Here is a 57,671-nt window from a genome sequence, read left to right as displayed (position 1 = left end):
ATGGCGAAGGGCGCCGGGATGCTCGCGCCCGGGCTCGCCACCATGCTCGTGGTCCTCACCACCGACGCCGTGGCCGGCGGACCGCTGCTCGACTCCGCGCTGCGCGCGGCCGTGCGCACCACGTTCGACCGGGTCGACTCCGACGGCTGCATGTCCACCAACGACACCGTTCTGCTGCTCGCCTCGGGCTCCTCCGGCGTGACCCCGCCGGACGGGGAGTTCACCGAGGCGGTGCACGCCGTCTGTCTCGACCTGGCGCGCCAGCTGATCGCGGACGCCGAGGGCGCGTCGAAGGAGATCGAGGTGGCCGTCGTCGGCGCCGCGTCCGAGGACGACGCCGTGACCGTGGGCCGCTCGGTGGCCAGGAACAACCTCCTCAAGTGCGCCCTGCACGGTGAGGACCCGAACTGGGGCCGGGTCCTCTCGGCCATCGGCACCACCGACGCCGCCTTCGACCCCGACCGCCTGGACGTGGCCGTCAACGGCGTCTGGGTCTGCCGGGACGGCGCGGCCGGGGAGGCCCGCGAGAAGGTCGACCTGACGGGCCGCCGGATCACGGTGACGATCGACCTGCGCGCCGGAGAGGCGTCGGCGGAGATCTGGACCAACGACCTGACGGCCGCGTACGTGCACGAGAACAGCGCCTACAGCTCATGAGCGGAGGAGGAACGGTGATGAGAACGCTCGACGGGCAGCGCGCCGCCGATGCCGTGGAGACGGCGGCGGGCGAAGCGGTGGAGGGCGCGGTGCGGCCGTCCGGGGACGTGCCGTGGTCCGAGGAGTTGCAGGGCCGGACCGTCGTCGTCAAGTGCGGCGGAAGCACCCTGGTGGACGCCGCGCTCCGGCAGTCGTTCGCTCAGGACGTCGTCGAGCTGTGGCACGCGGGCCTGCACCCGGTCGTGGTGCACGGCGGCGGTCCCCAGATCAGCGCGATGCTCGACCGTCTCGCCCTGGAGGTCCGGTTCGAGGCGGGGATGCGGGTGACCACGCCGGAGGCCATGGACGTGGTCCGTATGGTGCTGACCGGGCAGGTGCAGCGCGACCTCGTCGGCGCCATCAACGCCCACGGGCCCTTCGCCGTCGGCATGTCGGGCGAGGACGCGCACACTCTGACCGCGCAGCGGCGCCCGGCCTGGGTGGACGGCCGGCCCGTGGACATCGGTCTCGTCGGCGACATCGTGACCGTGGCCCCGGAGACGGTACGGAACCTCGTCACCGGAGGCCGCATCCCGGTCGTCTCCCCCGTCGCGCGCGGCACCGACGGGCAGGTCTACAACGTGAACGCCGATCTCGCGGCCTCGGCCCTCGCCGTCGCCCTCGGCGCCGACCGGCTCGTCATGCTCACGGACGTCCCCGGGCTCTACGCGGACTGGCCGCGGAGCACCGAGGTGATCCCCCGTCTGCACGCCGCCGAACTGGCCGCTCTGCTGCCCGGGCTCGCGGGCGGGATGCTGCCCAAGATGGAGGGCTGTCTGCGGGCCGTCCGGTCGGGGGTCGGCCGGGTCCACGTCCTCGACGGGCGTACGCCACACGCGGTCCTCCGGGGCGTCCTCACCGAGGAGAACCCCGGCACCACGGTGCTGCCCGACGACGCGCCGGACGACGGGGAGGTCCGCGCGTGAACGCCCTCCCCACACCCGCTTCCCCCCTGACGGAGCGCTGGCGGGCGGTGATGATGGACACGTACGGCGCTCCCCCGCTGGCCCTGGTCCGCGGCGAGGGCCGCACGGTCTGGGACGAGACGGGCCGGGCGTACACGGACTTCACCGGTGGGATCGCCGTCAACACCCTGGGCCACGCCCATCCGGCCGTGGTCGCGGCCGTCACCGACCAGATCGCGCGGCTCGGTCATGTCTCGAACCTCTTCGTCTCCGGCCCGCCGGTCGCCCTCGCCGAGCGGCTCCTCCGGCTCCTCGGCAGGCCGGGGCGGGTGTTCTTCTGCAACTCCGGTACGGAGGCGGTCGAAGCGGCCTTCAAGGCGGCCCGCCGGACCGGGCGGCCCCGGATGGTCGCGATGGAGGGCGGCTTCCACGGCCGCACCATGGGCGCCCTGGCGCTCACGGGGCAACCCGCGAAGCGCGAGCCGTTCCTGCCGCTGCCGGGAGAGGTGACGCACGTGCCGTTCGGGGACGTGGAGGCCCTGCGCGCGGCCGTGTCGGAAGACACCGCGGCGGTGTTCGTGGAACCCGTACAGGGCGAGGCGGGGGTGGTCCCCGCGCCCGAGGGCTATCTGCGGGCCGCCCGCGCGATCACCCGCGCGGCGGGAAGCCTGCTCGTCGTCGACGAGGTGCAGACCGGGATCGGACGCACCGGGCACTGGTTCGCGCACCAGGCCGAGGAGGGCGTGGACCCGGACCTGGTGACCCTGGCCAAGGGACTGGGCGGCGGCCTGCCGATCGGCGCCACGGTGGCGTTCGGCGCCGCGGCCGAGCTGCTCGGCCCCGGGCAGCACGGCTCCACCTTCGGCGGCAACCCGGTTGCCTGCGCGGCGGGTTCGGCCGTCCTCGACACCCTCGCGTCGGAGGACCTCCTCGGGCACGTCGCACGCATGGGCGCGCTGCTGCGAGCCGGGGTGGAGGAGCTGGAGCACCCCCTGGTGGCGGAGGTGCGGGGGGCGGGGCTGCTGCTCGGCATCGCCCTGACGGAGCCGGTCGCGGCCCGGGTGCAGGCGGCGGCGCAGGAGGCCGGCCAGCTCGTGACCGTCGCCGGTCCCGCGACCGTACGGCTGGCACCGGCGCTCACGGTGTCCGCGCGCGAGGTCGCCCGCCTCCTGGACGCGCTGCCGGCGGCCCTCGACGCGGGGCTCGACTGAAGGAGCGGCGAAAGGGCGCCCCGACCCGGCCTCGGGCCGGGCGGTCGCCCTTCCGCCTCGGGTCGGGGCGGTCGCCCTTCAGCCGCACGCCCTTCCCGGGTAGTCGGTGCTCTCCGGTGCGCCGGCCTCGCGCATGCGGCGGAGGACCTCGGCCAGGGACGCGTCGTCGATGGGCACCGGGAGGTTGAGCCGCCGGTCGAAGACCATCGTGTCGGCGTCCGGGTGCCAGATGACCCAGCGGGGCGGTGAGGCGGGTGCGCCCCACAGGGGCGCGAACCGTTCGAGGTCGTTCTCCGCGGTGCGTTCTCCCGTGCTCACGGGGTTCCCTTCTCCGTGCGGCCGTCCACGTACGTCGCCACGACGTCGATGGCGCCGATGCGTGAGGTCTCGACGCGCCGGGGGTCGTCCCCGAGGACGACGAGGTCGGCCCGCTTGCCCGGGGCCAGGGTGCCGGCGGTGTCGTCCCAGTGGCAGGCGTACGCGCCCGCGGTGGTGTAGGCGTGCAGGGCCTCGTCGACGGTGATGCCCTCGTCCGGGCCGATCGTGCGGCCGGAGGTGGAGGCGCGTTCGACCATGAACTGGATCGCCCGGAGTGGCGAGCCGTCCGTGACCGGCCGGTCGGAACTGCCGACCAGCGTGACGCCGTGGTCGAGGAAGCCCCGTCCCCGGTACATCCAGGGCGCCCGCCGCTCGCCCATGACGTCCGCGTAGTCGTCGCCGAAGTGGCGGAGGAAGTTGGGCTGGACGACGGCGCTGACGCCGAGCCGGGCGAAGCGCGACAGCTGGTCCGGGCGGATCAGGCCGGCGTGCTCGACACGGTGCCGGGCGGCCGGGCGGGGCCGCCGCTCCTGGGCCCGCTCCAGGGCGTCGAGGGCGAGGTCGGCGGCGCGGTCGCCGATGGCGTGCACGGCGAGCTGCCAGCCGGCGAGGTGGCCGTCGACGATGAGGTCCGCGATGCGCTCGGGGTCGTCCTGGAACTGCCCGGTGTGCGCCATGCCCTCGTACGGCTCGGTGAGCGCCGCCGTACGGGCCATCATGCCGCCGTCGGTGTAGATCTTGAGGGCGCCCAGGGAGAGCCAGTCGTCGCCGAAGCCGGTGCGCAGGCCGAGGTCGAGGGCGCGCGGGATGCCGTCGTCACGGTGGGCCGCGCGGGGGCGCAGGGTGTCGCCCGCGGCCATGAGCTGGACCCGGAGGGGCAGCCGGCCCTGGTCCCTGAGGAGTTGGTAGGCGCCGAGTTCGACGGGGCTGTGCCCGAGGAGGCCGCCGCCGATGCCCGCTTCGGCGCAGGCGGTGATCCCTTCGGCGAGGCAGGTGCGCCCGGCGCGCTCGATCGCGTCGGCGAGTTCCTCCTGGGAGTACGGCAGTCGGAGCTGCCGTACGGCGGTCATGGCGCTCTCCGCGAGGAACCCGTCCTGGTGCGGCACCTCGGCCGGGAGCAGGTCGAGCACGGCGCTGTTGACGACGCAGGCGTGGCCGGAGTCGTGCATGAGGAAGATCTTGCGGTTCTGGCCGACCCGGTCGAGTTCCGCGGCGGTGAGGTGCCGTCCGAGCGCCCGCTGGTCGTAGCCGGCGATGTCGACCCAGGCGCCGGGAGCCGCGCGGGCGGCGGCGCGGGCGACCACGGCGAGGACGTCATCGACGCGCTGGCAGGGCGCGATGCTCGGGGTGTTCGCCTTGAGTCCCGCCCAGGCCAGGTGGACATGGCTGTCGACGAAGCCGGGGAGCACGGTGGCGCCCTGGAGGTCGACGACCTCGCGGGCGGGCAGCGAGGTCACCTCCTCGTCGAGGCCCACGATCCGTCCCCGCCAGATGCCGAGGTCGTGGGCGACCGGGCGGTCCGGGTCCATGGTGAGAAAGCGCGCGTTCGTCAGCCTCGTACAGAGCATGTCCGTCCGTTCCCGGTCGCTGTCGCTGTGGTCAGGAGGTCTTGGCCATCACCGTGCCGGGGAGGTCGCCCGCGACGGCCTCCTCGGCCGTGTCGCCGTCGGTCGGCTCGTATCGTCTGGGGGCCGCCGGCACCATGAGCGGGGTTCCCGTCTCCGGGTCGTCGATGATCCGGCAGGGCAGGCCGAAGACGTCCTCGACCAGTTCGGCGGTCATGACGGTCGAGGGGTCGCCCTCGGCCGCGATCACTCCGCCGGGGCGCATGACGATCAGGTGCGTGGCGTAGCGGCAGGCCTGGTTGAGGTCGTGCAGGACGGCCACGATCGTGTGGCCCCGGCGGGCGTGGAGGTCGGCGCACAGGTCGAGGACCTCGACCTGGTGCGCGATGTCCAGGAAGGTGGTCGGCTCGTCGAGGAGCAGGATCGAGGTCTGCTGGGCCAGGACCATGGAGAGCCAGACGCGCTGGCGCTGGCCGCCGGACAGGTCGTCGACGGGCCGGTCGGCGAGTTCGAGCACGCCGGTCTGCCGCATGGCCTCGACGACGGCCGCCTCGTCGTCGGCGGACCACTGCTTCAGCAGGCCCTGGTGCGGATACCGGCCGCGGGCCACCAGGTCGCCCACGGTGATGCCACCGGGGGCGGTCGAGGACTGCGGGAGCAGGCCGAGGCGGCGGGCGACCTCGCGGGAGCGGTACGAGGCGATGGCCGCGCCGTCCAGGTAGACCTGTCCGGTCCGCGGCTTGAGCATCCGGGCGAGGGCGGTGAGCAGGGTGGACTTGCCGCAGGCGTTCGGTCCGATGATGACCGTGAAGGAGCGGTCGGGGATCTCGACGGCCAGGTCGGTCGCCACGGTCCGCTGGTCGTAGGAGAGGGTCAGGTTCTCGGCGCGCAGGCGGGAGGCGGGATGGTTCGTTGCTGTCATGCGCGGCTCTTTCGCGACTCGGAGACCAGTAGCCAGATGAGGTAGAGCCCGCCGACGCAGCCGGTGGCGGTGCCGACCGGGAGCAGCGCGGGGGCGAAGAGGCGCTGTACGGCGAGGTCGCTGACGGCGAGCATGACCGCGCCCATGAGGGCGGACGGCAGCAGCGCGGGCCCGGAGGACCGGGTGAGTCCGCGGGCGACCTGGGGCGCGGCCAGGGCGACGAACCAGATGGGTCCGGTGACGGCGGTGGCGAAGGCGGCGAGGGCGACGCTGATGACGAGCAGCAGGGTGCGGGTGCGCGTCACGTCGACGCCGAGGGCCATGGCGGTGGTGTCGCCCATCTCGACCATGGCGAGGCGGCGGGAGAGGAAGAAGGCGAGGGGCAGCAGGACGGCGACGGCGAGGCCGATGGCGTGGGCGTGGGTCCAGAGCCGATTGCCCAGGCTGCCGATCAGCCAGGCCTGCGCCTCCAGGGCCTCCTGGAAGGTGGCGCGGGTGATCAGGTACGAGTTGACGGCGAGGAGCAGGGCGCTGACGCCGATGCCGATGACGACGAGCCGGAAGCCCTGGACGCCCCGGCCGAGCATGAGGAGGTGGACGGCGAGGGCGGTGGCGAGGCCGCCGGTCAGCGCGCCGAGCGCGATCTGCGCCATGTTGCCGTGCACGACGACGATGACGAACAGGGCGCCGACGGCGGAGCCGTTGGTGAAGCCGATGATGTCGGGGCTGCCCAGGGGGTTGCCCGTGATGCTCTGCAGGATGGCGCCGCTCACGGCGAGGGCCGCGCCGACGCACAGCGCGGTGACGAGGCGCGGCATGCGCAGGGTGTTGACGACGAAGTCGGCGGCCCCGCCGCCGTCGCCGGTGAGTGCCGCGAGGACCTCTCCGACGGACAGGTCGAAGTCGCCGGTGGTCAGGGTGACGCCCATGACGGCGACGAGCGCGACGAGGAGGGCCGCGGTGACGGCGACGGTACGGCCCTGGACGAGGACGGAGAGGCCCCCGGCCCTGGTGCGTACGACCCGGCCGCTGACGACGCGGGGCCGGTCGGGGGCCTTGATCACAGCATGACCAGCTTTCGGCGACGGCACAGGGCGATGAACAGCGGGGCGCCGATGAACGCGGTGACGATGCCGACCTGCACCTCGCCGGGCGCGCCGAGGACCCGGCCGACGATGTCGGAGCCGATGAGGAGGACGGGCGCGATGAGCATCGAGTACGCGAAGACCCAGCGCTGGTCGGGGCCGACGACGAAGCGGGCGATGTGCGGAACGGCGAGGCCCACGAAGCCGATCGGTCCGGCGGCGGCGGTGGCGGCCCCGCACAGCAGCATCACGGCGACGACGCCCAGGGCGCGGGTCCTGCCGACGTTCACGCCGAGGGCGCGGCCCATCTGGTCGCCCATGGCGAGGGCGTTGAGCGAGGGGGCGAGGACGAGGGCGATGACGAGGCCGACGCCGATGAACGGCAGGGCCATCAGGACGATGTCGTGGTAGCGGCCCGCCAGGGATCCCACGGTCCAGAAGCGGAACTGGTCGAAGGCCCTCGGATCGAGCAGCAGGATCGCCCAGTTGAAGGCGTAGAGGACGGCGGTGACGGCGGCGCCCGCGACGACGAGCCGTTCGGGGGAGGCGATCTTCCGGCCGGAGGAGCCGAGGAGGAAGACACCGACGGACGCGGCGGCGGCGCCCGCGAGGGCGAACCAGACGTAGCCGAGCGGGGCCGCGACGCCGAAGAAGGCGATGGCCACCACCACGCCGGCGGAGGCGCCCAGGTTGACGCCGAGCATGCCGGGGTCGGCGAGCGGGTTGCGCGTCAGGCCCTGCATCAGGGCACCGGCGAGGCCGAGGGCCATGCCGACGAGCAGGCCCAGGAGGGTCCGGGGGATGCGGTAGTCGTGGATGATCACCGAGGTCTCCGAACCGTCCGGGTTCCACAGGACGTTCCAGGTGGCGGTGAAGGGGATGCCCCGGGTGCCCACCCAGACGCTCAGCAGTCCCGTGAGGACGAGCGCGGCGAGGCCCAGGGCCAGTCCTAACCCCCGGTACGCCGCTCCGGCGCGGCCCGTCCGCGGCGGCGCGGCCGGGTCGGGGGCCTTCTCCGCGGGGTGTTCGGTCGGCTGTCCCGACACCACCCGGGATTCGACGGACAACGACAACTCCCCCTGGCGGCGGCTCAGATGTTCGGCGAGAGTCCCTTGGCCCACGGGCCGACGGATCGCGACTTAGGTGAGGCTAACCGAACCGTATCCCGTGGTCAACGTGCCGGACAGGACCCCTGCCGGGCGTCCCCGCGCGCACACCTTCCGGCCCGTCGGTCAGAGTAGGCTTACCTAACCATTCGCTCACCTCCGTGAAGGAGTCACATGCCAACGGGCGGACCGACGGGGGGACTTGTCCTCCGCCAAGCGATCAGAGGACAACGCCGCCGTGTGATCGCGGCATCCCTGCTCGGCATGACCCACCAGGGCTGCGAGGCCCTGGTGCCGGTGGTCATCGGCGCCACCATCGACACGGCGGTGGCGACCGGGTCGTCCGACGCGCTGCTGCGCCTGCTGCTCGTCCTCGCGGTGCTCTTCCTGGTCCTGTCGACCTGCTACCGCACCAGCGCCCGGATCACCGAGGGCGGCGGCGAACTCGCCGCTCACCGGCTCCGGCTCGACCTGGCCGCCCGCGTGCTCCACCCCCGGGGCGGCGCCGACGCCAACCGGCTCCCCGGCGCGCTGACCAGCATCGCCACCAACGACGCCCGCCGTGTCGGCTCGGTGGCCACCGTCATCTCGTACGGCGTTTCGGCCGTCGCCGCGCTCGTGATCAGCGCCGTCGCCCTCCTCCGGATCTCCGTCCCGCTCGGCCTGCTCGTCCTGCTCGGCATCCCGCCGCTCCTCTGGCTCGGACACCGCATCAGCCGGCCGCTCGAACGGCGCAGCGAGACCGAGCAGGAACGCGCCGCCCACGCCTCGGGCGTCGCCGCCGACCTCGTCGCGGGACTGCGGGTCCTCAAGGGCATGGGCGCGGAGTCGGCCGCCGTCACCCGCTATCGCGCCACGAGCCAGGACTCGCTCTCCGCCGCGCTGCGGGCGGCCCGCAGCCGAGCCGGCCACGAGGGCGCGGTCCTCGCGCTGACCGGCGTCTTCATCGCCGTGATCGGTGTCGTCGGCGCGTACCTCGCCATGGACGGCACCATCAGCGTCGGCGACCTGGTGGCCGCCGTGGGCCTCGCGCAGTTCCTGCTCGGCCCGTTCCAGCTGCTCACCTACGTCAACGCCGAACTCGCCCAGGGCCGGGCGTCGGCCCGGCGGATCGCCGAGGTGCTCGCCTCGCCCGTCACCGTCGAGAAGGGCCACGACGTACCCGACGGCCGAACCGCCGGACATCTGGCCCTGCGCGGGGTGACGCTCGGCGCGCTCCGGGGCGTGGACCTCGAACTCCCGGCCGGCAGCCTGACCGGAGTCGTCGCCCGGGACCCGGCCGCCGCCCACGACCTCCTCGTCTGTCTGGCCCGTGAGGCGGACCCCGCCGAAGGAGCGGTGGAGCTCGACGGCGCGCCCCTGACCTCGCTCGATCCCGACGCGCTGCGCCGGGTGGTCCTGGTCGCCCACCACGACGCCGACCTGTTCGAGAGCACGCTGCTCGACAACGTCAGGGCCGGGGCCGACGGCGGCACGGCGGCGGTCGAGCGTGCCCTCAGGGCCTCGGCCGCCGACGATGTCGCCCGGCTCCTCCCGGACGGCGGCGACACCCTGCTCGCCGAGCGCGGACGGTCCCTCTCCGGCGGGCAGCGTCAGCGCGTGGCGCTCGCCCGCGCGCTCGCCGCCGACCGGCCCGTGCTCGTCCTGCACGACCCGACGACCGCCGTCGACACCGTGACCGAGTCGCGGATCGCCGCCCGGCTGCGCGAGGTCCGGCGGGACCGCACCACGGTCCTGGTCACCACGAGCCCCGCGCTCCTCGCGGTCACCGACCGGGTGGTGGTCCTGGAGGACGGCGCCGTACGGGCCTCCGGCCACCACACCGAACTCCTCGCCGCCGACGCCACGTACCGAGCGGCGGTGCTGGCATGACACCCGCCGACGTGACGAAGTCCGAGGGCCGGGGGCAGGATCCCGAAGGACGTAGGAGAGGGACGGAAGAGACCATGAGCGGAACCCGCGAGGACCGCGTGCTCCTGCCGACCGCGACCGGCGCCGAGTCCCTCGCGGCGCTCCGCGGCATGCTGCGCGGCCACCGGCTCCTCGCGGCGGCAGCGATCACCGTCCTGGTCGCCGGAACGGCCATCGGGCTGCTGACCGCTCCCCTGCTCGGGCACATCGTCGACCTCGTGGTGGACCGGAAGGGCGCCTCCGCCCTGACGCTGCCGCTGGTGCTGCTCGTCGTCGTCGCGATCGCGCGGGGCGCCGCCGCCGCCGTCGGCGGCACCCTCGTGGCCCGGCTCGGCGAGACCGTACTCGCGGCCCTGCGGGAGCAGTTCATCGAGCGGGCGCTCCGGCTGCCGCTCGACCGCGTGGAGGCGGCCGGCTCGGGCGACCTGGTGTCCCGGGTCACCAGCGACGTGTCGATGATCGGGAAGTCGGTGCGGCAGGCGCTGCCCGAGTTCAGCCGCTCCGCCCTGACCATCCTGCTGACCTTCGTCGGACTCGCCGTCCTCGACTGGCGCTTCCTCCTCGCGGCGCTGCTCGCGGCGCCGGTCCAGGCGCTGTCGGTGCGCTGGTACCTGCGCCGTGCCGCTCCCGTGTACGGCGAGCACCGGATCGCGACCGGCGCGCTGCAGCACCAGCTGCTCGACAGCGTCGGCGGGGTCCGTACCGTACGGGCGTTCCGGCTCAACCACACGCACGCGGAGCTGCTGGAACGACGCTCCGAAGCGGCGCGCGACCTGGGGCTGCGGGGCATCCACATCGTCACCGGGTTCTTCTCCCGGCTCAACCTCGCCGAGTTCATCGGCCTCGCCGCGATGCTCGGCACCGGGTTCGTCCTGGTCGACGCGGGCTCCGTCAGCATCGGTACGGCGACGGCCGCGGCGCTGTACTTCCACAGCCTCTTCAACCCGATCAACGCGACCCTGTTCCTCCTGGACGACGCCCAGTCGGCGGGGGCGAGCTTCGCCCGGCTCGTCGGGGTGTCCGGCCTCCCGGCGGAGCGGGCGCCCAGCGGGCACCACACCCTGGCGGACGGTTCCGTCGAGGTGTCCGCGCTCAGCCACGCGTACGGCTCCGGGGCGCCCGTGCTCCACGAGGTCGACCTCCGGGTGCGCAGCGGGGAGCGGGTGGCCCTGGTGGGCGCGAGCGGGGCCGGCAAGACGACCCTGGCCAAGCTCGTCGCGGGCGTCCACGCCCCGACCGGGGGCTCGGTCCGGCTCGGCGGGGTGGACGCCGGGGAGCTGGGCCCGGCCGGGGTCCGCCGCGCGGTGGCGCTCATCAGCCAGGAGGTGCACGTCTTCGCCGGCACCCTCGCGGACGACCTGCGGCTCGCCCGGCCCGACGCCGACGACGAGGCACTGCACGCGGCGCTCGACCGGGTCGGAGCGCTCGAGTGGGCACGGGCGCTGCCCGAGGGTCTGGACACGGTCGTGGGCGAGGGCGGCCACCGGCTGACGGTGACCCAGGCGCAGCATCTCGCGCTGGCCCGGCTCGTGCTCGCGGACCCGCCCATCGCGATCCTGGACGAGGCCACCGCCGACGCCGGAAGCGCCGGCGCCCGGATCCTGGAGGAGGCGGCCGCACGCGCCCTCGAAGGCCGTACGGGACTGCTCGTCGCGCACCGGCTGCCGCAGGCCGCGGCGGCCGACCGGGTGGTCGTCCTCGACCAGGGCCGGGTCGTGGAGACCGGCACCCATGAGGAGCTGGTCGCGGCGGGCGGCAGGTACGCCGACCTGTGGGCCGCCTGGTCCGACAGTCGTCGGGAGCCCGGGGAGAAGGTGCCCCGTCCGGCGGCCGACGCGGACGTCCCGGTCTCGCCGGCCCGCTGACGGAGCCCGCACGCGGCGGGGGGCGGCACGACGTCACGTCGTGCCGCCCCCTTTCGCCGCCCCGCGGGCGGCGGGTGGTGCGGGCCGGTCAGTCCTGCAGGGCGATGAGGCTCGCCGGGCGCAGGTCGGTCCAGTGGGACTCCACGTAGGCGAGGCAGCCCTCCCGGGTGTCCTCGCCGAACACGGTCCGCCACCCGGCGGGGACCTCGGCGAAGGAGGGCCACAGCGAGTGCTGGTTCTCGTCGTTGACCAGAACCAGGAAGCGGCCCTGCGGGTCCTCGAACGGGTTGGTGCTCATGCGTTCTCACTCCTCTTGCGTGTCACGCCGAACAGCTCGGACAGGGGCTGTTCGGAGTCGGCTGTCACGGTGCGCAGCAGGGTCTGGAGTTCCTCGGCGAGCCGGCGGGCCTTCGCCTCGCCGAGCCGGTCCTTCGCGTGGATCAGCCCGCAGTGCACGGGGCCTTCGCCGAGGGGTTCGTGGAAGCTGAGGGTCAGTTCCGCACGCGTCGCGCCGGTCGGGACGGTTCGGAGCGCGCCCATACCGCCTTCGAGCAGTTCCAGGTCCGCCTGCTCGTGGTGGACCACCATCACCTGCGGGCCCTCCGGTCGCAGCCCGGCCGCCCTTACCACCTCGTCGAAGGGCACGTCCTGCCGGTCGAGGGCGCTCAGGGCGGTCTCCCGGACGCGGGTCAGGAGCTCCGTGAAGGTCGGGTCGCCGGCGGTGTCGGTGCGCAGCAGGACCGTGTTGAGGAAGCAGCCGACGAGGTCGCCGAGCTGGTCGTCGTCGCGGCCCGCGACCATCGTGCCGATGGGCAGGTCGGTGCCGGCGCCGTGGGCGGTGAGCAGCGCGGCGAGGGCCGCGTGCAGCACCATGAACATGCTGGTGCCGGTGGCCCGCGCCAGTCGGTCCACGTCGGCGTGCAGCCGTTCGTCGAGGACGAACTCGACGATTCCGGCGGCCCGGTGGCCGCCCCGGTCGGCGGCGGCTCCCGGCTCCGCCGGCAGGGCGAGCTCGCGCGGCGCGTCCTTGAGCGTCCGCCGCCAGTAGGCGAGTTGGCGGCCGCCCCGGCTGTCGGGGTCGGCGAGGTCGCCGAGGACCTCGCGCGCCCAGCGGGCGTAGTCGGTGTACGTGACCGGGAGCGGTCGCCAGTCGGGCGCCCGGCCGGCCGTGCGCGCGGCGTACGCCGTGGTGAGGTCGCGGAACAGCGGGACCACCGACCACTCGTCGGCCGCCAGGTAGTGCAGGGCGAGCAGGACCGCCTGGGCGCCGTCGGGGCCGGTGAGCAGCCGGGCCCGCAGCGGGGCCTCGGCCTCCAGGTCCGGTACGGCGGCGGCCAGTTCGGCGAGACGGGCGTCCAGGTCCGCGCAGTCCTCCACGGCCAGGGCCGGGGCCTCGACGGCCCGGCGGAGCAGGTGTCCTTCGGGTGCGGCGAAGGCGGTGCGGAGCGGTTCGTGGCGGGTGGTCACGTCGTCGAGCGCGGCGGCGAGCGCGGCGGCGTCCAGGCCGCCGGGCGAGCGCAGGACGAGGGCGTGGTCGAAGCCGGGGCCACGCAGGTAGGCCTGCCACTGCCCGTACTGGACGGGTGCGGCGGGCAGGTCGGCGCCGGGCGCAGGGCCGTCCGTGGCGCGCAGCGCAGGCCGTGCGGCGGAGGCGCCGTCCAGCTTGCCCGCGATGCCGGCGACGGTCAGCGCGTCGAAGACGTCGCGGATGCTCAGCTCGACGCCGAACTCGGCGCGGATGCGGCCCAGGAGCCGCATGGAGGCCATGGAGTGGCCGCCGAGGGCGAAGAAGCTGTCGTGCACGCCGACGCCGTCGAGCTTGAGGATCTCGCAGAACAGCTCGGCGATCCGTGCCTGCGTCTCCGTCGCGGGACGGGCGTCGCCGGTCATGGCGGACCAGTCGGGCGCGGGCAGGGCCTTGTGGTCGAGCTTGCCGTTCGGGGTGAGCGGCAGGGGGCCGTCGAGCGGGACGACGAGGGCCGGGACCATGTACTCGGGGAGCAGCGCGGCCACGTGGGCGCGCAGTTCCTGCGGGTCGAGTCCCGGGCGCGGGGCGGCGCCCGCAGTACCCGGGTCCGTACCCGCGCCCGGTTCCGGGACCGCGTAGCCGACGAGGCGGACGATGTCGCCGTCGCGGTCGGGCAGGACGGCGGCCTGGGCGACCGACGGGTGCCCCGCCAGGGCGGCCTCGATCTCGCCCAGCTCGATGCGGAAGCCGCGGATCTTCACCTGGGTGTCGACCCGGCCGAGGAAGTCGAGGTTCCCGTCGGCGCGCCAGCGTGCGCGGTCGCCGGTGCGGTACATGCGGCTGCCGGGTGCGCCGTACGGGTCGGCGACGAACCGTTCCGCGCTGAGGCCGGCCTGCCCGAGGTAGCCGCGGGCGAGGCCGCGCCCGGCCACGTACAGCTCGCCGACCACGCCGGGCGGGACGGGGCGCAGGTGCTCGTCGAGGACGTAGCAGCGGGTGTTGGGGTCGGGGCGGCCGATCGGCACCCTGCCGGTGGCGCGGCCGCCGTGTTCGCGGGCCGGCCACAGGGTGGAGTTGACGGTCGCCTCGGTGAGCCCGTACGCGCAGATCAGGTTCGCGGTGGCGCCGAAGCGTTCGAAGAGGTCCGGCGGGACGGTCTCGGTGCCGACCAGGACGGTCGACCCCTCGGGCAGCCGGCAGTCGGCGGGCAGCGCCGACACCAGGGACGGCGGCAGGATCATGTGGGTGATCCGCTGGTCGGCCAGGAAGTCGGTGAGGGCCGGCCCGGCGACCCTGGCCTCGTCGGTGATGAGGACGAGCCGTCCGCCGTGGCAGAGCGCCATGGCGAGTTCGAAGACGAAGACGTCGAAGCCGATGGACGCGAACTGCAGGACGCGGCTGTCGTGTTCCAGGCCCATCCGGTCGACGGCGGTCGCGACGAGGCTGGCGATGCCCTCGTGCGGGACGACGACACCCTTGGGGCGGCCGGTCGAGCCGGAGGTGTAGATCACGTACGCGGCCTGGTGGAGCCCGGCGGGGCCGCCGGGCGGAGGCGTCGCGGGCAGGGCGTCGAGGGCGGCGGCGGTGTCGGGGGCGTCGAGCAGGAGCACGGGGACGCCGGGCACGTCCGGGATCTTGCCGGCGACGGGTTCGGTCCCGACGACGACGGCCGCGCCCGAGTTCTCGATCATGTAGCTGAGGCGGTCGCCCGGGTGGACGAGGTCGAGCGGCAGGAACGCGGCGCCGAGCTTCAGGGCGGCGACGACCGTGGCGACCATGTCCACCGAGCGCGCTACGGCCACGCCCACGACGCTCTCGGCGCCGACACCACGGGCGGCGAGCAGCCCGGCGATGCGGTCGGCGCGGGCGTCGAGCTGGGCGTACGTCACCGAGCGGGAGCGGTCGACGACGGCGACCGCGTCGGGGCGCTCGGCGGCCCAGCGGGTGAAGAGCGCCGGCAGGGTCTCCTCGTCGACGTCACGGGGCAGACCGTTGAAGCCTTCGAGGACGAGTCGGTGCTCCTCGTCGGTGAGGATCCCGGCCCGGGACAGCGGCTCGTCGGGGGCGGCGACGAGGGCTCCGACGAGCCTGCGGAGGCGGTCGCCGACGCGCTCGGCGGTCTCCTGGTCGAAGAGTTCGGTGGAGTACTCGATTCGGCAGCCGAGCGAGTCGCCGGAGCCGTCGGCCGTGGTGTGCTCGGTGAAGCTGAACACGAGGTCGAACTTGGCGGTGCCGATCCGGTGCGGCAGGAAGCCGGCCCGCAGTCCGGGCAGGCGCAGAGTGTCGTCGGTGCGGGCGTGGTGGCCGACCATCACCTGGAACAGCGGGTTCCGGGAGAGGGAGCGGGTCGGGTTGAGCTTCTCCACGACGGCCTCGAACGGCACGTCCGCGTGGGAGAAGGCGGCGAGGTCGGTCGCGCGGACCCGGGCGAGGAGCTCGGTGAAGCTGGGGTCGCCGCCGAGGTCGGTGCGGAGCACCAGGGTGTTGACGAAGAAGCCCACGAGGTCGTCGAGGGCCTCGTCGCCGCGTCCGGCGATGGGGGCGCCGAGGGGGATGTCGGTGCCCGCGCCGAGGCGGTGGAGGAGGGCGGCCACGGCCGCGTGGACCACCATGAACATGCTGGCGCCGGTGTCCCGCGCGAGCCTCCGAAGGCCCTCGTGGACGGTGGCGTCGAAGGGGACGTCGATCTCGGCGCCGGTGAACGCCGGGCGGGCGGGCCGGGGCCGGTCGGTGGGCAGGTCGAGTTCCTCGGGGGCGCCGGCCAGGGCGGTCCGCCAGTGCTCCAGCTGCCGGGCGGCGAGGCTGTCCGGGTCGGCGGGGTCGCCGAGGAGCCGCCGCTGCCAGAGTGCGTAGTCGGCGTACTGGACGGGCAGCGGCTCCCAGTCGGGGGCGGTGCCGCCGAGGCGGGCCGTGTAGGCGGTGGTGAGGTCCCGCAGGAAGGGCCGGTCGGACCACTCGTCGGTGGTGATGTGGTGGAGCAGCAGCACGACGACGTGGTCGTCGGGAGCCAGCTCCATCACGGTGGCCCGGAGGGGCGGTTCGGCGGCGAGGTCGAACGGCCGCCGGACGGCGGCGTCCACGAGGGCGGACACCTCGTCCTCGGTGGCGCGCAGGTGTTCCACGGCGGGGGCGGCCGAGCCGGCGGGCAGGATCCGCTGGTACGCCTGCCCGCCGCGCTCGGTGAACAGCGTCCGCAGTGCCTCGTGGCGGTCGGTCACGTCGGCGAGGGCGGCCCGCCACGCCTCCCGGTCGAAGGTGCCGCGCAGCCGCATGACCAGGGGGAAGTTGTACGCGGCGGAGGTGCACTCGATCTGCTGGATGACCCAGAGCCGCTGCTGGGCGTGCGAGAGCGGCAGTTCGGCGGGGCGCTCGGTCGCGACGAGCGCCGGGCGGGCGGCGCCGTCGGAGGCGGTCGCGCGTTCCACGAGTTCGGCGACGGTGGGCGCCTCGAAGAGGTCGCGGATCGCCAGCTCGGCCTGGAGCGCGGTACGGGCGCGGCTGACGAGCCGGGTGGCGAGGAGCGAGTGCCCGCCGAGGTCGAAGAAGTCGCTGTCGATGCCGACGCTGCCCTCGGGGAGGCCGAGGACCTCAGCGAAGAGGCCGCACAGGGTCTCCTCGCGCGGGGTGCGGGGGGCGCGGCCCGTGCCCGTGCCGGTGAGGTCGGGGGCGGGCAGGGCCCTGACGTCGAGCTTGCCGTTGACGGTCAGCGGCAGGGTCGGGACGGTGACCAGGGCGGAGGGGACCATGTAGTCGGGGAGCAGGGACTTGAGGTGGTCGCGGAGCCGCTGGGCCGGGTCGTCGTCGGGCCGGGCGCCCGGCGCCTCCGGGGGCGTGGTCTCCTCCCGTACGACGTAACCGACCAGGCGCTTGGTACCGGCGGTCTCGTGGACGACCACGGCGGCGTGGGCGACCTCGGGGTGCGCGGACAGGGCCGTGGAGATCTCGCCGAGTTCGACGCGGTAGCCGCGGATCTTGACCTGGTCGTCGGTGCGTCCGAGGAAGTCGAGGAGGCCGTCGGGTCGCTGGCGTACGAGGTCGCCGGTGCGGTACATGCGCTCGCCGGGCTCGCCGTACGGGTCGGCCACGAAGCGTTCCGCGGTCAGCGCGGCCCGGTCGTGGTAGCCGCGGGCGAGACCGGTGCCGGCGATGTACAGCTCGCCGGGGCAGCCCGGCGGGACGGGCCGCAGCATCGCGTCGAGGACGTGGGCGCGGGTGTTGCGGATGGGCCTGCCGACGGTGGGTGCGGCGCTCTCGGTGGTGGAGCCGCCGAGTGTGTTGATCGTGTACTCGGTCGGGCCGTAGAGGTTGTAGCCGTACGTGCCCTCGGTGTCGCGCAGCTGGTTCCAGACCGGGTCGGACACGGCCTCGCCGCCGAGCAGGACCAGGGCGGGCCGGTGCTTCCCCGCGGACTCGTCCTGGTCGAGGAGGCCCTGTTCGATGAGGAGCTGGGCATAGGTCGGCGTGACGTTGACGACGTCGACGCGGTGCTCGTCGCAGTAGGCGACCAGGGCCTCGGCGTCGCGGCGGAGCTCCTCGTCGCAGACGTGGACCTCGTGGCCCTCGACGAGCCAGAGCAGTTCCTCCCACGACATGTCGAAGGCGAAGGACACGGTGTGCGCGATGCGCAGACGTCGTCCGCCGGCGGAGGCGATGGCCGGGTCGAAGATCTCCTTCTGGTGGTTGAGCTGCATGTTCGTCAGTCCCCGGTAGGGGGTGACGACGCCCTTGGGGCGGCCGGTGGAGCCGGAGGTGTAGATGACGTACGCCGGGAACTCCAGGCGGTCCGGCACTCCGTGGGCGAACGCCGGCCGTTCGGCGTCGGTGATCCCGTCGCCGGACAGCGCGGCCAGTTCCCCGGTCACGGCCGGGTCGTCGAGGAGGACCTCCGGGGCGACGGGGCCGTCCTCGCGCCGCAGGGTGGGGGCGACGGCCGTCGTGGAGACGAGGCAGAGCGGCCCCGTGTCCTCGGCCATGAGCCGCAGCCGGTCGGCGGGGTGGTCGAGGTCGAGCGGCAGGTAGGCGGCGCCGGTGCGCAGGACGGCGAAGAGCGCGGCGACCATGTCGATGGAGCGGGGCAGCGCGAGCGCCACGACCTTCTCGGGCCCCGCGCCCCGGGCGAGCAGCAGCCGGGCGAGCCGGTTCACGTGCGCGTCGAGCTCGGCGTAGGTGAGGGCCCGGTCGCCGAAGACCAGCGCGACGGCGTCGGGGGTGCGGGCGACCTGGGCGGTGAGCATGTCGGCGACGGTCTCGTCCGGCACCGGCTCGCGGGTGGCCTCCCGGCCGGTGGCCAGGGCGGCGCGCTCCGCGGGGAGCAGCAGGTCGACGCCGACGGTCCGCGCGGTGTCGGCGGCCGGGCCGGAGAGCGCCTCGCCGAGGCGGTCGAGGACCGTGGTGAAGCGGCTGAGGATCGTGGTGGCGGTCTCGGCGTCGAAGAGGTCGGGCCTGGCCGCCAGGGTGACCCGGAGGCGGGTGCCGGGCGTGACGATGAGCGTGAGCGGGAAGTGGGTGCCGTCCACGTTGGAGACGCCGGTGATGCCGTGCCGCTCGCGGAGCGCCGCGGCCCGGTCCTCGCCGTCGGCCGAGCGGAGCACGAACAGGGTGTCGAAGAGCCTGCGGTGTCCGGTCTCCTGCTGGAGGGTGCCGAGGCCGACGTACTCGTACGGCATGACGGCGGCGCGCTCGGACTGCATCCGGCGCAACAGGTCGAGCAGGGGCTCGTCGGGGGCGAAGGAGACCCGGGCGGGGATCGTGTTCAGGAACATGCCGATGATGCCGGCGACGTTCGGGACGTCGGCCGGGCGGCCGGCGACCGCCGTGCCGAAGGCGACGTCGCCGCGGCCGGTCATCGCCGAGAGCACCAGCGCCCAGGCCGCGTTGAGGACGGTGTTCACCGTGAGCCCGTGCCGGCGTGCGGCGGCCCGCAGTCGGTCTCCGGCTTCCTGGGTGAGGAGCGCGTCGAAGTCCACCGGGATGACCGGGCCGGTGTCGCGCCCGGTCGGTGCGAGGAGCGTCGGCTCGTCGAAGCCGGCGAGTGCCCGGCGCCAGGCGCCGAGGGCGACGGTGGTGTCCTGCGCGTCCAGCCAGGCGAGGTGGTCGCGGTACGAGCCGGGCAGCGGAAGGCCCGTCGGGTCACCGGCCCGCTCGTACAGGGTGAAGAGTTCCTCCAGGAACAGCCAGGCGGACCAGCCGTCCCAGAGGATGAGGTGGTGGGTGACGACGAGCCGGTCCCGGCCGTCACCGAGCCGGATGAGGAGCAGCCGGCAGAGCGGCGCGGCGGACAGGTCGAAGCGCTGCCTGCGGTCGGCGGCGAGCAGTTCCTCGGTCCGGGTCCGCTGTGCGTCGGCGGGGAGCGCGGAGAGGTCGGCCTCCACGAGCGGGATCTCGGCGCCGTCCACGATGAACTGCACGGGGCGGGGCAGTCCGTCGCTGGTGAAGCCGGCACGCAGCCCGGTGTTGCGGTCGAGGAGGGTCCGGCAGGCGGCCCGCAGCCGGTCGGCGTCGATCCGGCGGTCGAGGTCCAGGGTCTCCTGGGACTGGTAGACGTCGAGGGCGTCACCGGCGTCGTAGGTGGCGTGGAAGTACATGCCCTCCTGGAGCGGGGAGAGCGGCCAGATGTCCGCGACGGGGAGACCGGCGGCGGCGTGGACGCGCGCGGTCTCCTCCGGGGTGAGGTCGGGTCCGCCGGGCGGGGCGGGCTCGGGCGCCGGGGGCGCCGCTGCGGTCAGCTGGTCGAGCAGGGCCTTCAGGGCGGGGTCGACGGCGGCTCCGGACTGCTGCTGGAGCGCGAGGACGGCCTGGAGGGCGGCGGCGGCCTGACCGGCGTCGGAGGCGGAGACGGTCACGCCGTCTGGGTGCACGGGTACCTCGGGGGTGTCGGACGTTGAGGACGTCGGGGGCGTGGAGGGCGTCGTGTCCGTGTCGGACGCGGTGCTCGCGGCGGCGAGGGCTGCGGGGGTGCGGCACTCGAACACGTCACGGGGGCTGAGCGTCAGTCCCCGCTCACGCGCGCGCGTGGCGACGGTGATCGAGCTGAGGCTGTCGCCGCCGAGCACGAAGAAGTCGTCGTCGGCGCCCGTCCCCGGCACGCCGAGGACGTCGTCGAAGATCTCGCACAGGGCGCGCTCGCGCGCGTCCCGGGGTGCGCGGCCGCCCGTACGGGGTGCGGCCTCGGGGGCGGGCAGGGCGTTCTGGTCGAGCTTGCCGCTGGGGGTCAGCGGCAGTTCGGCGAGGACGACGACGGCGCTCGGCACCATCGCGGCGGGCAGCGCCTCCGTGAGCGCGCTGTGCAGCGCCTCGGTCGTGGGCGCGGCCCCCTGGGCGGGGACGGCGTAGCCGACGAGTGCGCCTTCACGGACGACGACGGCGGCCCTCGCCACGCCGGGCAGTGCGGCGAGGGCGGTCTCGATCTCGCCGAGTTCGACGCGGTTGCCGCGGATCTTGACCTGTCGGTCGGTGCGGCCGAGGTACTCGACGGCCCCGTCGGCGCGGCGGCGCACGAGGTCGCCGGTGCGGTACATCCTCTCCCCCGGCGCGCCGGACGGATCGGCCACGAACCGCTCGGCGGTCAGTCCCGGCCGGTCGTGGTAGGCGCGGGCCAGCTGGACGCCGGCGAGGTACAGCTCGCCGGGCACGCCGTCCGGCACGGGGCGGAGGAACGGGTCGAGCACGTGCAGCCGGGTGTTCCACACGGGCCGGCCGATCGGGACGGCCGGCTCGGCGCCGCCCTCGTAGGGGAAGAACGTGACGTCGACGGCGGCCTCGGTGGGGCCGTACAGGTTGTGCAGCGGTACGGGGGTGCTGCGGGTGCGGGACGTCAGCTCCCACCAGCGCCGGGCGTCGGCGCCGGTGAGCGCCTCGCCGCTGCAGAAGACCCGGCTCAGGTGTTCCGCCCAGTCCGGGGCGTCGGGTCCCGTGGCGGGCACGGCCTCCATGACCTGGACGAACGCGGCCAGCATCGACGGGACGAAGTGGGCGGTGGTGATGCGCCGGTCGGCCATCAGGCGGGCCAGGTAGGCGGGGTCGCGGTGGCCGTCGGGGCGGGCGAGGACGACGGTGGCGCCCTCGGTCAGCGCCCAGAAGAACTCCCACACGGACACGTCGAAGCTGGACGGGGTCTTCTGGAGGACGCGGTCGTCGGCGGTGAGACCGTACGCGCCCTGCATCCAGGCGAGCCGGTTCACGACGGCCCGGTGGGTGACGGCGACGCCCTTGGGGCGCCCGGTGGAGCCCGAGGTGTAGATCAGGTACGCGGGGTGGTCGGGGCCCGCGGCCTGGACCGGGGTGGCGGGCGTGGGGGTCGCGTCCTCCTGCGCGTCCTCCTGCGCGTCCTCCTCCGTGTACTCCTCCGGACGCGCCTCCGCGCCGACGAGCAGGCGTTCCGGGCCGGGTGCGTCGGGCAGTCTCCCGGCGGCTTCGGCCGTCGTCACGACGAGCCGCGCGCCGGAGTCGGCGAGCATGAACGCGACCCGGTCGGCGGGGTAGTCGAGGTCGACGGGCAGGTAGGCCGCGCCCGTCTTCAGGACGCCGAGCAGCGCGACCATCAGTTCGGCCGAGCGCGGGACCGCGACGGCGACGTACCGCTCCGGGCCGGCGCCGCGTGCCCGGAGGCGTCGGGCCAGGGCCTCGGCCCGGCGGTCGAGTGCGGCGTAGCTGAGGGTGGTGTCCTCGAAGACGACGGCGGGGGCGTGCGGGGTGCGGGCCGCGCACGCGGCGAAGAGCGAGGCGAGGGTCGCCTCGGGCACGGGGTGCGCGGTGGCGTTGAGCTCGGCGAGGTGCTCGCGCTCCCGGGCGGAGAGCAGGTCGGTGCGGGCGACGGTGCGGCCGGGCTCGGCCACCAGGGTCCGCAGCAGGGCCGGGAACCGGTTGGCGAGGACGGCCACCGCCACCTGGTCCAGGCGGGCCGCGTCGTGCTTGAACCGCAGCAGCAGCCCGGTGTCGGCGGGCTCGACGACGAGCGCGAGCGGGTAGTGCACGGCGTCGAGGACCTCGGTGCCGGTGACGCGCAGATCGCCGGGTTCCTGGTCGGCCGACGGCTCGCCGGCCGGGTAGTTCTCGAAGACCACGAGCGTGTCGAAGAGCTCGCCGCCGCCGGCGATCCGCTGGATGTCGGCGAGTCCGAGGTGCTGGTGGTCGAGGAGGGCGGAGTGTTCGTCCTGGACGCGGCGGAGGAGTGCGGTGAGCGTCTCCTCGGGCCGGAGGGTCACGCGGGCGGGGACGGTGTTGATGAACAGGCCGACGGCGGAGTCCAGTCCGGGGACCTCGGTCGTCCGTCCGGACACGGTGGTGCCGAAGACGACGTCCCGGCCGCCGGTGAGACCGCCGAGCAGCACGCCCCACAAGCCGTGGAAGACGGTGCTCAGGGTCAGACCGTGGGTCCTGGCGTAGCCGGTCAGGGCGTCGGTGAGGTCGTGCGGGAGCCGTGTGTCGACGTGCTCGGGGCGGGCGTGCGCCGGGGGCGTGCCGTCCGGGGTCGAGAGCGCGGGGAGCCGGGTGGGGCCCGCGAGACCGTCGAGCGCCCGGCGCCAGGCCTCGCGGGCGGTGTCCCGGTCGCGGCCCGCGAGCCAGGAGAGGTACGGCTCCGGGGCCGTCGGCTCGGGCAGCGCGTCGCCCCGGTGGGCGGCGGCCAGCTCCCTCAGCAGGAGGGACACCGACCAGCCGTCGGCGATGATGTGGTGCAGGGTCAGCAGGAGCCGGTGGCGCTGCCCGTCCCGGATGAGGGTGGCGCGCAGCAGGGGCGGCCGGTCGAGGTCGAACGTCTCGGCACGGTCGGCGCGGAGGATGTCCTCCAAGGCGGTCGCGGCGGTGTCGGCCTCCCGCCACGGGAGGTCGACGCGGGCGGCGAGCCGCTGGACGACCTCGCCGCCGGGCAGCTGGCGGAACGAGGCGCGCAGCAGGGGGTGCCGGTCGAGGAGCAGCTGGAGGGCGTCGCGGACGCGGTCCGGTTCGACGGTTCCGGTCAGGTCGAGCAGTTCCTGGACGAGGTAGAGGTCCGTGGCCCCGCCGTCGTACTCCGCGTGGAAGAAGAAACCTTCCTGGAGCGGTGAGACGGGCAGCGCGTCCGGGTCGAGGTCCACCGGTCGCGCCGGTGCGGCGACGGACTCGCGGGCGGTCCTGGCGAGGGCCGCCACCGTACGGTTCCGGAACACGTCGCGCGGGGTGATCGCCAGTCCGGCCTCGCGGGCCCGGTTGACGAGCTGGATGGCGACGATGCTGTCGCCGCCCAGTTCGAAGAAGCTGTCGTGGACGCCCACCGTCGGCAGGCCGAGGAGGTCGGCGAACAGCGCGGCGAGCGCGGTCTCGGCGGGGGTGCTCGGGGTGTCGGTGCCGGTCATCGACGTCCATCGGGGCTCGGGCAGCGCCTTGGCGTCGAGCTTGCCGTTGGGGGTCAGCGGCAGCGGGCCGTCGAGGACGACGACGGCCGAGGGCACCATGTGGTCGGGCAGCGTGTCCGTCACGCGCGCGCGTGCGGCGGCCACCGCCGATCCGGTGGTCACGCCGGTGGCCGGGTCCGCGCCGGTGGCCGGGTCCGCGCCTGTGGCCCGGTCCGCGCCCGTGCCCGCTCCCGTCGGCGCGTCGGCACCCGTGGCGGAGAGGGGCCCGGTCTCCGGGACGAGGTACGCGACGAGCCGCTTGACGCCCCGGTGGTCCTCCCGGGCGAGGACGGCCGCCTGGGCGATGCCCGGGCAGGACATGAAGGCGCTCTCGATCTCGCCCGGCTCGACGCGGTGGCCCCGGATCTTGATCTGGCCGTCGGCGCGCCCGAGGAACTCCAGGTTGCCGTCGGCGGCCCAGCGGACACGGTCGCCGGTGCGGTACATCCGGGAGCCGGGAGCTCCGAACGGGTCGGCGACGAACCGTTCCGACGTCAGCGCCTCGCGGCCCAGGTAGCCGCGCGCGAGGCCGCGCCCGGCGACGTACAGCTCGCCCTCCGTTCCGACGGGGACGGGCCGCAGCGCGGTGTCGAGCACGTAGGCGCGGGTGTTGGGGTCGGGACGTCCGATGGGGGCGGGGCCGGGACGGTCGGGGTCGGCGATCCACAGCGTGGAGTTGACGGTGGCCTCGGTGAGGCCGTACGCGACGACGACCCGGAGCCGCCCGTCCCAGCGGGCGATCAGCTCGCTCGGGACCGCCTCGGTGCCGACGACGAGCACCGCGCCCTGCGGGAGTTCGCACTCCTGGGGCAGCGCGGAGACGAGCGACGGCGGCAGGATCATGTGGGTGGCGCGGTGGCGCGCGATGTACTCGGTGAGCGCGGGCCCCGCGACGCGGCGCTCGGCGGGGACGACGATGATCCGCCCGCCGACGCAGAGCGACATGATCAGGTCCCACACGGTCACGTCGAACCCGACGGAGGCGAACTGCACGACCCGGCTCTCGGCGGTGATGCCGATCCGCTCGGTCGCGGTGGCGATGAGGCTGCCGACGCCGTCGTGCGGGACGACGACGCCCTTGGGGCGGCCCGTCGAGCCGGAGGTGTAGATGACGTACGCGGCCTGGTCGAGGACGACCGGGGGCAGCGGCTCGGGGTCGGCCGGGGCGGCGAGGGCGTCCACAGTGGCCGGGGCGTCGAGCGGCAGGAGGGTGACGTCTGCGGTCTCCGGGAGGTCGCCGGCGAGCGCGCCCACGGTGACGACGGTGCGCGCCCCGGCGTCGGCCAGCATGTAGGCGATGCGGTCCTGGGGGTGGTCCGCGTCCAGCGGCAGGTAGGCGGCGCCGGCCTTCATCACGGCGAGCAGCGCGACGACGAGTTCCGGTGAGCGGGGCAGGGCCACGCCCACCACGTCCTCGGCTCCGACGCCTCGGGAGCGGAGGAGGCGGGCGAGCCGGTCGGCGGCGTCGTCGAGCGCGGCGTACGTCAGTTCCCGGTCCTCGCAGACCAGCGCGACGGCGTCCGGGGTGCGGCGGACCTGCCGTTCGAAGGCGGCGGGCCAGGACAGCTCCGGCGCCTCGCGGGGGGCGGTGCCGAACTGGTGGAGGAGGAGGTCGCGTTCCGCCTCGGAGGTGAGCTCGATGCGGCCCACGGGACGGTCGAGGTCCTCGGTGAAGGTGTGCAGCAGACCGAGGAAGCGGCGCTCGTGGTCCGCGAGCGTGGTCGCGTCGCAGACGGCGGCGTCGGCGTCGAGGTGGACGGTGAGGCCCTGCCCGCCCGGGCCCTCGGCGAAGCTGAACGCCAGGTCGCTGACGGGTCCGAGCCACTCGGGGCGCAGTTCGGCCTCGTGGTCGTCGAAGCGCAGGTCGGCGGTGCGGGGCAGGATGTTGACGGTGGGGCCGACGAGTTCCGGTACGCCGTCGGCGAGGCCGAGGTCCCGGGCGAGTTCCTCGGCGCGGTACCGCCCGTGGGCGACGGCGTCGGCGACGGCGTCGCGCACCTGGGCGACGAGGGCGGCGCCGGTGGTGCCGGGGCGGACGGTGAGGCGCAGCGGGACGATGTTGGAGACCATGCCGGGGACGTGCGCGGAGACCTCGTCGTCGCGGGCGGCGACCGGCAGGCCGAGGACGAGGTCCTGTTCGCCGCGGGCGCGGTGCAGATGGGCGGCGACGGCTGCCAGGAGGACGCGGGAGGGGCGTACGCCCGCGCGTCCAGCGGCGGCGTCCAGCCGCCGGAGGGTCTCGGAGGTCAGTTCGGCGGTGCGCCGGAGCCGGCGGGTCATGGGGGACGCGGCCCGCTCGACGAGCCGGACGGGCTCGGTGCGGTCGGCCATGCGTTCCAGCCACCAGGCACGGTCGGCGGCGTGCCGCTCGGAGGCGCGGTACGCGCGGTCGGCGGCGACGAGACGGGAGAGGGAGCGGTCGAGGGGTGCGGGGTGAGCGTCCTGGGCTCCCGCGGCGGTGTAGAGCTCGCCCGCGCGCCGGGTGATCAGGGCGGCGCCCGCGCCGTCCGTCACGATGTGGTGGTAGCGCTGGCACCAGAGGACCCGGTCGTCCGCGAGCCGCAGCAGGGCGTGGGCGAAGAGCGGGTCGCAGGCCAGGTCGACGGGCCGGTCGCGGTCGGCGGCGATCCACGCGGCGGCGGCCTCGTCGGGGTCGGCGGCGGCGCGGAGGTCGACGACGGGGAGGTCGAAGGGGACGGTACGGGGGGTCTGGCGCGGCCCGTCGTCGCCGGGGGTGACGGCCACGTGGAGGCACTCGGCCTCGTCCAGGGCGCGCCGGACGCCGGCGGCGAGGCGGTCGAGGTCGACGGCGCCGCGCAGGTGGAGCGCGAACACGATGTTGTAGGCGGAGCTGTCCGGTTCGATCTGCTGGGCCAGCCAGATGCCGGATTGCCCGCCGGTGACGGGGAGGCCGGAGAGGGGCTTCCGGTCCGACTCGACGTCAAACATCGTACGAAGTGGCCTTTCCCTGGGGGTGCGTGGCGGAGACGGCCCGCATGACGCCGACGGCGTGGCGAGGTTCCGCCACGCCGTCGGTCGGGTCAGCTCGGGGCTGGTGGCGCGTCAGCTGGTGGGCGGCGTCACTTGACGGCGGCCAGCAGCGGCTCGATCTCGTCGATGGCGTACGGGATCGACAGAACGGTGTTGAAGGAGAACGCGGCGCCGATGTCCGGGTCCTGGTAGGGCACGAACAGGTCGCGCTTCTCCTGGTTGACCTTCAGCTTCTTGTAGAGCGGCTCGGCCTTGATGCGGTCGTTGGCCTCGGTGCTGGAGGTCACCCAGACGAGCCGGTCGACGTCGAGGACGTTCAGCTTCTCGGCGCTGAGTTCGGCGACGTTCCAGCCGGGCTTGGCCAGGGTGTCGATCTCCGGCTTGAGCTTGAAGCCGAGCTCGGAGAAGAAGATCGCCTTGGGGTCCGTCTTGGTGAACGCCGAGTACTTGCCGGCCTCGAAGCTGTCGGCGACGGCGAGGGTCTTGCCGGCGAACTCGGGGTGCTTGGCGCGGACGGCCTCGAAGCGGGCGTCGATGTCCGTGATCAGCTTGGCGGCCTCGGCGTCCTTGCCGAGCGCCTTGCCGATCCGCTGGGTCATCAGCTGCCACGGGGCCCCGTAGTCGGGGTGCTCCTTGGGCTGGGCGACGACCTTGGTGAACTTGGAGAGCGTGTCGTACTGCTCCTTCTTCATCCCCGAGTACTGGGCGATGACGAGGTCGGGCTTGAGGGCCGCGATCTTCTCGATGTTGTACTCGTCGCGCTCGCCGACGATCTGGGGCTGGGTGGAGCCCCACTTGTCCTTGGCCCAGGGCCACTTGCCGTACGGCTTCTCCTTGAACCAGTCGACGGCGCCGGCCGGCTTGAAGCCGAGCGCGAGCACCGCGTCCTGGTCGGAGAGGCCCAGGGTGACGATCGTCTTCGGCTCCTTGTCGATCGTCGTGGAGCCGTACTTGTGCTCTACGGTGACGGGGAAGGCGGCGGGCTTGGCTCCCCCGTCGGCCGGTGCCGAGGTGGTGGCGGAGGGCGACTCGGTCTTCTCGGCCCCACCGCCGCAGGCGGCGAGGGCGAGTGCCGCCACCGCGAGGACAGCCACACGGGGGGCGGATCTGGCGAACCGCGCCAGAGCGGGACGTGCACCAGCGGACACGGACGTTCCTTTCGGGGATTCACAGTGCGTGCCACGCCGCCGGGTGCGAGGTGCCGCTGCCCGCCGGAAGTGGCGTTCTTGCGTGGGGGGTGGAGCGGGGGGCCAGGGGGTGTCCTGTCGATCGGGCCGGATCAGGCCGCGAGCCCTGATCGGGAAGACACCCCTAGCGAGCCGTGCCGACGCCGTCGGCCATCGGCCGGGCCTCGTCGGCGGTGGAGAGCTCCGCGGCGGTCGCGGCCGGGTTCCGGTCGAGGACCGAGGCGAGGATCTCGCCCACCCTGATCGCGGTGTTGGAGAGCAGCGACGACGTGATGCCGTGGGTGTGCTCCGTACCGCCCTGGAGGTAGATGCCGCAGCGCACCTCGGGGTCGGTGGCGAGCCGGTAGTCCCGCTCGACCCGGACCCGGCCCTGGTCGTCGCGGTGGCAGCGGTCGGCGACCGGCCCGAGCAGACCGAGGGGTTCCGCGGGGCTGTATCCGGTGGCGTAGACGACGACGTCGGCGTCGAGCGCGGTCTCCTCGCCGGTGACGAGCGAGGTGACGAAGGCGCGGACCTTGTCCGGGCCGTCCTCGACGCCGGTGAGCCGGGAGATGTTGAGGAAGCGCAGCCGCTCGGTGCCGAGGACCTTCTCCTGGTACGCCTGCCGGTACAGGTCGTCGATGAGGTCGATGTCCACCACGGAGTAGTTGGTGTTCCCGTGGTAGTCCATCAGCTTGCGCTTGATGTCGTCGGGGGCCGTGAAGTACTCGTCGACGGCGTCCGGGTCGAAGATCCGGTTGGCGAAGGCGCTGTCGTCTGCGGGGCTGTACCCGTAGCGGGAGAAGACGGCGCAGATCTCGGCCTCGGGGAAGCGGCGGTGCAGATAGGCCACGTTCTCGGCGGCGCTCTGTCCGGCGCCGACGACGACGAACCGCTCGGGGGCGGTGCCGTCCAGGCCCTCCACCTTGGCGAGGAGGTCGGAGTTGTGCCAGACGCGGTCGCTGCGCTCGACGCCTTCCGGCATCCGCGGGCGAAGTCCGGTGCCGAGCACCAGGTTTCGGGCGCGGTGGACGACCAGCTCGGAGCCGGAGCGGGCCGTCACGTCGAGGTACTCCACGACGCCGTCGCGTTCGACCGGCTCGACGGAGATGATCTCGTGTCCGTAGGAGACCATGTCGTCGACCTTGGACGCGGCCCACTCGAAGTAGTCGTGGAACTCGACGCGGAGCGGGAAGAGGTTCTTGTGGTTGACGAAGTCGATCAGCCGGCCCTTGCTCTGCAGGTAGCAGAGGAAGCTGTATTCGCTGGTCGGGTTGCGCAGTGTCACCAGGTCCTTGAGGAAGGACACCTGCATGGTCGCGTCGTCGATCAGCATGCCGCGGTGCCAGCCGAATCGGGGCTGGCGCTCGAAGAAGTGGGCGGTGACCGCTTCCTGCCTTCCGACGCGTGCGTTGTGCTCGCTGAGCGCTATCGCCATCGCCACATTGGACGGCCCGAAGCCGATGCCTATGAGGTCGTGGACCAGAGGTGCGTCACCAGGCGGAACCTGCGACATGTCACTCCCATCGTGCGGGAAAGAGGCTGAGGGGGACGGGCGTCGAGCATGCCGGTGCGTCGGCACGCCGAGCGGAACTTAGGTAAAGCTAACCTGATCTGACGGCACTGTCGACGGTTCAAAACGGACATGACGAAGATCAGCCGTTTCAACGACCGTATAAATCAAGCCAGTTGCACCCTTAGGTAAGCCTTGCTTTACTTCTGACGGTCAATCGCTCTTCCGAGGAGGAACCCGATGCGGGTCGTCATGTTCGGTTATCAGACCTGGGGCCATCGCACCCTCCAAGCGCTCCTGGACTCCGAACACGACGTGGTGCTCGTCGTGACGCACCCCAAGAGCGAGCACGCGTACGAGAAGATCTGGAGCGACTCCGTCGCCGACCTCGCGGCGGAGCACGGCGTCCCCGTCGTCATCCGCAACAGGCCTGACGACGAGGAGCTGTTCGCGCGGCTCAAGGAGGCCGACCCGGACATCATCGTCGCGAACAACTGGCGTACGTGGATCCCGCCGCACATCTACAACCTGCCGCGCCACGGGACCCTGAACATCCACGACTCGCTGCTGCCCAAGTACGCCGGCTTCTCCCCGCTGATCTGGGCCCTCATCAACGGCGAGCCCGAAGTCGGCGTCACGGCCCACATGATGGACGAGGTGCTCGACGCCGGCGACATCGTCCAGCAGCGGTCGGTCCCCGTCGGCCCGAAGGACACGGCAACCGACCTCTTCCACAAGACGGTCGACCTCATCGCCCCGGTGACGGTCGAGGCCCTCGACCAGATCGCCTCCGGCCAGGCCGAGTTCACCCCGCAGGACCGCTCGCAGGCCAGCTTCTTCCACAAGCGGGCCGAGGAGGACATCCGCATCGACTGGAACTGGCCCGCCGAGGTGCTGGAGCGCCTGGTCCGCGCCCAGTCCGCGCCGTACCCCAGCGCCTTCACCTTCCACCAGGGCAAGCGCCTCGAAGTGCTCAACGCCGTCGTCTCCGAGGGCCGTTACGGCGGCACCCCCGGCCGGATCTTCTACCGCGAGGGCGAGGGCGTCGTGATCGTCGCCGGGGCCGACGCGCGCACGGGCCGCAACCACGGCCTGGCCATCACCCGCGTCCGGACGGAGGACGGCCGCGAGCTGCCCGCGACCGAGTACTTCACCTCCATGGGCGGCTACCTCACCAGCCGCCCCTGAGGACCGGGTGAGTCAGGAGCAGCCGATGGACCAGCCGGTCGTCTCCGGTGTCGCGCACGACCTCTCGGGGGCGACGTTCGCCGTCGTCGGCATCTCCAGCGTGCCGACGGACTGGGCGAAGGTCTTCCGGTCCCTCGCGAACACCGAGCTGACACTCGACCCGCTCCCGGGTGCGGGCCCGACCGCCCCCGCCCTCACACCGCCCTCGCGGACCATGACGCCACCCAGCGTCCTGGAACTGAACGCGTATCTGATGTACACCGTCGGGCGCGCCGCCCGCCGGAGGCTGGCGGAGCGCCTGGAGGCGCGGGGGTTACGCCTGTGGCACCTCACCGTCATGGCGCTGCTCGCCGATCTCGGCCCGCAGATGAAGACGGTCATCGCCACACGGCTCGCCATGAACGCCAGCGACCTGGGGAAAATCGTCAACGATCTCGTCCGGGTCGGGCAGGCGGACTGCGTCCGGGATCCGGCGGACCGGCGCCGTGTCGTCGTACGGCTCACGCCGGAGGGCGAGGAGTCCCTCCGCACCCTCAGCGCGGAGATCGCGTCGGTGGACGACGAGATCCTGGCGCCGCTCGACACCGGGGAGCGCGAGCAACTGGCCTCCCTGCTGCGCCGCGTCCACGGCCATCTGGAACCGGCGGCTCCCGCCCCGGGCCGGGAGCGCAAGGGACCGCCTGCCTGATCAGGGTGGGCGACCCCGGTCGCCCGCCCTCGCGCGCGCCTTCGTCCTTGCCGTCGCCCTCGCCCTCGCCCTCGCGCCGGAGATCGCCCCAGGGACCCCCTGGCACGCACGCCCGTTCACTAATAGGTTAGGCTCACCTAACAAGAGCCGCGATGGCCGCTGCCCCGCAGGGGGCCGGTCTGTCGGCGGCTCCGCACATCCCTGCCCGGAGACAAGGATCCACCATGCCTTCTGTGTTCACCCCCCTTCACCGTCGCGTCCTCGCGGCGGGCGCCGCCGCGGTCTCGCTCGGCCTCATGGTGACCGGGTGCGGCTCGGACGAGAAGAAAGACGACGCGGCAGGGACGGCGGACAAGGCAGCGGCGGGCGCCTTCCCCGTCACCATCAAGAGCGCCCTCGGCGAGGCCGTCATCAAGGACAAGCCGAAGCGCGTGGTGACCCTCGGTCAGGGCTCCGCGGAGACCGCCATCGCCCTCGGCAACGTCCCGGTCGGCATAGAGAGCTACCCCTGGGGCAGCGACAAGACCGGCTACCTGCCCTGGATCCACGACGCGGTGAAGAAGTCCGGCGCCACGCTGCCGAAGCAGTTCAACGGTGGTGAGGAGCTCGACATCGAGGCCATCACCGAGCTGGAGCCCGACGTCATCCTCGCCCCGTGGTCCGGCATCACGCAGAAGCAGTACGACATCCTCAAGGACATCGCGCCGACCGTCGCCTACCCCGACAAGGCGTGGAGCACGAACTGGGACCAGCAGATCGAGATCGTCGCCAAGGCGCTCGGTCAGCCGGAGAAGGCCAAGGAGCTGACGTCGAAGATCGACAAGCAGCTGGCCGACGCCGCGGCCACCCGCCCGAACTACAAGAACGTCACGTTCTCGTACATCTACAACACCGGCCCCGGCACCCTCGGCGTCTTCAAGCCCGAGGAGCAGCGCGTCTCCATGGTGTCCAAGCTGGGTCTCAAGGTCGACCCGGTCGTGAACACCTTCAAGGAGACCGACGGCACCGACTCCGCCCTCATCGGCCTGGAGAACGCCAACAAGCTCTCCAAGAGCGACATCGCCTTCACCTTCTACATGGACGACAAGTCCCGCAAGGAGATCGAGGCCCAGCCGCTGTACGCGGCCATCCCCGCGGTCAAGAAGGGCGCGCTCGTCTACAGCCACGACACGCCGTTCGTCACCGCCTCGTCGATGATCAACCCGCTGACGGTGCCGTACAGCATCGAGCGCTACCTCCCGCTGATCGACAAGGCCGTCGCCAAGGCCGGGAAGTAACAGCGGATCCAGCGTGACCACTCTCTCCCGGATCGGCCAGGGCCCCGCCGTCGTACGGCGGGGCCCTGCCCGGCATGTCATGGCCGCCGCCCTGTGCCTGGTCCTGCTCGCCCTGGCGCTCCTCGCCAGCGTCATGTTCGGCAGCAGGCCGACGTCCGCGGGCGACGTCCTGCGGGTGCTCACCGGTGACGTCGACGGCTACACCCGTACCGTCGTCGAGAGCCGCTACCCGCGCACGGCCCTCGGCGTGCTCGCGGGCCTCAGCCTCGGTGTCGCCGGCACCCTGATGCAGGGCATCACACGCAACCCGCTCGCCGAGCCGGGACTTCTCGGCATCAACGCGGGCGCGTCCGCGAGCATCGTCGCCGCGACCGCGTTCCTCGGCGCCGGCGGGCAGCGGGAGACCATCTGGTGGGCGCTCCTCGGCGCCCTCCTCACCGGTGTCGTCGTCCATGTCGTCGGCACCGCGGGCGGTGGCGGCGGACCCGTCCGCCTGGTCCTCGCCGGCGCGGTGCTCTCCGCGGTCCTCGCCGCGTTCATCCAGGCCGTCGCCCTGTCCAACCCGCGGGTCTTCGACACGTACCGCTACTGGGTGGTGGGCGCGCTCGGCGGACGCGGGTTCGACGCCTTCTGGGCCGTCCTGCCGTTCGCCGCGGCGGGTCTGCTCCTCGCCCTGCTGCTCGCGCCGGGGCTGAACGCCATGGCGATGGGCGACGACAAGGCCGCCTCCCTCGGCATCAGTCCCGCCCGCGTCAAGGGGGCCGGGCTCCTCGCCGCGACCCTGCTCGCCGCCGCCGCGACGGCGGCCGTCGGGCCCATCGCCTTCGTCGGCCTCGCCGTCCCGCACGTGGTGCGGGTCCTCGTGGGCGCCGACTTCCGGGCCCAGATCCTGCTCACCTGCCTCGCGGGGCCCACGCTGCTGCTCTTCGCCGACGTCATCGGCCGGGTCCTGCTGCGCCCGCAGGAGCTGATGGTCGGCGTGGTCACCGCCTTCGTCGGTGCCCCCGCCCTGCTCTTCGCCGTCCGACGTATGAGGGGAGCGGCATGACGACCGCCGACCGGACCGCCGTCCAGGACCGCTCCGTGCCGGCGAAGCGGGAGGTACGCCCCGCCGGCCGCGGTGTGCTGCGGATCGGCCCCTGGGTCTCCGTCCCCGTGCGCCGCTCCTCCGTGATCGCCGCCGTGGTGACGCTGCTCCTGCTCTGCGGAGCGGCCGTCGCCACCCTGTCGATGGGCAGGCTCGGCATCGACCTGCCCGACCTGCCGTCGGCCCTCGCCGGTGACGCCACCGGCAAGAACGCCTTCGTCCTCAACAGGCTGCGCGGCCCCCGGCTCACCGTGGCCATCGCCACCGGCGCGGCCTTCGGCCTGTCCGGGGCCCTCTTCCAGTCCGTCACCCGCAACCCGCTGGGCAGCCCGGACGTGATCGGGCTCGGCGCCGGAGCCGGGGCGGGCGCCGCGGCCGCGGCCCTGTTCCTGCCCGACGTCATGCCGGTGGCCGTCGGGGCCCTGATCGGCGCCGTCGTCGCCATGGCGGTCGTGTTCGTCGCCACCGGCACCGGCTTCCGCAGCCCGGGACGGCTCGTGGTGGCCGGCATCGGCGTGGCCGCGATGGCGACGGCGCTGACCCAGTACGTGGTGTACGCCGTGGAGCGCGACAAGGCCAGCGCGCTGACCGCCTACATCAACGGCAGCCTCTCCGCCCGCTCCTGGGACGACGCGGCGACCATCTGGACGGTGCTGCTCGTCACCCTGCCGTTCGCGGCCCTCCTGGCACGGCCCCTGAGCGTCGGCGAGATGGGGGACGACCTCTCCACCGGCCTGGGCGCCCGCCCCGGCCGTACCGCGACCCTGGCGGTCGTGCTGTCGATCGTCCTATCGGCGGGGGCGGTGAGCGTGGCCGGCCCCATCGCGTTCGTCTCCCTGACCGCGCCGCAGATCGCCAAGCGCGTCACCCGCAGCGGCGGCCCGCACCTGGTCATGTCCACCCTGCTCGGGGCCCTGCTGCTGGTGCTCGCCGACCTGACGGCTCAGCAGCTGCCGCTCTTCGACGACCTGCCGGTCGGCCTGTACACGATGGCCGTGGGCGGGGCGTACCTGGGATATCTGCTGCTCCGCGAGTGGAAGCGCCCCGTCTGACCCGCCAACCGGAGCCCGTCCGGAGCCCGTTGGACGATCGAGGACCGCCCGCCTCCGTATACTGAACGCGCTCGTTCCATCACGTTCCGCGTACGGAGGGTCTCCTCTTGGGTGGTCGTCCTCAGCTCGCCGACGACGTCCGGCACTCCGGCGCCTCCACTGCGGCCGACGTGCGGCCCCCGTGGCACGAGCGGGCCAGGGGGGCCGTCCTCGAAGGCCGGTTCGATGCCGGGATCGTGTCCGAGGCCGAGCGCCTGGCCCGCGCGGGGCAGCTGACGCGAGCGGACCTGCGGATGCTCCTGCTGGTCACGGACGACCACCCCGGGTGGCTGCCGGCCCGCCGTCTCGCCGTCGAGGGTCTCGAAGGCACGCCGGAGGTGCCGCAGCAGGTGCTCACGGCGCACGCGCAGATCGAGTCCTGGCCGCCCCCGACGTACGACGAGTCGGCGGAGCACCAGGCGAACGGGCACGTGCTGCACACGGCCGCGGTACGGATCGGCCCGGTCGGCGCGCAGGTGACCGGCCCGGCGCGGAGCGCTCCGACGGCGGCGCTGGCCCGCCGCTCCGCCGCCGACGCGTTGCTGCGCCGACTCGCCGGGACCGAGGGCCCGGCGGGGCGGGCGGGAGGCGCTCGCCTCACCGTGCCGGGCATGGGCACGGAGGCCTTCGAGTCGCTGCTGCACGCGCGGGTCGCCACCGCGGAACCCGGCGAGGCCCTCACGGCCGAGGTCGCCCGCCGGGCGGCCGCCGCCCGGCTGAGGCACCGGGACGTCCAGCTCCTCCTGTTCGGCGCGCGAGGCCCCGCCTGGCGCCAACCACGCCTGTGCGCCCTGCGGGTCGCCGCCCGCATGCAGTCCGCGGCGGCCACCCTGCTGCGGCGGCACGCGGAGGAACGGGGGGCGCAGGCCCTGCACACGGTCGTCCCGTCCGAGGAAGGCTTCACCTGCCGCTGGACGTGGGAGGGCGGAGCCGGGGCGGAACCGGTGGACGGCCGCGCGGCGGTCGACGGCGCGGGGTTACGGGTCGACGGCCGGGTGATCGACGGCGGGGGCGGTTCGGTCCACGGCCGGACGGGCGACGGTCGGGCGGTCGACGAAGCGGGCGCAGTGGGCCGCGGGCCGGCGGTCGACGGTGTGGGCGCTTCGGGTCGCGGCCGGACGGGCGACGGCGAGGGCGGTTCGGTCCACGGCCGGACGGGCGACGGTCGGGCGGTCGACGAAGCGGGCGCAGTGGGCCGCGGCCGGACGGTCCCCAACGCGGATGCAGCGGTCCACAGTCGGGCAGTCGGCGACGCGGCCGTCCCGGTTCACCGTCGGACGGTGCGGGGTGCCGAGCGGTGGGCGCGCGATCGTCGGCAGGCCGTGCACCTCGGCGCGGTCGCTCTCCTCGCGGAACTGACGGGGTTGCCCGAGCCCGAGACGGAGCGGGCACCGGACGACGCGGGGGCGCGACCGGCGGCGCGGATCCAGCCGGTGCCGGAGGGCCAGGATCCGGTGAAGTACCTGAACAAGTACACCCAGTTGGACCTGATCTCCAAGCCGGAGTCGACGTTCGCGGCCGCCCCGAAGAGCGTCTTCTGCTCCTACACGTGCACGCATGTGCGTACGGGAGCCGAGGTGCGGGTCTCCTGCCGTGCGAGGACGAGGGGGGACGCCCGCCGCGCGGCGGCGTCGGCGCTGATGGCGGAGCTGGTCGCCGTGGACGCCGCGCACACTCCCCCGGCGCGGCCGGCGGACACGGCTCACGATCCGGCCGCCGTACAACTCCCGACGGCGGGAGACACCGCGCGCGTCCCGGCCACCGCGCCACCCCCGCGGGCCGCCCACCCGTCGCGCGATCCGGCCGCCGTCCCCCTTCCGTCGGCCGCCACCCTGCCCCGGCCACGGCCCGTCCCCTCCCCGGTGCCCGGTGCCGCGGGCAGCGGCGGTGGCGGCGCCGGTCGCCCCTCCCCCGCACCCGTCTCGCGGGTTCCGGTCGCCGACGTCGTCCGGGAGGCCCTCGCCGCCGGATGCGCCGTCACGTTCCTCCCCGCCGAGGGCGGCGGCGAGCCGGCCGGGCTGCTGCTCCACCGGGCCGACGGAGGTCCGATGCCGGACGCCGAGCTTCCGGCGCCGCTGTCCGTCGCGCGCCGCCGGCTCCTGCCCGCGCCGGGGTCCGCGCCCGTGCCGGTGGTGGGGTGGCGTGTCCCGCTGGACCGGGCCGTTCCGGTCCTGCTGCGGCGCGACCGGGCCGCCGGATGGCATCCGACGGCGACGGGGTGGGAGGAGGCGGCCCGGCTGGGGCTCCGGGCCGTCGCGGCGGGGCTCGTCCGTCCGGCGCTCTCCGTCGACGGCGTGGACCGGTGGCGGGTGGGACCGCTGCCGGTCGCCCTCGCCCGGGAGGTGGAGGAGCTGTCCCGTCGTACCGCTCCCCACCCCGTGGCGGAGACGTCGCCGGGTACGCGGGAGACCGTGCCGGCGTTCCTCGACGCCGTCGCCGACATGATGCTCCGGCCCCCGGCCGCGGCCCTCTTCGGCGCCGGCCCGTTCCTCGGGCCGACCGGCCGACCGCTCCCCGAGGCCGACGTCGAGCGGGTCCGGCCGTGGCTGGACATGGTGGAGGACCGGCTGGACAGCGGTCCGCCGCCCGGACTCGTCGTCGAGTTCGCCGCCCCGTCCGAGGAGGACGCCGTCGCGGGCCGCCTGACCGGCCGTCTCCTCGTGGCCGTCGACCCGTCCCGGCCGGACCACGAGGTGGCCGCGGCCCTCCTCGGTACGGGGCGGGGCGTGGAGGCGGGCGTCGAGCCGTACCACCTGCGGGAGCGGGTGCGGCGGCGCCTCGAACGCTCGGTGCGCCGCTGCGCGGTCCTGTCCGGGCTGCTCGCCGCGCCCGGAAAGCTGGTGGCGGACGCGGCGGGGATCGCCCGGCTCCTGGAGGCGGAGACGGACCTGGCCACCGAGGGTCTGGTGCTCCGCTGGCCGCCCGGACTGCGCGACCTGCTCTCCGCGCACACGGTCGTCGGCGCGGAGACCGGCACGGGCACGGAAGGCACCGACCGGGCGGACGCCGTGCCCGGCAGCGGGGCCGCCGACGGGGCGCCGAGGTTCAGCCTCCAGGCGCTGCTCGACTTCCGCTGGCAGTTGGCGCTCGGCGGGGACGTGCTGAGCGAGGCCGAGATGGACGAACTCGCCGAGGCGGCCCGCCCCCTGGTCCGGGTGCGGGGCCGCTGGGTGCTGCTCGACCCGCTCACGGTCGCGCGGGTCCGGCGTCGGGAGATCGGCCGGCTCGCCGGGATCGACGCGCTCACCGCCGCCCTCACCGGCACGGTGGACGTCGACGGCCGGACGGTGCCGTGCCGGGCGGGCGGAGACCTCGCCGGGGTGGTCGACGTCCTGCGCCGGGGTGAGCACGCGGTGCCTGTTCCCGCACCGGCCGGGCTCGCGGCCGTACTCCGTGGTTACCAGGGGCGGGCGCTCTCCTGGCTGTCGCACACCGGCGGGACCGGGTTCGGCGCGGTCCTCGCCGACGACATGGGCCTCGGCAAGACCCTCACCGCCATCGCGTACACCCTGCACCGGTACGAGAACGGGCGTCGCGGTCCGGTGCTCGTGGTGTGTCCCTCGTCGCTGGTGACGAACTGGGAGCGGGAGTACCGCCGGTTCGCGCCCGGGCTCGACGTGACCGTCTACCACGGCAGCCGGCGCAGCCTGGACGCCGCCGGGGACCGGACCGTCGTCCTCACCACGTACGGCGTCCTGCGCCGCGACACCGCACTGGCGGAGCGCCGTTGGGACCTGGTGATCGCGGACGAGGCCCAGCACGCGAAGAACCACGCCTCCTCCACCGCCCGCCGTCTGCACGCGCTCACCTCGACGACACGGCTCGCGCTGACGGGGACCCCGGTGGAGAACAACCTCTCCGAGCTGTGGACCCTGCTCGACTGGGTCAACCCGGGCCTCTTCGGCTCCCTGAAGGCCTTCCGGTCGCGGTACGCGGCCGCCGCCGAGCGTGACCCGGACGGTCCGGCCGCGCGCGCCCTCGCCCGGCTGATCGCACCGTTCCTGCTGCGCCGCAGGAAGACCGACCCCGGCGTCGCCCCCGAGCTGCCCGCGAAGGTCGAGACCCGGCGGATCGTCGAACTGACCCCCGAACAGGTCGCCCTGTACGAGGCCGTCGTCCGCGAGACGATGGAACAGCTCGCCGACGCCCCGTCCCTCGCCCGGTCCGGCCTGGTGTTCAAGCTGATCACCGCGCTGAAGCAGATCACCAACCACCCCGCCCACTACTGGGGCGAGGAGCACCCGGGCCGGGCCCGCGCGGGGGAGTTCACCGCCCGGTCGGCCAAACTGGAGGCGCTCGCCGAACTCGTCGGGACGATCACCGGGCGCGGCGAGGCGGCGCTCGTCTTCACGAGTTACGTCACCATGGGGCGGCTGCTCACCGAGCACCTCACGCATCTCGGCCATCGCCCGTTGTTCCTGCACGGCGGCCTGGACGCCCGGCGGCGGCAGGAGCTCGTCGACGCCTTCCAGGCGGGCCGCTCGCCGCTGTTCGTGCTCTCGGTCAAGGCGGGTGGTACGGGCCTCACCCTGACCAGGGCCAGCCATGTCGTCCACTTCGACCGCAGCTGGAACGCCGCGGTCGAGGACCAGGCCTCCGACCGTGCGCACCGGATCGGGCAGCGGCAGACCGTCACCGTGCACCGCCTGATCACTCGCGGCACGATCGAGGACCGGATCGATCAACTCCTGACCCACAAGCGGTCCTTGCAGGACACGGTCCTCGGCAGCGGCGACACCGGCCTCGCCCGACTCAGCGACCGCGACCTCGCCGACCTCGTCCGCCTCGGAGGCTCGCGGTGACCGCCACGGCGCCGCTCCGGCTCCTACGGCCGCTGCCGGACGCGGCGCCCCCTCCGGCCTCCGGACGCGGACTAGCCGATGGAGAGGACCCGGTCGGGGCGACCGCCCGGGGTGATGTCGACGTAGTGGGACACGCCTCCCGCGGTGGTCATGCGGATCCGGTCCGGAGCCGTCCACGCGGTCTCGCGGAGTGCGTTGTCCTCGGAATCGCCGTTGAAGCAGCCGACGCGCCAGCGGCGCTCCCGAAGGCGGCTCCCTTCATGGACGTAGACGCACCGGACGGGGTCGATGGAGGCGCTGCCCGACATCACGACCAGCCGGCGGTCGCCCGGGCCGGGGGCCGACGCCGTCGCCACCTCCTCGTCCGAGTCGCCGGACAACGCGGAGGCCACGCCGCCCAGAAACAGTGTCGGGACGCCGACGACGAGCAGCATCGTGACCAGGGGTACGCGCAGCGAGGACTTCGTCAGCCCCAGCAGGACCGCCCCGGTCAGCGCGGCCAGGGCGAGTCCTCCCGACAGGAGGACGTACTCCCGGAGCGTGAGCAGCAGGACCAGAGCGCCCTCGCCTCCCGCCTCGAGTCCGGCCACGGCCAAGGCCCCGAAGGCGACCGCCAGGGTCAGCAGCAGGAAGGCCGACGGCTTGCGCCAACGCGTGAAGTTCATGATCCCCCGAACGATGTGGATCACGCAGCCTAAGGGAGAGGGACCGCATTGGACCAGGACCGGGGACACGGGATGACCGACGGGGCCGCGCCGCTGCCCCGGGGTGCGGGTGACGGCGCCATGTCCGTACTGGACGGGCTCGGCGACGCGCCGCCGTCGCCGCTTCCCGGTCTGGAGGTGCTGCGGGCGCTGGTGGCCGACGCCGCTCATCGCGCGGCCGTCCTCCTCGACGGTCCCGGCGACGCCCCGACGGGGGCGGACGAGGGGGTCGACGACGTCACCGCCGACGTCGCCCGCTTCGTCGCCCGCGGCGGAGACGCCCACCTGGAGGCCGCCGCCGAGCGGCTCGGCGTGACACCGGGGCGGATGCGGCTCCTGGCCCTGGCACACCGGTACGGCGGGCGGGCCGCCGTCGCCACCTTCCTGGCGCCGCGGCCGGCCGACCCCGACGTCCTCGCCTCGGCCGAGCACGCCGTCCAGCCGCTCCGTCCCTCCCCCACCGCCCCCGTGGAACGGCACCACAACCACCTCACCGACGCGCCCGCCCGGGTCCAGCTGCGGTACGGCCCCGACCTCCGCTGGCACCCCTACGTCGAGCGCTACGGCACCTGGCAGCCGGCCGGCGAGCCGTGCTCCGATCCCGCCGCGGCGTACCGCGCGGCCCGCGCCGCGCTCCGGGCGTCGCCCGGGAGGTAGGCGCGGGGCCCGCAGGGGCCCCGTCCCGCGGGCCGGGTGTCACCGGCCCCGCTCCCACGCCTCGGCGAACATCTCGTGCAGGGGCGCCGTCGGCAGCACCCGTCCGAACGGTGCCCGGATCTCGTTGCCCCACAGCGGGCGCACCAGGTGGCTCGCCAGCTTCACGGTCTCCAGCGGCAGGTGCGGGGCCTTCAGCTCGGTCCACCCGCCGGGCAGGAAGAGGGTCCGGCCGGCCCGTGCCCGCTTGGCCTCGATCACCGCGCCCGTGGTGAGGAGTTCCGCCCTCACCTCCGCGTGCCGCTTGGTCGTCCAGCCGTTCCACCGGCGCACGTCCCGGTCGGTGGGGGCCGCGAGCGTGGCCAGCTGGAGGTACAGCGCGGCCGCGTCCGGACCCACGCCGAGTTCCTCCGCCGCACGCGCGACCAGTTCCGGGCAGGAACGACGCGGGTCCGCCTCGTACGCGCCGTCCGGGACCGCTCCCGAACGCGCCCGGTGCCGCATCCGGTCGAGGCCGCCGCCGCTAAGGAGCGGCGCGACCCGGTCGAGCGCCTCCGCGAGGTCGGTGATCTCGCGGACGCGTCGCCACGCCTCGGGGTCCGCGACCTCGGCGGGCCGCAGGAAGGCGGCGCCGCCGGGAGCGCACACCACCAGGGGGCCGGAGTCGTACGCGAGGGCGGGAGGCTTCTCGTCCTCGCGGCGGTCCGTCGCCACGGGCATCCGCGCCGGCCCGAACCGCTCGGGGATCGGCACCGTGGTGTCCTGGATGTGGCCGTCCGGCAGCTCCAGGAGCAGGTCCGGGCGGGCCAGTTCGGCCCGCAGCCGGTCGTGCAGGACGGCCGCGCCGGCCGTCGCGGGGTCGCCGACGGGCCGGTCGGTCCACGCCCACACCAGCGCGCTCGCGATCCGCAGGAGCGGAAGGCCCACGGGGGTGCCGTAGCGCACCTCGGTTCCCTCCGGAGGGAGTGCCCGCACGTCCACGCCGGGGCCGTACCGGCTCGCCACGAGCTCCCAGCCGGCCGCCTGCACCGTGGTGTCCTCGGCGGCGTCGTAGCCGCCCGCGAGGCGTCGGGCCCACACCTCGGAGAGTCCCAGCGATGCCTCCAGCGCGTCGGCCGCCTCGTCGTGGACGACGGGCAGCACACCGAGCAGCTCCCGCCACACCCCGGCCATCCGCTCCACGGCCGCCTCGACCCCGCCTGCCTGCCACAGCACGGCCGGGTCGTCGGGCAGGGCCGCGGCCAGGACGGCCCTGCGGCCGGCGGCCCCGAGGCGCTCGCGCAGTTTCTCGTAGGCCTCGACCGTCAGTGGGGTCGCCCTGTACGGCGCCTTGCGGGCGAGGGCACGGTCCGCGTCCCGCTCCGACCTGCCGACGAGACCCGCGACCACCAGCCTGGCCACCGCTCGCCGTACGCCCGTCAGTTCGGAGAAGCGCAGGGCGGCCGACTCCGGCACGGGGACGGGGCCATGGGCGTCGATCGCCGCGAGCAGCGCCCGCAGCCGGGTGGCGTCGTCCCGCTCCACCCGTACGAGCCGGGCCTCCGGGGCGGCCTTCGCGACGGGGTCGGCGTCGCCCGGTGCCGGGGCGGCGGGGGCGACGAACCAGCAGGCCGCCCCGCCGTCCCACACCCCGGCGGAGGCCACGGCCGTCCCGCCCTCCCGCAGGGCGTCCAGGGGCGCGGAATCGGGCGTGCGGCCCACCCACCAGCGGCTGCCCTCGCGGGCGAACGGCTGGTCGGCCCAGGTGTCGAGGAGCGCGATCAGCGCGGTCCGCTCCGCGTCCGGTGTCGGCGCCACCGCCGCCCGCCAGGCGACGGCGTCGATCGAGCCGAGGAGCTGGGACCAGTCGTGCGGCGGCGCGGGCGGGGAGAGCCGCCGCACCTCCTCCACGATCGTCCCGGTGAGGCAGGCGCCGTCGGCGGCCAGGGCGCTCAGGGTCGCCGGCAGGGCGACGTCCGCGGTCCGGCGCCAGGTGTCGTGCCCCTCGGACGTGAGACCGAACAGGGCGGGCACCAGCTCGGTGTCCGGAGCGGTCCGGCGCGGCGGCGCGGGCGGCGCCTCGGCGAGCAGGGTGACCCGGCGGTGCAGGGCGCGCCGCCGCTCCTCCACCCGGGCGGCGCGCACGGCCACCGCCACGACCGCCTCGCGGAGGACCGGGTCGGTGACTCCCGGCAGCTCCCGCGCCACGGCGGCGCGCAGCACCTCGGCGTCACCGTCGAGGGCGGCGGTCAGGAGCGCGTCGGCGGTCGCGCTCCCCACGGTCCGCAGCGCACGCGAGCCGGCCTCGTCACGGGTCCGCAGCAGGTACCAGTAGGCCGGGGGCAGGGCCATACCCTGGGACACGGTCACCCGGCGGTTCACCCTCCCCCAGCGGTTCCGGGGCGTCCGGTGCCCGTCCAGTTCCCACAGCAGGTCCCCGTCGGCGGTGTACGCGCGGACGCCCGTGCGGGTCTGCGCCTCGGCGAGGACCACGTCCTCGACCGCGCCCTCCGGGGGCGCCCAGAGCCCCCAGGGCTTCTGGCCGGGCCGGTCGATGTCGAAGCGTGCCGTGCGCCCGTCGACGCTCTCCACCAGGAAGTGGTCGGGCGCGTGGTCACGGTGCCGGGTGCGGTACAGGATCCGGGTCCCTACGAGTCCGTCCCGGCTGCCGAGCGGGGAGTCGTCGAGTCCCGCGGGCAGCGGCGCCAGGTGCAGGGCCTCGTGGGCGAGGGACATGCCGGTCTCGGACGGCTCCGCCGCCGGATCGGGGTTCGGGGCCCGGCCGGGGAAGTCCGGCAGGGGCGTCGCGCCGCGCCGCTCGCCGGTGACCGGGTCGACGACCTCCCACGGCTGCCGTCCGTAGACGGCGTTGGTCCAGATCCGGGAGCCGTCACCGAGCTGCAGCTCGTCCCCGTCGATCCCGTCCGTGTCGCCCGGGCGCGTCACCCGGAGGCCCCCGTGCCGGCCGCCTCCGTCGGCGGTCTCGAACTGGAAGCCGTACGCCCCGTCCAGGCTGCCGCCGAAGGGCACCATGCCGCCCAGCTCGACGGGGGTGAACGGCGCCTCCGGGCGGTCGGCCCAGAAGGCCGTGTCGCAGTAGTGCGGGTCCGGCTTGAGGCTCCAGCTCACCAGGAAGGAACCGCCCACGTGGTGCACGGCGATCATGGTCGCCTCCACGGGCACCGTGAACCGGCAGGAGCCCCGCACCCCATGGGGGTCGACGGCGACGGCCCGGTCGCGCCCGAACACCGTGAGCACCGGCCAGGTGCAGGTCACGCCCTCGACACCGGGCGGCCCGTCCACGCCGAGCGGCCCGGCGTCCCCGGCCGCCGAAGCACCGTCACCCGCCCCTTCCCGCGCGTCCGCTCCCGCACGGACGCCGTCCGCCCCGTCGCGCCCCGCCTCCGCACCCTCGCGAACCGCCTCCGCCGCGAACTCCGCGTACACCGACTCCAGGGCCGGCCAGGCCAGTTCCTCCGGCAGTCCGGCCGCCAGCGAGCGACGCAGCGCGCCCGCGGCCGAGGCGTCCGCGAGGGCGTCGCCGATCCCGTCGAGCGCCGTCACCGTCGGCCGGTCGAGGAGGGTCTCCAGCTCGGCCACGGCCTCCTCGGCCCCCGCCATGCCGCCGGCTCCGACGGTGTCGAGGAGCTTGCCGACGCGGGCGGCCACCTCCTGGGCGATGCCCTCGTTCCCCGGGAGCAGCGTCACCGCGCTGCCGGGCTTGCGCACAGGGATCATGAACCCGTCGGGCAGCAGCCCGGCGTGCACGGCCCCTTCGAGGCGGGTGCCGAACACGGGGTCGGCGGCGAGCGCGGCCAGGTCCCGCCGCGACCGCTCGCCCCAGAAGTGCATCCGCGTCTCGGGGCCGGGGTCGACGACCGTGGCCCCGGCGGCCAGGCAGGCGTCGAGGACGTCCGCGTCGAAGCCCTTGTAGTGGTGCCGGGTGGTGTGGAGGGTCACCGGCTGCCCCGCCGCCCGCAGACGTGGTCCCAGTCGGTCCACCAGGTCGAGGAACTCGGGCGGGAGCGCCTGCCGTCCGACGCCTCCGCGGGGCTGCTGCGCGTACTGGTACATGTGGACGAAGTGCCCGACCCAGTGGTGCAGTCCGCCCTCCGGCACGATCCGCCCGGACTCCATCGCCCCGGTCGCCCCACAGCCGATCAGCGTCCGCAGCCACGCACCGCCGTCGGTGACGCCCTCCGGGAAGACCTCGACGAGCCCAGCGGCGACCTCGTCCGTCGGCGGATGGGCCGTCAGGACCGGCTCGGCGGCGGTGAGGAGCGCGTCCGGTACGGACTTCTTCCGGGCCACCGACACGATCGCGCCGACGACTCGGGCCACCTCGTCCTCCCCGTGCCCGGCGGCCTTGGCGGAGGCCCGCACCCGGCGCACGAGGTCCGCCGGCAGGTCCGCCTTCGAGCCCGCCCACGCGGTCAGGAACGCGCCCAGGGCCGCGTGCGCCTCGGCGGGCTCCAGGGTCTCGGCGAGGAACCTCTGGTGCGCGCCGAACTCCTTGGCCGGCATGGCGCCGCCCCGGGCGAACAGCAGTCCGTTGCCCCGGCGGTAGGCGGGGTCGACCGGGAGCGCGTGCTCGGCCTCGGCCGTCCGGGCCGCCACGTACGCCCGGCCGCCCGGACGACTCCCGTAACCGATCAGCCGGTGGCCCACGGTGTCCCAGAACCAGGGCAGGTGCGCCGGCGGGAGCCGCCGCGCCCGCCGGGCCATGGCGTCGACGAACGCGCCCGGCTTGGTCCAGGACCGGTTGAGCTCGGACGCCATGTCCCGGATCAGGTCGCGCGCCGCCGCGGTCGCTTCCGGGTCATGGGCGGCGACCCAGTCGGCGTACGTCGTCGAGGTGTGCGTACCGTCGGAGGGCAACAGGGCTTCGAGCGAGACGATCATGCTCCGGATCGTCGCACGACGCACTGACAACGCCGCCCGCGAGAGGAGGGTCGTACCCTCCGCCCAAGACTCTTGGGAGCGCTCTCAGAACGGCCGGGGCTACGGATATCCTGATCGACGACACGGACCCACGAACCGACAGGATCCGACAGTCCGCAGACCGTGCCACGCAGCCGAGGAGCGCCCGCCTTGCCCGAGCAGACCACGGGGCCCCGCCCCACGCTGGAAGCCGTCGCCGCTCGCGCCGGCGTGTCCCGCGCCACGGCCTCCCGGGTCGTCAACGGGGGCGCGGGCGTGCGTCCTCCGCTGGTCGAGAAGGTGCGCAGGGCCGTCGACGAGCTCGGTTACGTGCCCAACCACGCCGCGCGCACGCTGGTCACCCGGCGCAACGGGGCCGTGGCGGTGATCATCGCGGAGCCCGAGTTCCGCATCTTCTCCGATCCGTTCTTCGAGCAGCAGGTGCGCGGCATCAGCCGGGAGCTGGCCGCGCACGACACCCAGCTGGTGCTGCTGTGGCTGGAGGGGCCGGGGGACCACGAGCGGATCGCCCGCTACCTGGGCGGCGGGCACGTCGACGGCGCGCTGGCCTTCTCGGTGCACAACGACGACGCGTTGCCGGCCGTGATCGACCGGACCCGCATCCCGGTGGTCTTCGGCGGACGGCCGGACCCCGGCACGCATCCCTCGGTGCCCTTCGTCGACTGCGACAACCGCGGCGGCGCCCGCGAGGCGGTCCGGCACCTGGTGGGTCTCGGCCGGCGGACCATCGCCCACATCTCCGGGCCCGACGACCAGACGTCCGCGCTCGACCGGCTCCACGGCTACCGGGACGTCCTGATCGACGCCGATCCCGCCCTGCTGTGCCGGGGCGACTTCACCGAGGAGAGCGGCGCCCGCGCCATGGCGGAGCTGCTCGACCGCAGGCCGGACGTCGACGGGGTGTTCGTCGCCAACGACCTGATGGCGTCGGGCGCTTTGCTGACGCTGCGGGAGCGGGGCGTGCGGGTGCCGGAGGACGTGGCGGTCGTCGGCTTCGACGACATGGACTCGGTGGTCCGCAGGACCTCGCCCGCCCTGACCACCGTGCACCAGGACATCGAGGGCATGGGCCGGCTCATGGTGAAGCTGTTGATGCGGCTGCTCGACGGGACCGGCCCCGCCGTCCCGGAGTCCGTGATCACTCCGACGTCCCTGGTCCGCCGCGACTCGGCCTGACGCCGGGCCGGCCACGCCGGGCCGGCCACCGCCGGACCGGGCCGGGAGCACGGCGCCGGGAGCACGTGGCCGGGAGCGCGTGGAGCGGCGGGCCCCGGTGTGACACCGGGGCCCGCCGCCTTACCGCCGATTCCGCCGAATCGACGGGTTCCTCCTGGTCCGGTGGTCAGTCGTAGGGGATGACGACCACGGACCGGTCCGTGCCTGTCTGGAGCCGCGCGTCCCCGTTGCCGATCGCGCTCCAGACCTCCAGGCGGACCGTGCCGCGGTTCAGGTTCCCGAGCGTCCCCGTGGCGGACTTGAGACCGCGCCCCTGGGCGTACTCCTCCCAGCCCGTGACCGGGTCGGTGGCGAAGTAGTGGTACGTCTCCGTCCGCTCGAAGGTGCCGTCACCGGTGAGGTCGTAGCTGATCCGGGCCTGCTGGCCGAGTCCGACGGAGGTCCCGGCGTCGACCTGGAGGCGGAACGCGGTGGCACCGCCCGCCCTGAGCGTGCCGTTGACGCCCCTGGCCTCGTAGACGAGCGGCCGGTTCGGCGTGCCGTCGTGGTTGCCGCCCTGGGCCGAGGCGATGGTGTCGCTGCCCGCCGTGGCGCCGGTGGCCGTGGTGAGCGCGCCGCCGGTGCGCAGCTGGAAGGTGTTGCCGGTGCCCGGCTCCGGCTCGGGGTCGGGTCCGGGGCCGCCCGTCCCGCTGCCGGTGGCGGTGGAACGCGCCGGAACGGAGAGGGACTTGCCGTCGGAGAAGGTGACGGTGCGGGCGGTGGAGCCGTGGTTGTGGGCCACGTACGTCCGGGTCGTGCCCTTGGCGAAGACGGCGGAGGTGGGGATGGATCCGGTGACCGTCGCGTCGGGCGCGCCGAGGGTGTCGAGCGCGGTGAGCCAGTGGTAGGTGTGGGCCTTGGACTCGCCCGCCTCCGGGGTGTAGCCGGCGTGCCCGGCGTCCCACTTGGCCTTGGCGGCGGCGGGGTCGGCGAAGGACTGGAACTCCCAGAGGATGTCGCGCCATTCGACGGCGGGGCCGCCGTTCTCGCGTTCCAGCTCGGCGATGTTGCGCCGGACGGCCTCCTTGTGTCCGCCGAGGTGCAGCGAACCGCCGGTCACGGGCAGGACGTTGATGCCGTGGATCTCCTCGGGGTTGGCGGTCCACCAGGTGGAGTAGGCGGCGCCGCTGCCCCACACCATGCCGGCGGTGTCGTGCTGGAAGGAGCCGGGGAAGACCTGCTGGTCGGCGTCGAACCAGTACTGGGCGATCGCCTCGCCCTCGGTGGTCAGCAGATAGGTGCCGAGGTCACGGAGCTGGGTGTTGCCGGTGGCCGAGCCCCAGAGGACGAGGGCGGCGCTGAGGTTGGTCGACTCGGAGGAGGACTCCTGGTTGTTGCCGGCCGCGAAGCCCTGGTGGCCGCTGGCCCAGCTGTGTCCGGCGTAGACGTCGAAGCCGCGGAGGAAGGGGTAGGCGGTGTCGGTGCGGCTGGGGTTGGCGGTGTCGCGGACCAGCGTCTTGACCATGGCGCCCCAGGCGGAGTCGGCGGCCCAGCCCGCGTCGTACTGGGCGACGATCGCCGCGGCGTACACGTAGTAGCCGTAGTGGAAGTGGTGGTCGTTGAGCTCGGTGTCGCTGCCGTAGGACGCCGGGTAGCCGGTGAGGGTCTTCCAGGTCCCGTCGTACGAGAACTCGCTCGCCCCTCCGGCCGTGAACCAGTCCTGGAGGCGGCCCTTGATCTGGCCCAGCAGCTTGTCGCGGAGCGCCGTCTCACCGATCTGGTCCGCGAGCGGCACCAGCTGGGCGAGCTTGCCGAGCGCCTTTCCGGTCCAGTAGGTGTCGACGGCTCCGGAGAAGGGGTCGGCGGAGTTCGCGACCTCGTTCAGGTAGCCGCGCAGCCGGGCGGTGTCGACGCCGGTGCCGCCCGGCAGTCCGGGCAGGGTGGCGGCGGCCCGCTGGGTGGTGGTGAAGGTGGCGGACTCCCTGACCTTCATGGTGCCCCGGGGCGAGACGTACGTGTACGGGGTGAGCGGGTCGGTGGTGTGCAGCCACTGGTGGCGGTAGAGGGCCTGGAGCGCGCCGCGCTCGGTGCCCTCCTTCGCCTCGGTGGTGAGGGTGTAGGCGGCCCGTACGGTGCCCGCGTCGTAGCTCCAGTTCACGGTGGATCCGGTGACGAAGCTGAACGCGTACTTGCGGTAGGTGGCGAGCGCGTCGGTGGAGGGCAGGACGGCGACGGAGAAGTAGTCCTTGCCGCCGAGGCCCGCGGTGATGGTGGAGCCGGAGACGGTCCAGTCGGTGCCGCCGGGCGCGAAGAGGGCGTAGTGGTGGCCGGCGACGGTGATGCCGAGGACGTTGCCCTGGTCGGCGAAGACGGCGGGCGCGGTGGCGGTGGTGATGCGGGCGTCGCCGCCGGTGCCCTTGGCGTACACGAAGGGCATGCCGTGGCCGATGGTGGTGCGCAGGGTGCGGGCGCCGTCGGACCAGTAGGGCGTGACGGTCCAGTCGGACCAGGCGTCGGCCTTGGTGTCGGGTGAGTTGAGGCCGGTGAGGCCGAGGGTGAGGTCGCGCTTGTGGGCGAACTCGTACTGGCGCCCGTCGCCGACGACGGCGGGGGTGGTCGGGTAGCCGATCTCCAGTCCGCCGGCGACGGCCTGGTAGGTGAGCGGGTGCCCGTACATCGGGGTGGAGTACGGGTTGTCCCCGTACCGCTGGAAGGCGAGGGACGACCACCAGTCGTTGGTGGGGACCGGCTTGCCCTGGGCCGCGGCGGTGACCTTGGGGGTGACCGGCGCGCCGGTGTTGGTGGTGGGGCCGGAGGTTCCGGCGGGGCGGGTGTCGGAGTAGCTTCCGGCGCCCGTGGGGACGGGGGCCGCGGCCGCGGGGGCGGCGGCGGGGCCGAGTCCCAGGGCGGCGAGGGCGGAGACCAGGACCAGCGCTGCGGCCGGTTTTCTGCGGGGGGCTGGCATGAACGGCACCTCATGTCGTCAGAGAGCGCTCTCAAGTCGCCGGAAACGTAGAACCGCCGAAACGCGTGTGTCAAGAGATTGAACACAGCGAGGAGTTGAGGCCTCTTCTCGTCCGTTACGCCTTCGAGCCTTGACGGATGGACCCCTCCCCAGGCACGCTCCCCCCGCACGCTTGAGAGCGCTCTCAGAGCCTCTCGCTCGTTCCGGAGCCAAGGGAGGCTTCCCATGCCCATCGCCCGAGCCGCCAGCACCACGAGGAGAGCCGTCGTCCGACTGGGGGCCCTCGCGCTCACCGGCGCCCTGCTCGCCGCCTGCGGAGGGACGTCGGACGGCACGTCCGCCGACGGCGCGGGGGGCGAGGTCACCCTCACCGTCGACCTGTTCGGCTCCTTCGGGTACAAGGAGGCCGGGCTGTACGCCGAGTACGAGAAGCTCCACCCGGGCATCACCATCAAGCAGACGGACACGGAGGACGAGGCCGACTACTGGAAGTCCCTCCAGACCCGCCTCGCGGGCGGCGGCGGACTCGCCGACATCCAGGCCGTCGAGGTGGGCCGGATCGCCTCCGTCGCCCAGCAGCAGGCGGACAAGTTCGAGGACCTGCGGAAGTACGGCGCGGACAAGCTCAAGGACCAGTTCGCCCCGGCCAAGTGGGCCGCCGCGACCGGCAAGGGCGGCGAGGTGCTCGGCCTCGGCACGGACGTCGGCCCCGAGGCCATGTGCTACCGCACCGACCTCTTCAAGCAGGCCGGACTCCCCACCGACCGGGAGGTGCTCGCCGAGAAGTGGTCCACCTGGGACGGCTACCTGGCGCTCGGGAAGCAGTACAAGGCGAAGGCCCCCGGCAGGAGCGCCTGGCTCGACAGCGTCGGCAGCCTCTACTCGATCATGATCGGGCAGGAGAAGGAGCGGTACTACGACGCCTCAGGGAAGCTGATCTGGGAGGACAACCCCGCCCTGCGCACCGCCTGGGACCACTCCGTCAAGGCGGCCCAGGACGGGCTGAGCGCCAAGCTCGACCAGTGGTCCCCGCAGTGGAACCAGGCGTTCTCGGCCGGCTCCTTCGCCACCATCCCGTGCCCCGCGTGGATGCTCGGCTACATCAAGGGCCAGGCCGGTGAGGCCGGCAAGGGCAAGTGGGACGTCGCCACGCTCCCCGGCGGGGCCGGCAACTGGGGCGGTTCCTACCTGGCGGTGCCGAAGGCCGCGAAGCACAAGAAGGAGGCGTACGAGCTGGTGCAGTGGCTGACCGCGCCCGAGCAGCAGACCAGGCTCTTCGAGAAGCAGGGCAACTTCCCCTCCGCCACCGGCGCGATCGCGAAGGTCGCCGGCGCGAAGGACCCGTTCTTCTCGAACGCCCCGATCGGGCAGATCTTCGGTGACGCGGCGAAGGCGGCCCCGGTCCAGGTGCTCGGGGTGCACGACCAGAACATCGCGCAGCAGATCACGAACGCGCTGAGCGAGGTCGAGCGGAAGGGGACCTCGCCGGAGAAGGCCTGGTCGAACGCCAGGAAGGGCGTGGAGAACACGATCGGCTGACCGGACCCGCCTCCCACGGGGCGCCCGCACGAGCCGGGCTCAGGGCGCCCCCCGACCCCTCCCCCGCACCCCTCCGAAGGGCCGCACCGTGACCCTCACCGCATCCGAGACCCCGGCCCCGCCGAGGCCGGTCCCGCCGCCCGCGCGGCGGGGATCCCTCCGGCGGGCCTGGCAGACGTTCTCGCCGTACGCCTACCTCGCCCCGTTCTTCACCCTGTTCGCCGCCTTCGGCCTCTTCCCCCTGATCTACACGGCCTTCGTCTCGCTCTACCGGGTGGAGCTCCAGACGCCCGGCACGATGGAGTGGCGCGGCCTCGGCAACTACACCGCGCTCCTCGGCGACGAGTACTTCTGGACCTCGCTGCGCAACACGTTCACCATCGGTGTGCTCTCCACCGTGCCGCAGCTGGTGATGGCCCTCGGACTCGCGCACCTGCTGAACTACCGGATGCGCGGCCGCACCTTCCTGCGGACCGCGGTCCTCCTGCCGTACGCGACCTCGGTGGCCGCCGCCACCCTCGTCTTCGCCCAGCTCTTCGGGCGCGACTTCGGCCTGATCAACTACGCCCTCGGGCTGGTCGGCGTCGACCCCGTCGACTGGCAGAACGGCACGGTCGCCTCGCAGATCGCCGTGTCCACGGTCGTGATCTGGCGCTGGACCGGCTACAACGCGCTGATCTACCTGGCCGGCATGCAGTCGATCCCGGACGAGCTGTACGAGGCCGCCGCGATGGACGGCGCCTCGCGGTGGCGCCAGTTCTTCCACGTCACGCTGCCGGGGCTGCGGCCCACGATCCTGTTCACCGTGATCGTCTCGACGATCGGCGCGACCCAGCTGTTCGGGGAGCCGCTGCTCCTCGAAGGGTCCATCTCGGGCGGCATCTCGCACCAGTACCAGACGCTCGGCCTGTACATGTACGAGCAGGGCTGGGGCTTCTTCCACCTGGGCCGGGCCGCCGCCATCGCCTGGGTGATGTTCCTGCTCATCGTGGTGCTCGTCGGGGTCAACGCCCTGTTCGCGCGCCGCCGTTCCCGCAAGGAGGCCGGCCGATGACCGCGCCGATCGCCCCGGCACCGGCCCCCGCGCCGCAGGGGCCCTCCGACCCGCCCGCCGCTCCCCGGGCCTCCGTACGCGCGCGCGTACCCCGGCGCGGTGCGTCCCGGGCGGGCCGCACCCTGCACGCCGGTCCGCTCGCCTACGCGATCCTGATCGTCGCCGTGCTCTTCTCGGCCTTCCCGTTCTACTGGACGATCGTCGCCGCGAGCCGCTCCAACGCCGACCTGGCGAAGGTGCCGCCGACCCTCCTCCCCGGGCCCAATCTGATACGGAACTTCGAGGCCGTCCTGGAGGAGGCGGACATCGGCAAGGCCCTCCTCAACTCCCTCATCGTGTCCGGCTCGATCACCCTCGGCACGGTGCTGTGCTGCACGCTCGCCGGGTTCGCCTTCGCCAAGCTCCGCTTCCGGGGCCGCGGGGCGCTCCTCGCGATCACCGTCGGCACCATGATGATCCCGCCGCAGCTGGGCGTGATCCCGCTGTTCATGCTGATCGCCGAGCTCGGCTGGGTGAACCAGCTCCAGGCGGTGATCCTGCCCGGCCTGGTGTCGGCCTTCGGGGTGTTCTTCATGCGCCAGTACCTGGTGCAGGCCCTGCCGGACGAACTGATCGAGGCCGCCCGGGTCGACGGCGCCTCCACCGCCCGGATCTTCTGGTCGATCGTGGTGCCGATCGCACGGCCCGGCATGGCCGTGCTCGGCCTGCTGACCTTCATGGCCGCGTGGAACGACTTCTTCTGGCCCGTCGTCGCCCTCACCTCCTCCGAGCCCACCGTCCAGGTCGCCCTGCGCCAGCTGGGCGGCGGATACGTCCACGACCAGTCCGTGATCATGGCGGGCACCCTGCTCGGCACCCTGCCGGTGCTGCTGGTCTTCGGCCTGCTCGGCCGGCAGATCGTCGGCGGCATCATGCAGGGCGCGGTGAAGGGCTGACCGGCGCGCCGCCCACCGAATCCCCCTCAGACGTCTCACCCCAGGGAGCTCCCACCCCATGACCGCGCTCGACGCCCGCACCGACACGACGACCGCTCTCCGGTTCCCCGAGGGGTTCCGCTGGGGCACCGCCACGGCCGCCTACCAGATCGAGGGGGCCGCGGCCGAGGACGGCCGCACCCCGTCCATCTGGGACACGTTCAGCCGTACGCCCGGCAAGGTGCGCAACGGCGACACCGGTGACATCGCCGCGGACCACTACCACCGGGTCGACGAGGACGTCGCGCTGATGAAGCGGCTCGGCGTGACCGACTACCGCTTCTCCGTCTCCTGGCCCCGGGTCCAGCCCACCGGCCGCGGCCCCGCCGTGCGCAAGGGACTGGACTTCTACCGGCGCCTGGCCGACCGTCTCCTCGACGCCGGGATCCGGCCCGTGGCGACGCTGTACCACTGGGACCTGCCGCAGGAGCTGGAGGACGCGGGCGGCTGGCCGCACCGGGAGACCGCGTTCCGGTTCGCGGAGTACGCGGCCGTCATGGCGGACGCCCTGGGCGACCGGGTCGCGACCTGGACGACCCTCAACGAACCCTGGTGCGCCGCGTTCCTCGGCTACGGCAACGGCGTGCACGCCCCGGGCCGCACCAGCGCCCTCGCCTCCCTGCGCGCGGCCCACCACCTCAATCTGGCGCACGGGCTCGCGGCGCGGGCGCTGCGTGGTGCCCTTCCGGGCTCGTCGGAGGTGTCCCTGACCCTCAACCTCCATGCCGTGCGGGCCCTTTCCGGCGCTCCGGAGGACGTGGACGCGGCCCGCCGCATCGACGCCGTCGCCAACCGGATCTTCCTCGACCCCGTCTTCCACGGGCGGCTCCCGGAGGACCTGGTCCGCGACACCGCGTCGGTGACGGACTGGTCGTTCGTCCAGGACGGGGACCTGGCGACGGCGGCGGCGCCGCTCGACTCGCTCGGCATCAACTACTACTCCCCGTCCGTCGTCGCGGCCGGCACCTCCGAGTCGCCCTCGCCGTGGGCGGGCGCGGAGCGGCACGTACGGTTCGAGCCCGCGCCCGGGCCGCGCACCGCGATGGACTGGCCGGTGGACGCCACCGGGCTGCACGAGCTCCTGATCCGGCTGCGGGACGAGCTGCCGGACGTACCGCTGGTGATCACCGAGAACGGCGCGGCGTACGAGGACTACGCCGACCCGTCGGGCCGGGTGAAGGACCCGGAGCGGGTGGCGTACCTGCACGCGCATCTGGCGGCGGTGCACCGCGCCCTCGCGGACGGCGCGGACGTGCGGGGGTACTTCGTGTGGTCGCTCCTGGACAACTTCGAGTGGGCGTACGGCTACAGCAAGCGGTTCGGCATCGTGCACGTGGACTTCGCGACCCAGCGCCGCACGCTGAAGGACAGCGCCCGCTGGTACGCGGAGGTCATCGCGCGGGGAGGTCTCGCGGAGGCCTGAGGTCCGCGTCGAGCGGGGGTGCCAGGAAGGGGGGCGCCGCGAAACCCCCCACGGGTTCGCGGCGCCCCCGGTCACCGACCGTCCGGGCTCACAGCCGCTGCCAGAGCGCCGGCACGTTCGACGGCTCCCAGCCGGTCTGGGCCTGGTGGCCCTGGAGGCAGCGGTAGCTCGCCCCGCCGTACGTGACGACGTCGCCGGCGGCGTAGACCTTGCCGGCCGCCCAGGTGCCGCCCGGTTCCGGTTCGCCGGGGCCGGGGCCGGGGTCGACACCGGTGGTCCGGAGGGTCAGGCCGTAGTTCTGCAGCAGGGGGTTCAGCGGCTGGAAGTAGGTCGTGCCGCCGCTGGAGCAGTTGCCCGAGCCGCCCGAGGTGACGCCCTGAGCCTGGCTGCCGGAGATGTACGAGCCGCCCGAGTCGCCGGGCTCGGCGCAGACCGTCGTACGGGTCACCCCGGAGATGGTGCCCTCGGGGTAGGTGACGCTCGTGTTGTGCTGCTGCACGGTGCCGCAGTGCCAGCCGGTGGTCGAGCCCGAGCGGCAGACGGAAGCGCCGACGGGCTGCAGCACCGAGCCGGTCACCTGGATGTTCGCGCCGCCTGCGCCCTTGACGTACGGGGTCGAGGTCCAGCTGGAGTTGGCGGCCACCCAGGCCATGTCCTTGCCGGGGAAGACCGAGCCCTGGAAGCTGCCCTGGGCCACCTGGTTGAACCCGCTGGTGGTGGTGCCCGCACGGCCGCAGTGGCCGGCGGTGGCGAAGCCCTGGGTGGTGCCGCGCGTCACGGCGAAGCCGACCGAGCAGCGGCCGCCGCCGCCCATGTAGTACGCGTCGCCGCCCCGGATGTCGTGGAGCGGGAGGGGGGCCTCGCCGGTGCGGACGACGCGGACGAGGCCTCGGGGGATCCCGGCGGTCTCCACGAGCCGCTCGCCGGCCCCCGCCCGGGTCTCCTCGACGACGAGGACGTTGGTGCGTACGTCGACGTAGCGGACGGGCGCGTCGGTGGTGGCGGACCGGTCCAGGGCCTCCTTGGCCCGCTCCAGGGCGGTCAGACCGTGCGTCACGAGTCGGGCGCGGGCGCCCGATGCGCGTATCGCGGCCGTGTCGGCGGCCCGGGTGGTGGCCACGGTGAGGGTGCCGGCCTCGGCGCCGTCCAGCCACGCGCCCGCGTAGGCGGTGCCCAGGTCCTGGCGGAGCCTGGCAGCGGTGGCACCGGCCTCCGCCTCGTTGGCGAGGCGGGTCAGCGCCTGGGAGTGGGTGAGTCCCAGGTCGCGCCGCATGGCGGCGAGCAGTTCGGGCCGCGCGGAGTCCGCGCCGAGGGCCTGGGCGGCGGTCCTGACGGTCGCGGTGCGGTGCGGGCCCTGGTCGTCCGGGGCAGCGGCGGCGGAGCCGGCCTGGAGTCCGGTCAGCGCCATTCCGGCGGCGACGAGGGCGGTACACGCCGTGCGGGCGTGTCGTCGGAGCATGGGGTGTCTCCTCGGTTCTCGGTGGGGGATCTGCTGGAACCGTAGGGATCCCGCACCGCCGAGCGGCAGTTACCGGTCGGCCCCTGCCATCGCGTTATGCCGGGGCGGCGGACGGCGCCGGGGGTACGCCTCAGCGTGGGCTGCCCTCCCGGGGTGTGGGAGCGGGCGCGCGGCCGGCGCTGGTGGCCAGTGCCTCGGCGTGGGCGGCGCGGGTGTGGGCGAGGACGGCGGCGGCCCGGCCGGCCGCGCGGCCCTCGGGATGCCAGCCCAGCAGGTGCCGCCAGACGAGCGGGGTGCCGGCGAGGGGGCGGGTGACGAGTCCGGGGGTGACGGGGAAGGTGGCCCGGCACAGGCCGACGGCCCGGCCGACCTGCACCAGGTGCACACAGGAGGCGGTGTCCGTCTCGTACACGCAGGCCGGGGTGAACCCTGCCCGTACGCACGCCGCCGCGAAGCAGTCACCGAAGCAGCCGTCGCCCGGTACGTCGGTCCAGGCCTCCGCCGCCAGTTCGGCCAGGTCGATCTCGGCGCGCCGTGCCAGCGGATGGTCGGCTGCCAGCATCACGTACACGGGATCGCGGGCGACCTCCGTCCACGCCAGCCGTCCCGCCTCGGGCGGCCCGCTCTCCCCGCAGACCCCGACGAGCGCGAAGTCGAGGCGCCCGTCGGCGACCCCGCCCGCGATCTCCCGCTCCGACCACGAGGTGTACGTGGTCAGCGGCGCCCCGGGGTCGGTGCGGGCGATCCGGTCGACGAGGCCTCCGAGCAGCGGCCCGTGGGTGCCGCCGAGCCGGTAGCCCTCGGCCCCGTCGCGCGCGAAGCGCACCGCCTCCTCCTGCAGCTCGCAGACGGCGGGCAGCACCACCCGGGCCCGGTCGAGGACCAGGTCCCCGAGCGCCGTGGTCCGGACGCCCTCCCGCCCCCGTTCGAACAGGGCGCCGCCGAGGGCGCGTTCGATGCGTTTGAGCTGAGCACTGAGCGCGGGCTGCGCGAGTCCCAGCGCGGTCGCGGCCCGTGTGAGGCTGCCCGCGTCCGCGATGGCCCGGATCGTCTTGAGGTGCCGCAACTCCAAGTCCATGACGAGAGCTTGACGCCCGCACCCGCTGCGGTCCAGACCAAAGCGGTCACGCCTCGGGGGGTCCCGCCCGGTCGGCGGGCGTCGGCGCAGGTCGGAGGGGGCTGCGGTCCCGTCCGGGGAACCGAGGGCGGGTCCCGGTCGTCCTCAGGGGCGAAAGGGTGCCGGGCGGGCGGATGGCCGTCCCGGCGCCGGAGACGGCCGGATGTGGAAGGCAAGGGGTGTCGGGTGGCGGTCACGCTCGCGGAGGAGATCATGCTGCTGTCGCTGGACGACGAGTCCGGGGCGGCGAAGGAACGGCAGTCCGCCGCGTGGGCCGTCGCGGGGGGCATCCTGCTCGATCTCGTGCTGGCGGGGCGCGTGTCGGTCGACGACGGGCGGGTGCGGGTGACGGACGCGACGCCCACCGAGGTCCCGCTCCTCGACGAGCGGCTGCGGCAGCTCACCGTCTGGTGCGGAAAGAAGAGCAGGGCTCCGAAGGTCACGGAGTGGCTGACGAAGGACCACGGCAAGGCCGTGAAGGC

At 74.0% G+C, this 57,671-nt stretch carries 32 protein-coding genes (2 of these 32 running past the window's edge); 18 read left to right on the top strand and 14 right to left on the bottom strand.

Going from position 1 to position 57,671, the window contains the following annotated elements; all coding sequences use genetic code 11:
* The 3 genes in view from argJ to AMK29_RS17900 are tightly spaced (at most 17 nt apart) and all read left to right on the top strand, a layout consistent with a single transcriptional unit that may run on beyond the window.
* Positions 1-657, top strand: the 3' portion of a protein-coding gene (argJ, locus tag AMK29_RS17910; RefSeq protein ID WP_073814025.1) for a bifunctional glutamate N-acetyltransferase/amino-acid acetyltransferase ArgJ. The gene continues 495 nt to the left of window position 1, outside the view; only the last 657 of its 1,152 coding nucleotides appear in the window; the start codon falls outside the window, past its left edge; the stop codon is at positions 655-657.
* A gap of 17 nt (positions 658-674) precedes the next feature.
* A complete protein-coding gene (gene argB, locus AMK29_RS17905; protein ID WP_073814023.1) occupies positions 675-1,622 on the top strand; it encodes an acetylglutamate kinase in 948 nt (315 codons plus the stop codon).
* Positions 1,619-2,812 (top strand): acetylornithine transaminase, encoded by a 1,194-nt coding sequence (locus AMK29_RS17900; RefSeq protein WP_073814022.1) that lies wholly within the window; start codon positions 1,619-1,621, stop codon positions 2,810-2,812. The genes argB and AMK29_RS17900 overlap by 4 nt, the downstream gene beginning before the upstream one ends.
* Before the next feature lie 78 nt (positions 2,813-2,890).
* Here AMK29_RS17900 and AMK29_RS17895 read toward each other — a convergent pair whose 3' ends face one another.
* The 5 genes from AMK29_RS17895 to AMK29_RS17875 are packed head-to-tail and all read right to left on the bottom strand — an operon-like array spanning position 2,891 to position 7,748.
* Positions 2,891-3,130, bottom strand: a complete 240-nt coding sequence (locus tag AMK29_RS17895; RefSeq protein ID WP_073814021.1) for a hypothetical protein — start codon at positions 3,128-3,130, stop codon at positions 2,891-2,893.
* Positions 3,127-4,698 (bottom strand): amidohydrolase, encoded by a 1,572-nt coding sequence (locus tag AMK29_RS17890; protein WP_073814019.1) that lies wholly within the window; start codon positions 4,696-4,698, stop codon positions 3,127-3,129. Before AMK29_RS17890 ends, AMK29_RS17895 begins: the two co-directional genes overlap by 4 nt.
* A 31-nt stretch (positions 4,699-4,729) precedes the next feature.
* Positions 4,730-5,617 carry an ABC transporter ATP-binding protein gene (locus AMK29_RS17885; RefSeq protein WP_073814018.1) on the bottom strand — a complete coding sequence of 296 codons (888 nt, stop codon included), beginning with the start codon at positions 5,615-5,617 and terminating at the stop codon, positions 4,730-4,732.
* Positions 5,614-6,678: a FecCD family ABC transporter permease gene (locus AMK29_RS17880; protein WP_198942284.1), complete on the bottom strand. Its 1,065-nt coding sequence runs from the start codon at positions 6,676-6,678 to the stop codon at positions 5,614-5,616. Before AMK29_RS17880 ends, AMK29_RS17885 begins: the two co-directional genes overlap by 4 nt.
* Entirely contained in the window at positions 6,678-7,748 is a 1,071-nt protein-coding gene (locus AMK29_RS17875) for a FecCD family ABC transporter permease (RefSeq protein WP_073814746.1), read from the bottom strand. The genes AMK29_RS17880 and AMK29_RS17875 overlap by 1 nt, the downstream gene beginning before the upstream one ends.
* A gap of 234 nt (positions 7,749-7,982) precedes the next feature.
* Here AMK29_RS17875 and AMK29_RS17870 point away from each other — a divergent pair, with 234 nt between their 5' ends.
* Positions 7,983-9,680: an ABC transporter ATP-binding protein gene (locus tag AMK29_RS17870; protein WP_073814016.1), complete on the top strand. Its 1,698-nt coding sequence runs from the start codon at positions 7,983-7,985 to the stop codon at positions 9,678-9,680.
* A gap of 74 nt (positions 9,681-9,754) precedes the next feature.
* Positions 9,755-11,584, top strand: coding sequence for an ABC transporter ATP-binding protein (locus AMK29_RS17865; RefSeq protein WP_073814014.1), 1,830 nt, complete (start codon positions 9,755-9,757; stop codon positions 11,582-11,584).
* Positions 11,585-11,672: 88 nt separating this feature from the next.
* Here AMK29_RS17865 and AMK29_RS17860 read toward each other — a convergent pair whose 3' ends face one another.
* From AMK29_RS17860 to AMK29_RS17845, 4 genes are all read right to left on the bottom strand, one after another.
* A complete protein-coding gene (locus AMK29_RS17860) occupies positions 11,673-11,882 on the bottom strand; it encodes an MbtH family protein (RefSeq protein ID WP_055599362.1) in 210 nt (69 codons plus the stop codon).
* Positions 11,879-26,371 (bottom strand): non-ribosomal peptide synthetase, encoded by a 14,493-nt coding sequence (locus tag AMK29_RS17855; protein ID WP_073814013.1) that lies wholly within the window; start codon positions 26,369-26,371, stop codon positions 11,879-11,881. Before AMK29_RS17855 ends, AMK29_RS17860 begins: the two co-directional genes overlap by 4 nt.
* A 131-nt stretch (positions 26,372-26,502) precedes the next feature.
* Positions 26,503-27,561 carry an iron-siderophore ABC transporter substrate-binding protein gene (locus AMK29_RS17850; protein ID WP_198942274.1) on the bottom strand — a complete coding sequence of 353 codons (1,059 nt, stop codon included), beginning with the start codon at positions 27,559-27,561 and terminating at the stop codon, positions 26,503-26,505.
* A gap of 163 nt (positions 27,562-27,724) precedes the next feature.
* A complete protein-coding gene (locus AMK29_RS17845) occupies positions 27,725-29,095 on the bottom strand; it encodes a lysine N(6)-hydroxylase/L-ornithine N(5)-oxygenase family protein (protein WP_073814011.1) in 1,371 nt (456 codons plus the stop codon).
* 237 nt (positions 29,096-29,332) lie between these two features.
* On the opposite strand from AMK29_RS17845, the gene AMK29_RS17840 reads away from it, so the two are divergent.
* The 6 genes from AMK29_RS17840 (at position 29,333) to AMK29_RS37175 (ending at position 39,225) form a co-directional block, all read left to right on the top strand.
* Positions 29,333-30,280, top strand: a complete 948-nt coding sequence (locus AMK29_RS17840; RefSeq protein ID WP_073814009.1) for a methionyl-tRNA formyltransferase — start codon at positions 29,333-29,335, stop codon at positions 30,278-30,280.
* Between the two features lie 25 nt (positions 30,281-30,305).
* Positions 30,306-30,968, top strand: a complete 663-nt coding sequence (locus tag AMK29_RS17835; protein WP_198942273.1) for a MarR family winged helix-turn-helix transcriptional regulator — start codon at positions 30,306-30,308, stop codon at positions 30,966-30,968.
* A 224-nt stretch (positions 30,969-31,192) separates the two neighbouring features.
* Positions 31,193-32,245 (top strand): iron-siderophore ABC transporter substrate-binding protein, encoded by a 1,053-nt coding sequence (locus AMK29_RS17830; protein ID WP_073814008.1) that lies wholly within the window; start codon positions 31,193-31,195, stop codon positions 32,243-32,245.
* Positions 32,246-32,258: 13 nt separating this feature from the next.
* Positions 32,259-33,293: a FecCD family ABC transporter permease gene (locus tag AMK29_RS17825; RefSeq protein ID WP_073814007.1), complete on the top strand. Its 1,035-nt coding sequence runs from the start codon at positions 32,259-32,261 to the stop codon at positions 33,291-33,293.
* Positions 33,290-34,384 (top strand): FecCD family ABC transporter permease, encoded by a 1,095-nt coding sequence (locus tag AMK29_RS17820; RefSeq protein ID WP_073814005.1) that lies wholly within the window; start codon positions 33,290-33,292, stop codon positions 34,382-34,384. The genes AMK29_RS17825 and AMK29_RS17820 overlap by 4 nt, the downstream gene beginning before the upstream one ends.
* Positions 34,385-34,491: 107 nt before the next feature.
* Positions 34,492-39,225 carry a DEAD/DEAH box helicase gene (locus tag AMK29_RS37175; RefSeq protein WP_241845479.1) on the top strand — a complete coding sequence of 1,578 codons (4,734 nt, stop codon included), beginning with the start codon at positions 34,492-34,494 and terminating at the stop codon, positions 39,223-39,225.
* Between the two features lie 71 nt (positions 39,226-39,296).
* Here AMK29_RS37175 and AMK29_RS17810 read toward each other — a convergent pair whose 3' ends face one another.
* Positions 39,297-39,890 (bottom strand): hypothetical protein, encoded by a 594-nt coding sequence (locus tag AMK29_RS17810; protein WP_073814004.1) that lies wholly within the window; start codon positions 39,888-39,890, stop codon positions 39,297-39,299.
* 72 nt (positions 39,891-39,962) lie between these two features.
* Between AMK29_RS17810 and AMK29_RS17805 the strand changes: the two genes are divergently transcribed.
* A complete protein-coding gene (locus AMK29_RS17805) occupies positions 39,963-40,586 on the top strand; it encodes a hypothetical protein (RefSeq protein WP_073814003.1) in 624 nt (207 codons plus the stop codon).
* A gap of 39 nt (positions 40,587-40,625) precedes the next feature.
* Here the strand turns inward: AMK29_RS17805 and AMK29_RS17800 are convergent, their stop codons facing one another.
* A complete protein-coding gene (locus tag AMK29_RS17800) occupies positions 40,626-45,464 on the bottom strand; it encodes a hypothetical protein (RefSeq protein WP_073814001.1) in 4,839 nt (1,612 codons plus the stop codon).
* Positions 45,465-45,653: 189 nt separating this feature from the next.
* Here AMK29_RS17800 and AMK29_RS17795 point away from each other — a divergent pair, with 189 nt between their 5' ends.
* On the top strand, positions 45,654-46,679 hold the full coding sequence (locus AMK29_RS17795; protein ID WP_073814000.1) for a LacI family DNA-binding transcriptional regulator: 1,026 nt from the start codon (positions 45,654-45,656) through the stop codon (positions 46,677-46,679).
* Between the two features lie 166 nt (positions 46,680-46,845).
* Here the strand turns inward: AMK29_RS17795 and AMK29_RS17790 are convergent, their stop codons facing one another.
* Positions 46,846-49,623: a glycosyl hydrolase gene (locus AMK29_RS17790; protein ID WP_073813999.1), complete on the bottom strand. Its 2,778-nt coding sequence runs from the start codon at positions 49,621-49,623 to the stop codon at positions 46,846-46,848.
* Between the two features lie 225 nt (positions 49,624-49,848).
* Between AMK29_RS17790 and AMK29_RS17785 the strand changes: the two genes are divergently transcribed.
* From AMK29_RS17785 to AMK29_RS17770, 4 genes are all read left to right on the top strand, one after another.
* Positions 49,849-51,162 (top strand): ABC transporter substrate-binding protein, encoded by a 1,314-nt coding sequence (locus AMK29_RS17785; RefSeq protein ID WP_073813997.1) that lies wholly within the window; start codon positions 49,849-49,851, stop codon positions 51,160-51,162.
* Between the two features lie 88 nt (positions 51,163-51,250).
* Entirely contained in the window at positions 51,251-52,216 is a 966-nt protein-coding gene (locus tag AMK29_RS17780; RefSeq protein WP_073813996.1) for a carbohydrate ABC transporter permease, read from the top strand.
* Positions 52,213-53,151: a carbohydrate ABC transporter permease gene (locus AMK29_RS17775; protein ID WP_073813995.1), complete on the top strand. Its 939-nt coding sequence runs from the start codon at positions 52,213-52,215 to the stop codon at positions 53,149-53,151. Before AMK29_RS17780 ends, AMK29_RS17775 begins: the two co-directional genes overlap by 4 nt.
* Before the next feature lie 58 nt (positions 53,152-53,209).
* The gene (locus AMK29_RS17770) at positions 53,210-54,613 is read left to right on the top strand and encodes a GH1 family beta-glucosidase (RefSeq protein WP_073813993.1); all 1,404 of its coding nucleotides are present in this window, start codon (positions 53,210-53,212) and stop codon (positions 54,611-54,613) included.
* 88 nt (positions 54,614-54,701) lie between these two features.
* On the opposite strand, the gene AMK29_RS17765 is transcribed toward AMK29_RS17770, so the two are convergent.
* Positions 54,702-56,072 carry a carbohydrate-binding protein gene (locus tag AMK29_RS17765; protein ID WP_073813992.1) on the bottom strand — a complete coding sequence of 457 codons (1,371 nt, stop codon included), beginning with the start codon at positions 56,070-56,072 and terminating at the stop codon, positions 54,702-54,704.
* A 130-nt stretch (positions 56,073-56,202) separates the two neighbouring features.
* Positions 56,203-57,150, bottom strand: a complete 948-nt coding sequence (locus AMK29_RS17760) for a LysR family transcriptional regulator (protein ID WP_073813990.1) — start codon at positions 57,148-57,150, stop codon at positions 56,203-56,205.
* A 225-nt stretch (positions 57,151-57,375) separates the two neighbouring features.
* On the opposite strand from AMK29_RS17760, the gene AMK29_RS17755 reads away from it, so the two are divergent.
* Positions 57,376-57,671, top strand: partial view of a GOLPH3/VPS74 family protein gene (locus AMK29_RS17755; RefSeq protein ID WP_073813989.1) — the 5' end (the start) only. 370 nt of this gene lie beyond the right edge of the window; the window shows 296 of its 666 coding nt (coding positions 1-296); it begins with the start codon at positions 57,376-57,378; its stop codon lies off the right edge, out of view.

The sequence above is a fragment of the Streptomyces sp. CB02261 genome (assembly GCF_001905665.1).
GTDB lineage: Bacteria > Actinomycetota > Actinomycetes > Streptomycetales > Streptomycetaceae > Streptomyces.
This window is presented reverse-complemented; position numbering and strand designations above follow the sequence as displayed.

Coding starts and splice junctions, on each gene's coding strand:
- argB (WP_073814023.1), top strand. CDS start 675: ATGAGAACGCTCGACGGGCAGCGCGCCGCCGATGCCGTGGAGACGGCG.
- AMK29_RS17890 (WP_073814019.1), bottom strand. CDS start 4,698: ATGCTCTGTACGAGGCTGACGAACGCGCGCTTTCTCACCATGGACCCG.
- AMK29_RS17885 (WP_073814018.1), bottom strand. CDS start 5,617: ATGACAGCAACGAACCATCCCGCCTCCCGCCTGCGCGCCGAGAACCTG.
- AMK29_RS17870 (WP_073814016.1), top strand. CDS start 7,983: ATGCCAACGGGCGGACCGACGGGGGGACTTGTCCTCCGCCAAGCGATC.
- AMK29_RS17865 (WP_073814014.1), top strand. CDS start 9,755: ATGAGCGGAACCCGCGAGGACCGCGTGCTCCTGCCGACCGCGACCGGC.
- AMK29_RS17860 (WP_055599362.1), bottom strand. CDS start 11,882: ATGAGCACCAACCCGTTCGAGGACCCGCAGGGCCGCTTCCTGGTTCTG.
- AMK29_RS17855 (WP_073814013.1), bottom strand. CDS start 26,371: ATGTTTGACGTCGAGTCGGACCGGAAGCCCCTCTCCGGCCTCCCCGTC.
- AMK29_RS17845 (WP_073814011.1), bottom strand. CDS start 29,095: ATGTCGCAGGTTCCGCCTGGTGACGCACCTCTGGTCCACGACCTCATA.
- AMK29_RS17840 (WP_073814009.1), top strand. CDS start 29,333: ATGCGGGTCGTCATGTTCGGTTATCAGACCTGGGGCCATCGCACCCTC.
- AMK29_RS17835 (WP_198942273.1), top strand. CDS start 30,306: ATGGACCAGCCGGTCGTCTCCGGTGTCGCGCACGACCTCTCGGGGGCG.
- AMK29_RS17830 (WP_073814008.1), top strand. CDS start 31,193: ATGCCTTCTGTGTTCACCCCCCTTCACCGTCGCGTCCTCGCGGCGGGC.
- AMK29_RS17820 (WP_073814005.1), top strand. CDS start 33,290: ATGACGACCGCCGACCGGACCGCCGTCCAGGACCGCTCCGTGCCGGCG.
- AMK29_RS17810 (WP_073814004.1), bottom strand. CDS start 39,890: ATGAACTTCACGCGTTGGCGCAAGCCGTCGGCCTTCCTGCTGCTGACC.
- AMK29_RS17805 (WP_073814003.1), top strand. CDS start 39,963: ATGACCGACGGGGCCGCGCCGCTGCCCCGGGGTGCGGGTGACGGCGCC.
- AMK29_RS17800 (WP_073814001.1), bottom strand. CDS start 45,464: ATGATCGTCTCGCTCGAAGCCCTGTTGCCCTCCGACGGTACGCACACC.
- AMK29_RS17790 (WP_073813999.1), bottom strand. CDS start 49,623: ATGCCAGCCCCCCGCAGAAAACCGGCCGCAGCGCTGGTCCTGGTCTCC.
- AMK29_RS17785 (WP_073813997.1), top strand. CDS start 49,849: ATGCCCATCGCCCGAGCCGCCAGCACCACGAGGAGAGCCGTCGTCCGA.
- AMK29_RS17775 (WP_073813995.1), top strand. CDS start 52,213: ATGACCGCGCCGATCGCCCCGGCACCGGCCCCCGCGCCGCAGGGGCCC.
- AMK29_RS17770 (WP_073813993.1), top strand. CDS start 53,210: ATGACCGCGCTCGACGCCCGCACCGACACGACGACCGCTCTCCGGTTC.
- AMK29_RS17765 (WP_073813992.1), bottom strand. CDS start 56,072: ATGCTCCGACGACACGCCCGCACGGCGTGTACCGCCCTCGTCGCCGCC.
- AMK29_RS17760 (WP_073813990.1), bottom strand. CDS start 57,150: ATGGACTTGGAGTTGCGGCACCTCAAGACGATCCGGGCCATCGCGGAC.